Source organism: Muribaculum sp. An289, assembly GCF_002159555.1.
GTDB lineage: Bacteria > Bacteroidota > Bacteroidia > Bacteroidales > UBA932 > Merdivivens > Merdivivens faecigallinarum.
In genome coordinates this window covers 173015-230685 of record NZ_NFIV01000004.1, presented here as the reverse complement: position 1 = coordinate 230685, position 57671 = coordinate 173015, and the positions used below count along the sequence as shown (strand labels likewise).

Below are 57671 nucleotides of genomic sequence, written 5' to 3'. Positions count from 1 at the left end.
ATTCCTGCATCAATCAAAAGGATGGCGATTATCATCCACAAGTAGCTGTCATTTCCAAAAAATGCCAACAACCATGCAGCCAAGATAACACATCCCCCGACAATGGAGAAGAACCTTACGCCGTACTTCTGGACATAGCCGCTAATGAATACAACCGAAGACGCACCTGCCAATCCGCACAAACCGAGTGCCCCGATAATATCGTCATCCGCAAAGAATGGCTCTTGCTTCATCCGGAAAGCAAGGCAACTCCACAACGCAAAGAACGAGCCATAAGCCAATGCCGCCCTCAACGAAGCGATACGCAAGTACGGGTATTTGGCAAGCAGACGCAACAAGGATTTCATCAGACCCGCATAATTTTCACGTGAACGAGCAGGCAGAACGGGAAGCATCTTGTAAATCATAAGAAAGCATCCGAGCATAAACACACAAGCCACAAAATAGACGGAACGCCATCCCCACATATCAGCCAGGAAACCACTTAACACCCGTGAGCCAAGAATGCCTATGAGCAGACAGGACTGTATAATCCCCACGTTGCGTACCTTGTGTGCTGGTGCTGAATGGAAAGACACCAACGGGATGAAGAACTGCGGCATAACCGAAGATGCTCCGGCAAGCAAGGATGCGCCCCACACCCAATAGATGTTAGGGGCAAGTGCTATGGCAAGCAATGCGCACGATGAAATGATATAATTGGTCAATATCAGCTGCTTTCGTGAAACCAAATCGCCAAGCGGAATGACAAACACAAGTCCGACTACATAACCTATCTGGGTCAATGTCGCAACCATGCTGGCAGAAAAGTCGCTTACCCCAAAATCCTTTGCCATGCTGCCCAACAAAGGCTGGTTGTAGTAGCAGTTGGCAACGGAAAGCCCGGTAGCGACTGCCATCAGAGCCAGCAGAGGTGCCGGAATGCCGTGGTTTTCTCTCAATTCATATTTCATCATTTATTCCTCCTTTCAGTATGACACAACTTTCAATCCAATCAAGGAGGCAATGAGCGTGAACAGGAAGAAAAGCCGTATGGGAGTGGCCGGCTCTTTGAAAACGAATATCCCAATCAAGACCGTGCCGACCGCTCCGATACCCGTCCAAATGGCGTATGCCGTGCCCAAAGGCAAAGTCTGAACCGCTTTGGCAAGTAATGCCATACTCAATACCGTGGAAGCCAAGAAACCGCTTCCCCACAGATAAAAACCAATACCTGATGCCTCTCTCGTTTTTCCCAAGCAGAATGTAAGGCTTACCTCAAACAATCCTGCCAAAAATAAAATTATCCAATTCATACCTATGATTTATTAAATTCGGGTGCAAAAGTAAGCAAGTAATTTCTAACCGTTTTTTTACATTTGGTAAAAACGGATTTTGCATTTGACAAAAAACAGCCGTTAGCAGCTATTTCTGTGCGCTATTTTATAATTTTGTACCACAACAAAATGACTTATGGATATAAAGGAAATCATCAACCAGAGATATGCCATGCCGGATGCGTCTTTGGACAAGTTGCGGCAATGCCTGACGGAAGTCTCATACCCAAAAGGATTCCAAGTGTTGGAATATGGCAAGATAGAAAAAGACATCTTTTTCATCAAGAAAGGCATTGTCCGCGCCTATACTTCGGTAGAGGGGAAAGAAATTACCTTTTGGGTCGGCAAGGAAGGGGCGACTATTGTTTCCATGAAAGGATATGTGAATGACGAACCGGGGTATGAAACAATGGAGCTGATGGAAAATTCTGTCTTATATGTATTGGAAAGGAAAAAACTGAAAGAGTTATTCTTGGAGGATTTGCACATAGCCAATTGGGGACGGCGTTATGCGGAAATGGAACTGCTTGCTGCCGAGGAACGGCTGATTTCCATGTTGTCAGCCGTCGCCTCGGAACGGTATCACGAGTTGTTGGAGAAAGAGCCTGATTTGTTACAGCGGTTGCCGTTAGGAAGTATCGCCACCTATTTAGGCATCACACAGGCAAGTTTGAGTAGGATTCGGGCACAAATAAAATGACGTTTCAACCAACTGAGGATAGCAAGCGATTTTGGTCTGCCCCAAACACAAACTTGCTATTCTTCCGTTGGTATTGTTTATAATCCCATGCCCTTGCCTCTCCTAAGCGGTTCAACCGTCCTTTTAACGGATGAGAACAGCCTGCCAAACTGCTCCTTGAACCACTTGGCTTTTCCACTCTTGCCTTTGGCACGGTTGCCCTTTGCATCCCAAAGTTCTTTTGAGATGCTCCGCTTGCAACTGAACTGCGCCACCGTTCCGTTGATTGTAACCCGTCCCATGATGAGGACAGTTCCATTCTTCTCCTTGCTGCCGTTCGCATAGAACAGCACGCGAAATGTGCTCCTTGTCATACTCGTTCTTTTTTGGTTGCAAAACTATAAATCAACGAGTTAAACCTTGACAAGCAAACCTACGCAGAGCGGCGCAAACGGAACGGTGACTGTTAAATCTGCATTTCTGACGGGTAACGATTAGGAAACCGTTCTCTTTCTCCAATCCGCTTTGAAACGCTATTCAGCCCTCTATCCAACTTCCGCGATTTTCTCATAACTACTTAATTCACAGATTACATTGCGTTAATCTGCCGAATTTTGGAGGTTTTTCCATAGATTTTCAATAATTTTTTTAATTTCGGATGGCAAAAATACCCAGAAGCCGAGAGCAGAGCAAATGAATTTATTCAAATTGCTATGCCGAGGCGCAACAGTATTTCTGACCGTCAGGCCAAATATACGCAGAAGCCGAGAGCAGAGCAAATGAATTTATTCAAATTGCTTTGCCGAGGCGCAACAGTATTTCTTCCGAAGGCAAATATACGCGGAAAAGTTAAATCTGTGTTAAATACGTCCCGACATGACCGGACACCATGAAGATTTCATAAATTTGTCACGAAATAAAAATTTTGAATTAAAATATAAAAGATATGAAAACATCGGACAGGAAAACTTTCATTGCCATAGCGGCGGTTCTCGGCATCGCCCTGACAGCCTCCATAATCATGGCCGCAGCATGGATTTCAAGCACTTACCGGGAAAAACAGGAAAAATTCGCATCAGACATAAAATCAGCATTGTCCCAGGCAAAATATGCCGAAAGCAAAAGCCGCTCCAAGAAAAACGGTTATCAGGTAAACGTCGCGCAAATCGGCGAAGACACATCCGGAATGCCCCTCACCTATCCGGAAAATTTCTTCAGCCTCGACAAAAAAGACATCGCCGATGTTTCCGTCTTCAAATTTTACTCTTACCGGAAGCCGGTCGAAGCCATATTCGGAATGGAAAACCCTGTTGACACACTGACAGGCTTCATCACCAACAGATTCCTGCTTACGTTTTACAACGCATTGGACAAGATGAACATTCCCGCACAGGACTATGGTTTCACCATTTCGCTCCACGATGGCACAGACACGGTTTTCCACAATACGGTGTCCACCGACAGGCCTGCCATATTTTCCACAATTATTTATGACATAAATCCGCCTTTGGAATGCAGGGTCGAGACCGAAGACCCGGGAAAAACATTCCTAAGACAAATGTCGGGAATAATCATCTCCATAACACTCATAGCGATAATCCTCTGCCTCTCGTACATTTACCTGCTGCGCACCGTATTCAGGCAGAAAAGCCTCGAAAAGATGCGGGAGGACTTCACGCACAACATCACGCACGAACTGAAAACACCGATAGCCACGGCATCGGCGGCGACAGAAGCCTTGCTCGGCTTTCCTGCCGGAGACAGTCAGGAGAAGCGCGACAAATATCTGAACATTGTGAACGACAAGCTGAAAGAACTGTCGTCCATGGTGGAAAGGATTCTGGAAATGACGGCATCGGAAGACAGGGAGCTTCCGTCCGGAACCGAAGAATGCAGCCTTCAGGAAATCCTGCATTCGCTATGCATGGAACTCCGCCTGAAATACCCACAGGGCGTCGTGTCTGAAAACGTTCCTTCCGGGCAGGCTACCGTGCCGGCCGACAGGTTCCATCTGTCGAATGCCATTGCAAACATCCTCGACAATGCGGCAAAATATGTTTCCGGAACACCACGCATAGAAGTCTCACTCGAAACGGACGGCCACAAAGCATACATAACGGTAAAAGACAACGGTATCGGAATACCGAAAAGCGAAAGGGAAAAAATCTTCGGAAAATATTACCGTATTACCGAAGGTGACGTCCGGAATACGAGAGGATTCGGAATCGGCCTGTATTACAGCCGCTCGGTAATATCCGGACTCGGAGGCTCGATAACGGTTTCGGCCCCGGAGGAAGGAGGTTCCATTTTCAAAATAACCCTGCCATGCCGGACGACGGAAAAATAAGGCTCCTGCTCGTAGAGGACGAACAGGACCTCGCGGAAGTAATCTCCGACACGCTTTCAGAAAAAGGGTTTGCAGTCAGGATTGCGCATAACGGGGCCGAGGCCCTTGAAGCGGCTGCCGGCTGCAAACCGGACATCATAGTCACCGACATCATGATGCCCGTAATGGACGGTTTCACCTTCGTGAAAAAGTTGCGCACTACGGACAAGGACACTCCCGTACTCTTCCTTTCGGCCCGCTCGGGAGCGGAAGATGTAGTAAAAGGATTCGAAACCGGCGCCGGAGACTACATACGCAAGCCCTTTGCAATAAGCGAACTGATTGTCAGGATAAATTCCCTGCTGGAACGGAAAACCGGCAACGGGAATGCCGTGATATATGAAATCGGAAGGTTCACCTTCGACCCTTACGGCAGGACACTTCATGACGGCAACCGCTCCGTACAGCTCCCCTCACGCGAAGCGGACCTGCTGAAAATGCTCTGCGACAATCAGGAACACTTCGTCCCGCTGGGAGATATTCTTGAAAAACTTTGGGGCAGCAATGATTATTTCAGCACCCGCAGCCTGAACGTACATGTCAGCAGGCTCCGCAAACGGCTTTCCTCCGACCCTTCGGTAAGCATATCCAGCCTCCGTGGCCGCGGCTACATGCTTTCCGTCTCGCCCGGCATCTTTCCGCCATTTTTATCGTAAAATAGCGCTGCTATTCTCCTCAAAAAAACGGCAAAAAATCTGCACGGAAGCATGTCTCAAATTTTTGAGAAAAAATTTCAAACAACTTCTTAAATTTGCACCGTCATGGATAAACCTCACCGTTATGGATAAACATATACACATTATCGCGAAGCCGCAGTCCGGAAAGAAGGTCTCGCATTTCTGGGGGTCGCCGCTCCTTCCTCCGGGATATCCTTATCCCGAATATACCGACAGCGACGGGGACAGGTGGCCTTACAATTTCATCTGCCAGATAAATCTCGCAGACATTGCGCCTTTCGATACGGAGGGAAAACTGCCGCACGAAGGTCTGCTGCTGTTTTTTACCAAGATAGACCGTTATCTCGGGGATTTCGAAGCCGCCGACTGCATCAGCGGTTACATAAGCGATGCCGAGGATGTCAAAGTGCTTTATTTTCCAGACAGCAACGGCTTCGAGGAAATCTTACTTACGGATATTGACGGCACCCCGCTTTCCCCACGCGGCTTACCCGTAATTTTTTCAGATAAACCCGAAGGAAAATACTGCGACGAGCACATGCTGTTCGCACCCCCTACGCACAGGGAATGGGAAAACTGGGACCCTCCGTTCGAGGACTGGCCCATACTCCTGCAAGTCGATTCATTCAACGGTAAAGACTTCAACCTCAATTTCATGGACTGCGGGGTGCTGGACTTTCTGATTTCCCCGGAAGACCTCGCCGCCCAGCGTTTCGACAATGTGCGCGCGATAGTCCTGTCCACATGACGGTATCATCCCTACCTTTACGAAATGAAACAATCATCCCGATGAAAAACACGATAGTTTTCGATTTTGGCGGTGTCATTGCCGACCTCGACATACGGAAAGCCATTGCGGCGTTCAAATCGCTCGGAATAGCCGACGTGGAAAAATATCTCGACCCCTACCTGCAAAGCGGGCCTTTTCTTGAGATTGAAAACGGGAAAACCGATATTGCCGGCTTCATGGCGATGATGCAGGAGCTTTCGGGCAGGGAACTGTCCTTCCGGCAAGTACAGGAGGCTTGGCTCGCCTTCATTACCGGCATCAACCGGGAAAAACTGGATTACATATCGGAGCTGAGAAAACGCTGCCGTACATACCTGCTGAGCAACACCAACCCTTTCATAATGGACTGGGCCTGCTCATCGCAGTTCCCTGGAGGCAAACCTCTGGATGCCTACTTCGACAAAATGTATTTTTCCTACAGAATCGGCCTCACCAAACCGGACCCGGAAATATTCAGGCAGATGATCCGGGACAGCGGAATGATACCGGAAGAGACACTTTTCGTGGAAGACGGCACGGCCAACATCCTTACTGCCCGCCGGCTCGGTTTCAAAACCTATCAGCCCGCTAACGGCGAAGACTGGCGCAATGCCGTCACCACGATTCTCGAAAACCGAGGGTGACCCTCGCATCATGGCAAATGTAACCCGGCCCTGAAAGCTGCCCGGGGCACGCCTTGACTTAGCTCCCTTTGCCATCCTTAACAATCCACGTGGTATGAAAGCTGCCAAAAGCACGCCCCGACTAAACTCTCACTTTTACAACACATTAATAATCAGATATTTATCAAATTTACTCCTAAAAATTACTGTGGATTCTGACGGGTTCCAAACCCCTCGAAATCCACAGCAAAAATTTTTCACCGCAACGCTAATACGCTATATATCAACACATAACAAGACTTATAATTTAAGTCGGGGTGTGCTCCGGACACAGGCCTGTCGGCACGTTTTTTGCCATTTCAACGCCGGATTATCAGTCACAAAGGTAAAGGTAGAAGACAGGCATAAGGTAGAAAACACAAAATGAAAAATGCGGAACATATATTTTTCATCACACTGGCGGTCATTAGCGGCATATTCATTGACAGATGCCCGGTAGCCGCCAAAACCCCTCCCCTATACAGCACCGCCGCAACCAGCCACAGCGACGTGTCGGCCAATCACGACAAGACAACAGCCAGCCCCAGCAGCACGGCAGCAAGTCACTGCAACACGACGACAGGCCGCAGCAACGTAGAAACCCGCCCCAGCGACGTGCCGGCCAATCACGGCAAGACTACAACCAGCCACAGCGACATGCCAGCAAGCCCCAACAACGACACGACCGGCTGCTTATCCGTACCGGGCACAAGGGCGGCCATACCTTTCGGTGACTTCGAGCAGTGGACCATAAGGCGCATCAAGGAATCGGCCATTGTCGGCAAAGACAGCGTGACGGTATACGAGATAGACAGGAACCAAACGATTTACGGCAATATCCCCTACAGCAATACGGATTCGCCATGGGCTACATCCAATGCCTTCGCCAAAGTCATGGGCGTAGTCAAGACAAATGTCAATGTACGGCCCGCACCGCACATTACCCGGGCGGAAAACAGTTCCACCGGCAACAGCGGGGAAAGATGTGCCGAAATGAGGACGGAGATAATGAGTTTCAAGGTTCTCGGCATGGCCAAGGTCGAAGTGCTGACCGCCGGGGCCATATACCTCGGCAAGCTCAAGGAACCCATAAACAGCATGGACAACGCCATAAAAAGCGTCAACATCGGCATCCCCTTCACCAAACGCCCGAAATATCTTGTCTTCGACTACAAAGCGACCATACGCAATTCCGGAACAGTGAGCAGAAGCACCATGACAAAACGGACCGACATGCCGGGCCGCGACAAGGCGATAGCCACGGTACAACTGCAAAAACGCACCGAAAAAGACGGGAAAATATATGCGGAACGGGTCGCGACAGGCGAACTGCTGATAGGCGGCAGCTGCGACTGGAGACACGGAGCGAAACTGAAACTGACATACGGCAAGCCTGAAAACGAAGAAGCTCTTTCGCAGTTTTCAAGACTCAACTCGTTTTTCTACGCCGAAAATTCTTCCGGAGAATCGGTCCCGATACAGGAAACGGGCTGGGCCGACCCCGATACCGCCCCGACACACCTCATAATATATTTTGCTTCAGGATATCTCGGACCTTTTACCGGAGAAATAGGAAACTCGCTAAGTATTGACAATGTAATGTTGGAATATTGAATAAGAATACTATCTTTGTGGACTTTATATTAAAACCGCAAAAATCTTATGTCAAAAAAACTCATTACATGGATATTCCTGCCATGCCTTATCATGATGTCGGCATGCGTAAGGGAATATCAGGAAAAGCCGGTAAGCAATCCGGCCATATTCGAAACGGAAGGCATGATTCCGGGTTTCATGAGAATCAAAGTAACCGAGGAACTCGCTGCCAGACTGGAACAGCAGGCAGGCCCGGACGGAATAATCCGCAATATCGGAGTAAAATCTTCTGACGACATCCTTCAGGGATTCGGATTCGAAAGCATGAAAAGGACATTCCCTTACGCCGGAAAATTCGAAGCCCGCACAAGGAAAGAAGGACTCCATCTGTGGTACAATGTCATATTCAACCCGGAAGTAAGCCTCACGAAAGCAGGTAACGACCTTTCCGATATAGAAGGAATCAGCATTATCGAAGGCCGCCCTGCCATAAAGAGGCCGGAATACACATCCGTTCCTGTCGACCTGAACGGCACGGCCACCAGAGCCGGAGCACAGGATATTTTCGATGACCCGTACCTTTCCGAACAATGGCATTACTACAATGACGGAAGCCTTTACGGCAGCACGGCCGGATGCGATGTAAATGTAATCCCCGCATGGGAAAAGGGCTATGTAGGCAATCCTGATGTCATAGTCGCCGTGACCGACGGAGGCATAGACTACAGGCATGTGGATTTGAAAGACAACCTGTGGATAAACGAAGCGGAACTGAACGGTGTCGAAGGAGTCGATGACGACGGCAACGGATACGTCGACGACATCTACGGATATGATTTCGTCTATTCGCGGGGAATATATCCTGACGACCACGGGACACATGTTGCCGGAACCATAGCCGCAGTAAACAATAACGGAATAGGTGTCAGCGGAATAGCAGGAGGCAACAAAGCCCTCGGAATACCAGGGGTAAGAGTAATGAGCTGCCAGATATTCTATGGTGAAGAAGGGGCATACGACGTGGCTCCCGCATTCAAATACGCGGCCGACAACGGAGCCGTAATAAGCCAGAACAGCTGGGGTTATGAAAATACCTCCACTATCTTCGAGTCCGACAAGGATGCAATAGATTACTTCATCAAATATGCCGGCATCGATGAAAACGGCAACCAGACAGGCCCTATGAAAGGAGGTCTCGTCATCTTTGCCGCAGGAAACGACAACAAATCTTATGGCTCTCCTGGATCGTATGAGAATGTCATAGCCGTTTCGGCACTTGCAGCGGACTTCGAACGCGCATATTATTCCAATTACGGCTCATGGTGCGACATAGCGGCCCCTGGAGGCGACGCCTACAAAAACCAATACGTAATAAGCACTACGACAAACAACAGCTACGAAGGCTTCCAGGGTACTTCGATGGCCTGCCCTCACGTATCCGGAATCGCAGCCCTCATACTTTCAATTTACGGCGGGGAAGGCTTCACTCCGGACCAACTCAGGGAAATGCTTGAGTCAACCGCCAATCCTGTCATATACGAAGGGCACAACAGCCGGTACGACGGACAGCTTGGCAAGGGACTTGTCGACGTAGGTGCCATACTGAACAATTATGTCATAGAAAACCCGCTGCCACAGCCTGTCACAGACCTCAAGGCGGAAAGCACGGGAACTTCTTCCATAAGGCTGTCATGGACAGTAACCGCAAATGAAAACGGCAAAACCCCTGTTTCCTATAACATTTATTTCAGTACAGGAAAATTCGATTCCTCAATAGACAGGAACTCGTTGCCGGAAGGCATTTCCGCAATACGCATCGACAATGACAGGAAAGCCGGAGAAAAATTCGAATACGACCTGACCGGACTCGAAGACGGCACCACATATTATATTGCGGCGGATGCAAGCGACGGCTCGCAACTCTCGGAACTGTCACCTGTGGTTTCATGCCAGACAGTCCCTAATGCGGCCCCTGAAGCCACGGACGAAATACCGGACATAGTACTGCCTGGAATAGGATACGGCAAATCCTTCGACCTCGATGATTATTTCCATGACGAAAACGGCGACATACTGGCATACAGATGCTCTTACCCGAAACAATACATAGAAGCGGCCATCGACGGCAGCATCCTTACCGTAAAGGCAACAGCCAAGGCCAATTCGGAAATATCCGTAACCGCGACCGATCCGTCAGGGGAAAGCGCATCCCTGAAGTTCCGGGTATCGATTATGGAAACAGGGCTCGAATATTTCTGTTATCCTAATCCAGTAATCGATGTAATGTACATAAAATCATCGGCTCCTTCGGGAACGGTAAACGTATCCGTAGAGGCCCTTTCAGGAAAAAAGGTATATGAAATCACGGGCTACGACCCGTCTTCGGATTCCCCTGAACCGATTAACCTCAGCACTGTAAAAACCGGGAATTATACAGTAATAATAACTGATTCCCAAGGAAATATCACGAGACAGAATATAATGAAACTGTAATAAGACATGAAAACTATAAAATTCATCATAATGACAGCCGTTGCGGCCTGCGGGCTGTCCATGCAGGCAGGCGCCCAGGATTTGGAATCGTTGAATTATCCGGCCAATACACGCTCACTCGCGATGGGAGGCACTGAAATGGCTTCGAAAGCCGACGGGACTACCATAATGGCCAATCCCGCGGCAATGGCCCTTATGAACAACAGGCTTCTTGTCCAGGCCAATTACATGGGCATCCGGCCAGACTCGCAGATGAGGAACTTCGGCAATGCGGCAGCGGCATTTTCATTCGGGCGGCACAGGTTCGCCGTATCCGTTTACGGACAATATTCTTCCGGAACCAGACATATCGAATCCGATATCATGGGAAATCCTTTGGGATATTTTACCCCTTATGAATATACGGTCGGGGCCGGTTTTGCAGCCAGAATCATCAAAGGCCTTGCAATCGGAGTAAATGCAAAAATGATAAGCGCCGTAAGGATGTCGGACAGATGGCTGGCGAATTATCCGGATTACGCGAATGCATACGCCTTTGCCGCAGACCTCTCGGTAGCATACACCATACTGGGCATACGCGCATCGGCATCCATAAACAATATCGGAACCCCTGTCAAATACAGCAGGTATGAAGGGAACAAAGGCAACAATCTCCCTACGGCAGTCCGTCTGGGAATCGGATACGGGAACAAATGGGGAAAACACTCTTTTGATGCAGGGATACAGGGCGATTACCTGATTTTCGCAGACGAATACTATGGAGGAGTCGGTGCGGAATACGGTTTCGACGACCTTGTCTTCGTCAGGGGAGGCTACCATCACAACGGTAACTCTGTGAATACGCTTCCGCAGTACGCTTCTGTCGGCCTCGGATTCCATTTCACTACCATCATAGACATAAACATAGACGCCGCCTACATGATTCCCGTAGGGAACTCCGAAGCCCTCAACAACTTCAAAAACACATTCATGGTTTCATTGGGATTCGTCTTTTAGTTCAAAATGAAACGCAAGAAAACAGTTCTGACAATAATAATCTGTATCGCAATAGGGTTGGCAACGGTTTACCTGTGCCTGCCCTATTATGCGAGGCAGGCCCTCATCCACCTCTACCCGAAAATCGATGACAAATGCCTGTTTTACAGGGACACCGTACATGCACCGCAACAGGCCTGTCTCTGGGCAAGGTCTGCCGATTACAACAGATACGGATTCACGGACTCAGAAAAGTCATATCTCGACAGCATGGAGACCTTGTCCTTCCTCATCATCAGGAATGACAGCATACTTGTCGAAGATTACCGCAACGGCTGGAACGACACCCTTACTTCGAACATATATTCATGCACGAAAAGCATCGTAAGCCTGCTCGCCGGAGCGGCATACGACGAGGGGAAGCTGAAGAACCTCGATGACCCCGTATCAGAATACATTCCATCGTACACAAAAGGCAGGCAGGCCGATGTGACAGTCAGGGATTTGCTTACCATGAGCGGGGGAATGGCATGGGACGAAGCATATTCTTCTCTGTTTTCGCTTACAACGCACGGCTACTACGGCAACGACCTCTATGACCTCGTCACCGGGCTTGAAGTAAATGAAGAACCGGGCGTGCAATACGATTACAGGAGCGGAGAGACCCAATTGCTCGCTTTCGTAGTCGAAGCGGCCACCGGAAAAACGTTGAGCGCGTATGCCGAAGAAAAATTATGGACACCTCTAGGTGCAGAGCATGACGCCTACTGGCTCCTCGACAAGGAAAACGGGGACGAAAAGGCTTTCTGCTGCTTCCACACAACGGCCAGGGACGTGGCGAGGTTCGGCTCCCTCATGCTTGATTACGGAAAATGGAACGGCAGTCAGATAATATCCGAAGGATACATGGAACAGGCGCTTGCCCCCGCATCATACCTTAAAAACGAATGGGGTGAAGACAGTCTCGATTACTACGGATACCAGTTCTGGATACAGAAGTACAAAGGGAACGAATACAGGCTGATGCGCGGCATGCTCGGACAGTACATCGTTGCCATACCGGAATACGATGCCATAATGGTAAGGCTCGGGAAAAAGCGCTCCGACGAATATGTCCGCGAAAGCACGGTCGATTTGTTCGTCTATATGGATATCGCATTGAGGATACTTGAAGAAAGCACAAAAACGGAGAACCGCAACAATGGCTGAAAATCCGGACAGGCCCATCACGGTAGAGACCCATCCATTCGCCCCATTTCTTCCTGAAAAAGCAAAAATACTGATTTTAGGAAGTTTTCCGCCAAAACAGGAACGGTGGTCGATGGATTTTTTCTACCCGAATTTCAACAATGACATGTGGCGGATTTTCGGACTCGTATTTTTCGGCGACAGGAACAGGTTCATAGCCGCGGACGGAAAACATTTCGACAAAACGCGCATAACCGCTTTCTGCGAAGAAAAAGGCATAGCCCTGTACGACACTGTATACAGGGCCGCAAGGCTTAAAGACAACGCTTCGGACAAGTTTCTTGAAACCGTCGAGCCCGCCCCTATTGCGAGACTTATCGGAAGCCTTCCGTTATGCAGGACAATGGCAGCCACCGGGCAGAAGGCGGCCGAAACCGTCTCCGGAATGTTCCGCTGTCCCGTCCCTGCCACAGGCGGGTACGAAACCATTGATGTCGGCGGAAGGGAAATCGCATTTTACAGGCTTCCATCGAGTTCCCGCGCATATCCCCTCAGTCTGGATAAGAAAGCCGAGGCATACGCCGGCCTATTCGAAAAAATCCTTTAGAGGTACGGCCTGGAAGGTAATATTCGCCACACTGCTTTCATAAAGTATCCCTACGGTGCTTTCATCAATCATCGTCAGGCATGAATATCCCCAACCATACCCTTCGTCCAGGACGACCTGATGCGCGGCAGGCCATGTAAGGCCTCCGTCCAGACTCAGCTTGATTGTGATGTCCTTCCGTTCTACCGAAGAATCGGGATTGGAAAACAGCAGAAGGTCTTTTCCTGTAATATTGTCCTCGGCCCTGACGGCAATCAGGCTCGCCATACATACGGGTTCCCTGAGAGCCGACCTCGATGAAGGGTGCTCGCTCCATGTCGCCCCCATGTCCCTCGAAACGCTGACGGCACGGCTTCCTCCCCTGTCATCCCGCATATTGAGCATAAGGGTCCCGTCCGGATATTCTACTACCTGTGATTCCGTGGTTTTCCGCCTTGCCGGGCTTCCTATCGCCCATGTCCTGCCGGCATCCCTGCTATAAACGACAGTGGCATTGGGAACCTTTTCCGAATCGATGAACTGGGCCGGAAATACAAGGGTGCCGTCACTCATGGTTATTCCACGTCCCGGCCCCTGTAGCAGCAGATGCCAGGATTCATCTTTGACCATTGGGGTGATATTTACGGGCTCCGACCAAGTCATGCCGCCATCCTCGCTCGATACCAACAGAAGCTGTCCGGTTTCATCGGGCGACAATCCCTGCCCCGAAGCCGTCCATGCCCTTTTGCCGGGCATGCCGTGGCACCATAATGCGGCAATCCAGAGCCTGTCGTTCCTGCTGTCATAGAGGATACAGGGATCGCCGGTCCCGTTCTGGGCCGCAGGAAGCCCGCCGTAGCCGTCAAGGTCGAGCGCAAGCCTCATCGGCTCCCAGGTCCGGCCTCCGTCATTGCTTCTGCTTACCCCTACCTTTATATTTCCCTGCAAGTCCGCACTGCTTTCATACCTTACATCATATACCGCCACAAGGGTACCGTCCGAGGTCGTGACGATTCCGGGAATCCTGTAAGCAGCGGCCCCGTCGTCTCCGCCCGTCCTGACACTTACGGCCTTGCGCCTTTCACCCTTCGTCCCTTCCACGCTGAAACGCAGAGGCTCCTCCAGCCGGGCTCCTTCGCTTATCCCCACAGTCACACGATATACTTCACCATCCGGGTTGTCCAAACTATCCGCGATGTTCAGGAAGACCGAACGGGAAGACGGATACCGCACAATATCCAAAGGCACAGAATCATTGTCCTCACGGTAAATGGCAAGAGAAGTTATTTCCTTCATGTCAGTATTATCGGCAAACCTTATCCTTATACCGCCCGGAATACCTTTCCCTGCAACAGTCCGTATTTCAGACAATATATTCCCTTCCTCTCCGTTCAAAAGCGGGACATTCGGGACCGATACCGACAACGTATCCTCCGCAGACACGCAAAAGGCGGAAAACGCCATAAAAGCAAACGACAATAAGTACTTATACATATTATTGATATACTGTAAAAAATACTAAATTATGAAAATATGTCTAAATTTGCCAACAAAAACGCAAATGATTTTCTATAAATACCAGGGAGCCGGAAATGATTTCCTCATTGCCGACAACAGGGAGGAAAGGCTCGAATTTTCAGAAAACAGAATAAAAGCCCTGTGCGACCGGAGATACGGCTTCGGGGCAGACGGCCTCATGCTTTTGGAAAACAGCCGCGGATACGATTTCAAAATGGTGTTCTTCAACCCGGACGGGAGCGGAGGCATGATGTGCGGCAACGGGGGGCGCTGCATCACGGCATTTGCGGCCAGACTGATAAACGGGGAAAACATGCGGCCCGAAAAGAAAACCTTCACATTCGAAGCCGCCGACGGAATCCATCATGCCGAGATAACCGGTTGCGACGCGACCCTTACGAAAATGACCGTCCGCCTCGGAATGTCGGATGTGAAAGGCATAACGTACATTCCTGAAGAAAACGGATATTTTCTCGACACCGGGACGAGACATTTCGTAAAATTCATTGAAAGCGGCATAGAACGGACTGACATAATCGCCGAAGGACGGCGTTTAAGATACAGCAGCCTGTTCGCCCCTATCGGAACGAATGTCAATTTCGTCATGCCCGCGGAAGGAGGCCTGATTGTGCGCACATACGAAAAAGGAGTCGAAGATGAGACATACGCTTGCGGTACGGGCATAACCGCCTCGGCCATAGCGGCATGGCATGCGGGATATACCGGACCGGGCAAGGACGGGAAAGTGCATACCGCCATAGAAGCCAGGCGGGACAGGCTGTCCGTAGAGTTCACTCCGGGGAGCGACGGCCAGTCCGCAAGCGGCATCCTGCTGACCGGACCTGCCGTATTGGTCGGCACAGTAATCCCGGCCTGATTCCCGGACATGGCAGCCTGTTTTTCTGCCTGTTTTTCAACACACGGAAATTTTTAAAATCAAAACAAAATGAAATACGATTTCGACAAGACCGTTCAACGACACGGCACCAATTCATACAAATGGGACGGTTCCGACAATCCGGAAATGCTGCCCATGTGGGTTGCGGACATGGATTTCCGCACTTCCGAGCCCATCATCAAAGCATTGCAGGAAAGGGTGTCCCACGGTATTTTCGGCTATACCCGGGTGCCCGAAGCATATTACGAAGCCGTAACCGGATGGTTCTCTCGCCGACACGGGTGGAACATATCCAAAGACTGGATAATATACACGACCGGGGTTGTCCCCGCCCTGTCCGCAATCATAAAGGCGCTCACCGCGCCGGGAGACAAAGTGCTCATACAGGGGCCCGTTTACAATTGTTTTTATTCCTCAATACGCAACAACGGCTGCCATGTCATCAGCAATCCGCTCATATACACGGGGGATACATACAAAATGGATTTTGAAGATTTGGAAAACAGGACGGCCGATCCGGAAGTGAAGGCCATGATTCTCTGCAACCCTCACAATCCGGCTGGCCGCGTGTGGACCGAAGAGGAACTGATACGCTTAGGGGAAATCTGCATCAAAAACGGCGTGACAGTAATTTCCGATGAAATACATTGCGAACTCGTTTTTCCGGAATACCGTTACATACCTTTCGCATCAATTTCCGAAAATTTCCAGAAACATTCGGTCACATGTGTCTCGGCAAGCAAATCCTTCAACATCGCCGGACTTCAGATAGCCAACATAGTATGTGCGGATGAAGGACTGCGCAAAAAGATAGACAAAGCCATCAACATCAACGAAGTATGCGATGTAAACCCATTCGGGGTCATTGCCACCGTGGCCGCATACAATGAAAGCGAAGAATGGCTGGAACAGCTTATAGCCTACCTGAAAGGCAATTATGACTGCATGTCGGAATACTGCCGCAAATATCTTCCTGACTATCCCATCGCGAAACTCGAAGGAACGTACCTCGTCTGGATGGACTGCCGTAAACTGCACCTTGCATCGGAAGAACTTGAAGAGCGCCTGAAAGACGAAGCGGCCCTCTGGCTCAATGCCGGAAGCATGTACGGACCCGAAGGGGAAGGCTTCATGCGCTGGAACATCGCCTGTCCGCGTTCATCCCTGGAACAGGGCCTCGAAAGGTTCCGCAGATTCATCGGGCAGCGTTGATGTGCGCACGGATTATACCTGCAAGTACCGATATGCCTTCTTCGATGCGGTCCATGTCCATGAACGAGTAATTGAGCCTCATGGTGTTCCTGCCGCCGCCGTCCGGATGGAAGAACGCCCCGGAAACGTATGCGACACCGGCAGACAGGGCGCTGTCATAAAGCGCGACAGTATCAATATGTTCCGGAAGGGTAAGGAAAACAAAAAGGCCGCCTTCCGGACGTGTCCAATTCACCCCTGAAGGCATGTGGCGTTCAAGCATAGCAAGCATGAAATCCCGTTTCCGGCGATACAGGGAGACGGTCCACCGCAGATTGTCATGCAGGCGCCCGCTTTTCAAAAGAATGGCCGCTATGTGCTGGTCAAGCATGGGAGGGCAAAGGTCCACCGACTGTTTGCATGCAGTCAGCCTGTCAAGCACTTCCCGGGGACCGAATACCCAGCCGAGCCTGAAACCCGGGGCGAGAATCTTTGAAAAGGAACCGAGATGAAGCACACAATCCGGGGCCAGGGAATACATGGAAGGCACATCGCTTCCCGAAAAACGCAGTTCCCTGTAAGGGCTGTCCTCTACAATCATCAGCGACTCCCTTCTGGCGACATCTATGACCGCCTCTCGCGCCTCAAGCGAAAGAGTTTCGCCCGTAGGATTGTTGAAATCGGGTATGAGATATATGAATTTCGGCACAAGCCCTTCGCTTCTTGCCGCGGCAATTGCGGCAGAATAAGCCCCTGCAACGGCTTCCGCCCCTTCGGCACCGGATGCATCCGGAGAAGCCTTCACACCCCTAATATCCGCCCTGTAGGAACGGAACGACTGGATTGCCCCGAGGAAAGTCGGACGGTTTACGAAAACCGCATCTGCCGGATTCACGAAAATGCGGGCGCACAAATCTATGCCCTGCTGCGAAGAAGTCGTTATCCCGACATTGTTCACAGGTACGCCGTATCTCTCCGATATGGCCTCGCGCAACAGCATAAGGCCTTCCGTCGCCCCATATTGCAGGATACCCGGACCATAGAGGCGGAATGCCTCTTCGGCGGCAAGAAGCATGTCGTCCGTGCGGAAAGTGTCGGAAGACGGATAACCTCCGGCGAAGGAAATTATCTTTGAAAAATCGTAATTTTTAAAAATAGCCCTTACGGGCGAAGGGACGAATGCCCATACATCGTCCGAATAAAGTTTCCCGTAATCCATAAAATCCCTTTCAATCTCTAAGCAGCGACTCCAAGGCGACGGAGGCATCGGTTCCGGAATCCCTGTACTTGATGATTACCGGAGTATAAATCTGTATGCCTTCAGCAGCTCCCGGCCCCTTGCGTACCGGCCTGCTTCCCGCAACGACTACGGCGTTTTCAGGCACAATCAGCCGTCCACCCTCGCCGGCACGGATAAAGGCCCCGTTTACGGCATCGTACAGGGCCGTGGAAGCGTTCAGCACGACCCCGGTGGCAATCACTGCATTTTCCCGGACCAAAGTACCTTCATAAATACCGCAATTCCCGCCGATGAACACATTGTCCTCTATTATCACGGGCAGGGCGCCTACGGGCTCAAGCACGCCCCCGAGCTGGGAAGCGGCGGCTATATGCACATTCCTGCCCACCTGGGCGCATGAACCGACAAGCGCATGCGAATCAATCATAGAGCCCGAATCGACATATGCCCCTATGTTCACGTATGAAGGCGGCATCATGATTACGGACGGGGCAAGGAAAGCCCCTCTCCTGACGGCACTTCCGCCCGGCACTATCCGCACGCCGTCGCTGTGGCCGAAACGTCTCGGCGCAAGCGTATCCTTATCGAAAAAAGGGAACCGTCCTTCCGACATGTCCGTCATTTTCCCGTACCGGAAACCCTCCAGAATAGTCTCCTTGATCCAGGTATTCACGACCCATTCCCCGTCCTTCTTCTCAGCAACACGTATTTCGCCGCGCTCCAAGGCATCGCAGACCTCATTGAAACGGTTCAGTTCTTCCATAACCCGAGATCTTTAAGTGTCCGTCTCATTATTTCCACAGTATTTTCGGAAGCCCGTGTCAGAGGCAGCCGCAGATTGTTCCTGAGCAGTCCGAGCAACGCCATGCCGGCCTTCACCGGAATAGGGTTGCTTTCGATAAAACAGTTTTTGAACAATGGCATCAGACTGTAATGAATCCTCCTTGCAGCCACCATATCATCATAGGCCAGCGCCCTGACAAGCTGTGACATCAGACGGGGCGCTATATTGGAAGCCACGCTGATTACGCCGTCCGCCCCCGTCGCCATCAGCGAAAGTGTCTCGTCATCGTTGCCGCTCAACACGGAAAAACCCTCAGGGGCATCCCTTATCACGGCCGATATCTGGGCATAATTCCCGGAAGCCTCCTTTACGGCGACTATTCCCGGGAGTTCCGCGAGCTTCAAAGTCGTTTCGGCAGTCATGTTAGCCCCCGTCCTACCCGGCACATTGTATATTACCAAAGGCTTTCCCGTAGCCTCGAGAACCGCCTTGAAATGCTCGTACATGCCTTGCTGCGTGGGCTTGTTGTAATACGGCACGACTACAAGGAAAGCATCCGCCCCGTATGGCGCGAGCATCCTGATATTTTTTATCGTGGCCTCGGTGGAATTGCTTCCGGCACCGCACAGGACGGGCTTGCCCCCGCAATTGGCCTTTGTTATTTTAAGTATATTGATTTTTTCCTCATCCGAAAGATTTGGAGTCTCCGCCGTAGTACCGAGCGGGACAAGAAAATCGATATCGGCATCGACCTGCCGCCTTACCGTATTTTCATAAACTTCATAATCCACCCTTCCCTCATCGTCAAAAGGTGTGACGAGGGCCGTTCCGCAACCGGACCAAATCCTGTTTTTTCCCATATTCCAGAAAATTAAAATTTCAACAAATCCTTGAATTCATAAATGCCGCCTTCCAGAGTGTCGCACCAGATTGCGGCCTGCACCGCCCCACGGGCGAAACCTTCCCGAGAAAACGCCTCGTGCCTCAGGACGATACGGTCGGCCGGGCCTTCGAAACCGAGCTCGTGTATGCCGGAAATCTCACCGCAACGCACCGACTCTACAGGGACCTTCACGCCCATGCCCTCCTCCACTATGCCGGCCAGGGTCTTTGCAGTTCCGCTCGGAGCATCCAGTTTGTGCTTATGATGCATCTCCACGATATACGGGTCGTAGCCGCCGGCATTGCCGAGGGCCTGCGAAAGCAATTGCGCCGCCTTGAACATGACATTGACCCCGATGGAAAAATTGGAAGCATACACCAAAGGCTTGCCGCATTCGCGGAAGGCCCTGAACACATCTTCCCTAATGTCCGTCCACCCGGTAGTCCCGACAACCGCCCCCTTGAAATTTTCCGCTATGAAACGGTAATTCTTCCTGAAGGCTTCAGGGGTGGTGAAATCTATGCAGACGGCACCGGCAGCCGTCTGAGGGCTGAACGAAGCTATGTCTTCGCTTTTGCCGGCACATGCCAGCCCTTTTTCGGCAAGTATCTTTTCAACGGCCCTGCCCATCCTGCCGTATCCGCTAATCACTGCTTCCATCCGTAAACAAAGTTTTATGCAAGTTCCTGATTATCACATTCAGTTCATTCCTGTCCACCACGAGGCCGAGGCTCCCTCCTGCGGCCCCCATCGACATCAGATATATACGATGTCCTTCGAGCACGCCGAAAATACGTCCGAGAACATTCTTTTCCAAAGCCATTTCCTTTCCGACAATGGCTATCTGCGATTTTCCGGTTTCGATGAAAACGGCTGAAAATTCGGACAGTTCTTCCATCATGGCCTGGATATCGTCATCCTCACCTATCGTCACCGACACGCTCCCTTCGGAAACAGCAATCAGATCGAAAGAAAAATGATGTTTTCCGAAAATCGAAAAGACCCTGCCTAAAAATCCCGATGAGTTGTAGACCCTTGAGGAAAATACATTGAGCATACGTACATTTTCCTTGCAGGACACGGATTTTACCCCCGAAGGTATCACTTCCTCATTGAGTATCACAGTCCCTTTGGCGGAAGGATTCATCGAATTGAGGACTTTGATGGGAATGTTCTTCCCGACGGCCGGTTCCATAGTGGAAGGATGGAGCACCTTCGCTCCGGAATGGGCCATGTCGGCGGCTTCCTTGAACGAGATGGCGTCAAGGCTTTTCGTGCCTTCCACCCTGCGCGGGTCGGCCGTATGGACACCGTCCACGTCCGTCCATATTTCAATCTCGTCGGCATCCATTGCCATGCCTATCAGGGAAGCGGAATAGTCCGACCCTCCCCTGCCGAGCACGGTAGGAACGCCTTTCTCCGTGGCCGAGACAAACCCCTGGGTGATGACGGCCGAAACAGGGGCCGCTTCTAAAGAACGGTAGGCCCTGTTTATTATTTCGGGTACGGTTTCGGAAATCCGGTGCAGGTCCGGTTCGCCTTTGAGATAATTTTCATCGGTTATTATCAGTTTCCGCGCATCGAGGAAACCGGTGGAAATCCCGGCGGCATTGAGGGCACAGCAGATGATTCCCGATGACAGATATTCTCCGGTCGAAATGATGCGGGCACGGCTGCGTTCCGAGAGTTCCCCGAGGTCGCAGACTACATCCACCAGTTTTTTCAGACTGTCGCAAAGCGTGTCCGTATGCTCCCTTGCCTGAGACGAATATTTCCCGTCCGCTATCAGCTCGTCTATAAGTTTCAGATGCCTGTCACGGATGTTTTCGACAAGCATTTCCGCCTCTATCAGGTCGCCGTTGCCGGCGAAATCGCAAATCTTATATAATGAATCCGTAACCTTCGACAGGGCCGATACCACTATCACCGGGGCCTTGTCGAGCCGTCCGGAGACTATCGACATCACACGCTGTATGGCCTGGGCGTCCGCCACGGAAGTTCCTCCGAATTTCATCACAATCATAACAACACCCTATTTTTTCAAAAAACCGCGTTCCACTATGAGTTCTGCATTCAATATGGCAGCCCCGGCAGCCCCGCGCACGGTATTATGCCCGAAAGCCGTCATCTTCCAGTCCAGTATGCCGCACGGGCGAAGCCTTCCTGCCGTCACCGTCATTCCGTTACCGGCCAGCACATCCATCAGTGGCTGGGGACGGTCTTCGGAAGGATTGTATGCCAAAACCTTTTCCGGCGATGAATGCAGCTTCAGTTCGGGATAACAGTGTTCCATGGCATCCAGCAGTTCTTCCCTGCCTGCCTTGGTCCTGGTAGAGAATGAAACGCACACCGTATGCCCGTCCCTTACTGGAACACGGTTGCAGGTGGCGGAAACGGTAAAATCCGCAGGGACTATGCTCCCGCCTTCCAGCCGGCCGAAAATCTTGGCCAGTTCGCGCTCTATCTTCTCTTCCTCGCCCCCTATGTACGGGATTACATTTCCCAATATGTCCATTGAAGGGACACCGGGATATCCTCCTCCGGAAATCGCCTGCATGGTGACAGCCATCACCTTGTCAAGGCCGAAACGTGCAAATACAGGATAGATTGCAAGTGCAAGCACGATGGTCGAACAGTTTGGATTGGTTACTATGAACCCTCCGCTGCCGGAACGGGCCATCTGCCTTTCCACTATTTCCAGATGCGAGGCGTTGATTTCCGGAATAATCAGCGGCACGTCATCGTCCATCCTGTGGTTGCGCGAATTGCTCACTACGATATGTCCGAGGGAGGCATAGCGGCTTTCCGCTTCTCCTGCAACTGAGGCATCGAGCCCCGAGAACAGAATCCGGGATTCGAGCGGCTCGGACAACGTCTTGATGACAATGTCCCCGACATGCCCGGGAATGGGTACGGCCTCCCTCCAACCGACCCTTTCCGAATATTTCAGCCCTGCCGAGCGGTCGGAAGCCACAAGTTCCTTAATATTGAACAGGGGATGATTGCCGAGCAGGGATACGAGTTTCTGTCCTACGGCCCCGGTACAACCGAGTACCGCAACATCTATCTTATTTTCATTCATATCACTACGATTTTTTTCAAACATCGGTCACTTGCCGGCCTTGCGGCCCACGAGCCTCTTGTATATTGTAACATAATTGTCCTTTGCACGGCGCAGGTCGCTCAACAGGATATGCTCATCGTCCGTATGGGCCACAAGTATGGAGCCCGGGCCACACAACATCTTGTGGCTGAAGTTGTTTATATGGGGAGCATCGTTCCCGAAAGCCACCGTTTTCGTTTCGAAGCCGTCAAGTGTCATATATTGCGAAGGTGTATCCCCTCCGAATGCCTTCACTTCTATGTTGTCATCGGCAAAATCCGCCATTACACGGCATACCGCCTCATCGCTGGCAAATGTAGTACGGAAATATATGCGGAATGTCAGCCTGTCGCTCAGAATATTCTGAGAGTTGGGACTTTCGAGTTCTCCTACATTGTATGTGGTTTTTCCGAGTACCGGGTCTTCGGGAAAACGCACCTCGGCCAGCCTGTTCATGAAATCCACGAAACGCATCACGGCGCTGTCCCCGTGCTCCGGATATCCCGAATGGGCGCTCCTGCCCTTGATTGATACGGAGAAGGCCTTGGTTCCCTTTCCTGCCGTGACCATTTTCGAATCGGTGGGTTCGCCCACTACAAGATATTCGCCGCCGGGAATCTGGGAATCCACGGTCCTCGCCCCCTTCGAGCCGGTTTCCTCTCCCGACACGAGCAAGAGCCCGAAATCCGTATAACCCTCATTTTCAAGCTCCAAACAGGCATTATACATTGAAAATATCTGGCCCTTGGCATCACAACTGCCTCTGCCCGAGATTTTTACGTCTCCGTCCGGCAGGCTTTCCACCTTCGGGGGAATGTACGGGGGAACGGTGTCGAGATGGGTACAAAAGACTATCCGCGGATTGCCCCATTTGAGATAAACATTAAGGGTGCCGTCACCGACCTCATATATTTCCGAAACCGATTTGCAGGTAGCAAAACCGTATGCACAGTATTCTGCGAGCCGTCGCTCTTTCCCTGAAGAAGAGTCTATTTTCAGTATATTGAGAAAATTATCCAAATTCATAACTGCCGTTTCATCGATACAACCTGTAAAAATAATGATTTTCGCCGAAACGGCAAAATGAGAAATGGCATATTTATTGAATTTACGGGCACTCATGCGCAAGACGGCCACATATATTTTATTTACAGGGATTTTAATCCTTTTTCATACGGTTTCGGCATCGGGACAGAATCCCATGGACACCATTACCGACAGACAGGCCGTCCTCAACGCCGACATCCGCGACCTTGCCGCGAAGGCATACATGTTCGGGCTTCTCGATGAAAACGGGCGCGACTCCCTGATTTCCTCGACCGCCCGGATTGACTCATCGGATGCCATTCCGGAACTCGAAGCCATACGCGCCCAATGGGAGGAAAAACTGTCATTTCTCGAAAAACTCTACTCGGATGAAATCTTCGGAAACATGACATCCGCAATCGTCGACAGGAAGGCCGTTGCCGAAAAAATGCTTCCCATACTGCTCTCCGTACCGGAAATAAGGGAAAAGTTCGGTCCCCTCACATTCGAGCAGGCCATGGAACGGCTAAATGACCTCCTCGGCCGCGACCTCGCATACGAAAGGAAGGTGGCTTCGATGTCCAAAGGGGAGCGCATAGCATGGGCGATAGCGAGGATGCTATTAGGAGGAAGCGCACAATACAAGCCAAACGCCATACCTATGATGAACGGCCTGTGGTATATGCCCATACCGGCAGGAAAACCGGAGCATTTCGATGAAACGCTGTTCTGGGATGGCAATTTCGATTCCCGTGTCTACAAGTCCTCCGTTCCGGAGCCTGTCATTCCGCCCGAAGAAAGGCTTCAAGGGCACTGATGCACACCGGCCCCCGGGACTCCTTGAAAATCACCCGCAACCCTTCAGCTTCGACAGGGGCGAAACGGATTATCCTCTTATACCCTATGGTAGTAGTCTCTTCGCCGCAATCTACAGGGATCCAACGGCCTTCAGACAAATACTCGACGGCAAAGGAGGCCACCCGCTGTCCGAGAGGAATGTATTCCTGAAGCACTACCTTGTCCATTGCCTTCGGAGAACCGAAGACTATCTGCACCGATGCCGTATCCGTACCGTCAGGGACCGACCAATAGGTGTCGAAATCCCCGTCGAAAATGTTTTCCGACCTGAAAGCCCTGCCTCTTTCCGAGGAAACGGAAACGGTCGCATCCCCGGCGGACAACAGATTGCAAGGGAATTCCTTTGCAAGCAGCTCATTATAGGCATACAGGCTGGCTGAATCCGCACAGGAAATCAATCCGGCCGCATTTACCGGCACGTTCAGCAGGAAATTGGCATTCCTGCCGACACTCTTGAAATACAGGTCGAGCAGCTGCTCCGGAGTCTTGACCAATGTATCTTCATCGGCATGCCAGAACCAGCCCGGACGTATGGACACGTCGCACTCTGCGGGAATCCATGCATCCCCGTCGGCATGTCCCGAAGGAAGTTCCTGAAAACCGTGATACCCCGGATAGACTTCGCTTCCCCTGAGGAAAGACCAGTTTGTCTCACCGGCTATCCCTCGTTCGTTCCCTACCCAGCGGCAGCCTGGGCCTCCGTCCGAAAAAATGATTGCATCGGGCTGCAAGGCAAGTATCAGGGAATCGATTAAAGGAAAATCATAATATGTCCTGCGGTCTATCGTCCTCGTTTCATCGGCTCCTCCGTACCATCCGTTACCTCCGTTGGCCCCGTCGAGCCAGACTTCGAAAACATCGCCATAATCCCCGGACAGGAGTTCTTTCAACTGGGACCTGTAATATTCCACATATTCCGGCGTTCCGTAATCCGCCCTGTTCCTGTCCCACGGAGATATGTAGATTCCGAATTTCAGGCCGTATTCCCGGCATGCCTCGGACAACTCACGCACGATATCCCCCTTTCCTCCTTTGTACGGGGATGCCGCTATGTCGTAATCCGTGCCAGTGCAAGGCCACAGGCAGAATCCGTCATGATGTTTCGCCGTAAGTATGATACCCTTCATCCCGGCCCCGGCAAGCACACGGGCCCATTGGCGGCAGTCCAAGCTGTCCGGAGCGAGCAAAGAGGCGGAGGCATTGCCATAACCCCATTCGGCATCGGTATAAGTGTTCAGCCCGTAATGGATGAAAGCATATCTCTCCATCCGCTGCCATTCGACCTGCTGCTTCGACGGCACCGGAAACACTGGTTCAGGGGCAGGAGCTCCTCCCGAACACGAAAAAAGCAACTGGATAACAGCCAAAGGCAAGAGCGACAAAAACATTTTTTTCATGACTGACGTTTATTGAAAAAATTCTGACATTTATAAAAAAATTCCGCAGGGTTTCAAATCCCGTAGGGCTTCATTACGGCACAGGCCATGTCCATGTCACGGTTCAAGTTCGGGATTGCAGAACTGGTAATCTTCCGGAGAATATTCCTTATATTTGATTACACGAATTTTCCTGTCATTTGCATCGAAAAACTCCAACGACTGAGGCTTCCCCGATGTCGTAAACCTCGTGGATATGCGCGCACATCCGTATTTTTCATGCATGGCAGGGCCTCCGTCCACGCCTCTGTAATATACATCCTCCACCACTCCCGAATGGCCTATGTATTTGATGACGATATCCGAATACCCCATGTCGCAGGCCGCACGGTCATCATCGTCATAGCCCCGGTAAGAAGCCTGATAAACCATGTTTCCGTTCCTTTCTTCCATTACCGCCATGTACATGCCGAAACGCCCCATGGACAGAAAATCTTCCACCGGAACGTACTTCGTATCCTTCCCGTACGCCGCGGCAAAATCCATTCCCGGAGATGACAGGAACTTGTATCCGTCTATACCGAACGCATTCGAAGCCGTATTCTTCCCCGCTCCGGACAACTGGACGACATGGTTTTCATATCCGCCGTCAAGCCAGTATGATTCAAATAATGATGAAAAAACGCCTCCACGGAACTTCACTTCCGCCGGATTGAAAGAATTATCGAAGAAAGCCGCTTTGTTTATAACCGAATCCGCACTGCTTTCATACTCGAACATTACGGCAGCGGCTCCGGACGGCGATTCCACCGAATTGTTCTTCGCATCCATGAATTGCATCGAATTTATTTCAGGACTTATTCCCGGCAAAAAGTCGAAACCCCTGTCCATATCGCCTTCGAATGGATCCGACTTGAACGGCATCCTGTCGGCCGAAAAACGCCCGAGGTCGAAAAGCACTTTGCAGAAACCGTATCTCATCAGGCAGTTGCGCCGGCTCTTACCCGTAAGCTCTGCTGAAAAAAGCCTTTCATTTTCGGTATCGTATGTAAGCAGCACGCCATCGCCAGCCTCTACAAAAAGCGAATCTATACCGAAGATTTCAGCCATTACGGGAAAATACTCCGTCAAATCGTACCTGCTGGCGAAGACTATGCCTCCTCCTACCGGAAAATCCCCGTCCCCGTATTTCCAGGTTTCGCTGTATGGTTTCCGGCTGTCGCGCAGGATTGTAATCCTGCCCGAAGCGTCAAAGCCGCATTCCACATCGAAAGACCCGCCGTCTTTACTGCAAGCCACCTTCATTGCATTGGATTTGCCCCTGAACGTGGCGGAAGAGGAAAAGGCGAGGCTGCCGTCATCGTATTCCATGGAAAACACCTTCGCTTTCCTTTCTTCAAACGGTCCGGATACGGACACATTCATTGTATCGACGGAAAGACCGGAACGCATCATGGCTTCCGAAAGCACGATAAGGCAGCGGCTCCGTTCATTTTGCGGAAAGGCCGGAAGTGCCATCAGAAACGCGGCAAGCACGAGCGCCGCCCTTTTTGACACGGCGACATTGAAATCAGAAACTTTATTGAAATCAGAAACTTTCATAGAGCCGACCTATCCGAGTATCTGCGCCGTGTGCGCTTTAGTATCCACTTTTCCGATAATATCGGCTATAATCCCGTTTTCATCTATGACGAAAGTCTTCCTGATTGTCCCCATATAGACCTTCCCGTAGTTTTTCTTCTCGCCCCAGGCTCCGTATGCCTGGAGTATTTCGGCCGAAGGGTCCGAAATCAGCGGAAACGGAAGCGAATATTTCCCGATAAATTTCTTATGAGAGGCAGCACTGTCCTTGCTTACCCCTACCACGGCATAACCGGCAGCGAGAAAACGCTGATAGTTATCCCTGAGGTCGCAAGCCTCCGCCGTACATCCCGGAGTATTGTCCTTGGGATAAAAATACAACACCAGTTTCCTGCCCGCAAAATCACTCAGGCTGATTACATTTCCGTCCTGATCTGTCCCGGAAAATTCCGGAGCCCTGTCCCCTATCTTCAACATGATAAAACTCTTTCTAAAGGTCCATACAAAAAAAAAACAATGTGCGAATTTAAGGAAAAATCCGCACATTGCAACTAAAACAGATATCTAATAGTTCGTAGTCGATTTTACGACACCTACTTGCGTGCTATCACGCGGGCCATTTCGAGCACCTTGTTGGAATATCCCCACTCGTTGTCATACCATGACACGACTTTTGCGAAGTGGTCGTCGAGGGATATGCCGGCGGTAGCATCGAAAATAGAGGTGCAGGATTCACCGCGGAAATCAGTGGAAACGACAGCCTCCTCGGTATATGCGAGTACGCCTTTCAGATATGTCTCGGAAGCCTCTTTCATCGCTGCACAGATGTCTTCCTTCGTAGCCGGTTTTTCAAGCACTACGGTAAGGTCCACTACGGAAACATCCGAAGTAGGCACGCGGAAAGACATGCCGGTGAGTTTTCCGTTGAGTTCAGGAAGCACCTTTCCTACAGCCTTGGCGGCACCGGTAGACGAAGGAATGATGTTTTCGAGGATACCGCGGCCGCCCCTCCAGTCCTTCTTCGAAGGGCCGTCGACAGTCTTCTGGGTTGCCGTTGCGGCATGGACTGTTGTCATGAGGCCTTTGACTACGCCGAATTTGTCGTTGAGCACTTTGGTAATAGGCGCAAGGCAGTTGGTCGTGCAGGAAGCGTTTGATATGATATCCTGGCCGGCGTATTTCTCATGGTTCACACCGTATACGAACATAGGGGTCGAATCTTTCGAAGGGGCCGACATTATCACTTTCTTGGCACCCGCCTCGATATGCTTGCGCGCCTTGGCGTCTTCGAGGAAAAGTCCGGTGGACTCTACCACTATCTCGGCACCGACTTCGTTCCATTTAAGATTTTCAGGCTCCTTCTCGGATGTAAGACGAATCTCACGCCCGTCGACTACGAGCTTTCCGCCGACTACTGACACATCGCCCTTGAAACGGCCGTGAACCGAATCGTATTTTAACATATATGCCAAATATTCGGGCTCAAGAAGGTCGTTGATACCGACTATTTCAATGTCATTTGAAAAATTTTCATAAGCGGCACGGAATACCATTCTCCCGATACGTCCGAAACCGTTGATACCGACTTTGATTTTTTCCATTTCAATAAAAATTATTTAGTTATACATTAAAAAACATTCAAATATGAATAAAACGGTTGAACCAAAAGCAATGCAAAAATAACCAAAACAGGGAAATTTTCCCTATATTTGTCCGGTTTTTAGAAAATGTTTATGCGGAAAATTGAAATTTTAGTCACCAACGATGACGGAATCGAATCGAAAGGCCTCCATGTGCTGGCGGAGATTCTCCGTCCGTTCGGAAATATCACCCTCGTGGCACCGGCCTACCCCCAATCGGGGATGTCAGCCGCGGTATCCCTCGGACAGGAACTGTTTTACAAGGAGACATGCAGGGAAGAAGGATTCGTGGCGGGGAAACTTACGGCTACACCGGCATCGTGCATAAAATTCGGGCTGATGCAGTTTTTCCCGGAAAAATACCCGGATCTCATAGTTTCTGGCATAAACCACGGTTCCAACGCATCGGCTTCCGTAATATATTCGGGAACACTCGGAGCGGCGGCCGAAGGGGCCCTGCACGGCATAACCTCGGTCGGAGTATCCATTGAAAACCACAGCCAGGATGTAAATCTCGGCGCCGTAAGGAAGATTCTCCCGTCCCTGCTCGGGCACATACTCGAATATCCGCCAAAACCGGGAGTCTATCTGAACATCAATTTTCCGGACATACCGTTCGAAAACATCAAAGGCTGCACGATGGCCTCCCAAGGTACCGGAATATGGATAAAGGAATTCATCCCGCTGTCGGCCGGGGAAGGCACCGCAGTCCCGCCGGAAGAAGGGATGCAGGCATACAGAATGCTGGGGGACTATGAAGATTCTCCGGAGAACCCTCCTACGGCAGACCACAGGATGATGGCCAAGGGATATGTCACCATAGTCCCTCATTCAGTGGATTATACCGACTACGACGAGATGAAAAGGCTTTCTGAACTTTGGGACTTATGAAATATTACATCATAGCCGGCGAGGCTTCCGGCGATTTGCACGGCTCCAACCTCATAAAAGGGCTCAGGAACGAAGACCCGCAATGCGAAATCCGTTTCTGGGGCGGGGACATGATGGCGGCCGCTGCCGGGACACCGCCCGTGGTACATTATAAGGACGGAGCAATCATGGGCTTCGTCGAGGTCCTTCTGCATGCAGGAAAACTGCTCGGAAACGTAAAACGGTGCAAACATGACATCTTGGAATGGAAGCCCGATGCCGTCATCCTGATCGACTACCCGGGATTCAACTTCAAGATAGCCGAATTTGCCCACAGCCACGGATTCAAGGTGTTTTACTACATTGCGCCCAAGGTCTGGGCCTCCCGCGAAGGGCGTATCAAAAAGCTGAAAAAATACGTGGACAGGCTGTTTATAGTCTTCCCGTTCGAAATCCCGTACTTCAAAGCCAAAGGCATCGATGCAATATACTGCGGGAATCCGCTCGTGGACGCGATAGACGGCTCTGCCGCCATGAATGAAAGCCGGGAAGATTTCCTGAGGCGCAACGACCTGCCGGACCAGCCTTATATCGCGATGCTTGCGGGCTCGCGCAAGGGAGAGATAGACACCATGATGCCTGTCCTGACCAGGTTCGCCGACAGGCTGCACTCCATTCCCGAATACTCGGACTACCGGTTCATCATTGCCGGCGCCCCGTCGAGAAGCATGGAGGACTATGCCCCTTATCTGAATCTGAAAAACACCTGCCGGAAAAACGCCTGCCAAAATAACGGCGATGCGGACATCAGGGTGATTTTCGGAGAAACACAGTCTGTCATAAGGAACGCCGAAGCCGCGATAATCAATTCGGGAACCGCCTCCCTCGAAGCCGTACTGCTCGGCACCCCGCAGGTTGTCGGATATATCCTCGGCAGCAGGCTCACATACTGGATAGGAAGGCTGATAGTAAAATCAAAATTCATCAGCCTCGGGAATCTCATTGCCGACAGGCTCGTTTTCCGGGAACTGATTCAGGACGAATGCAATGCAGATGCCCTTTCGGAGGAAATACGCAGACTCTTGGAAGATACGCAATACCGCAAAAAAATGCTTGACGGCTATGCGGCCATCAAGCAGTCTCTCGGAAACGGCGGGGCATCGGAAGCCGTCGCCGAAGCCATGGTACGCGAACTTACTCCACGGTAATCTCTTCCGAAAACTCCTTTCCGTTACCGGTGACGAATGAAACCGTCAGCACGGAACCGCATACCCGCTGCTGATAAAAGGATAATGTGAGGCGATTTCGATTACAGCCCGGTCTTTCAACGAAGTTCCCTGAGGATATTCCGAAGACCCGGCTATAGTAATATCCACACCGTCTATATAGCCGTCAAAAGCTTCCGGACTGAAAGAACGGTTATGCATATAGCCCACATACGGAGGCACCTTGAATTTAACAGGATACCCGACATCGCCGTAATGCTTCCTCAAACTGTCGTATACGGTCCATTTTTCAGAACCGGCATCCATTGCCTCTGCCAATATTCTGCCGGAATTCAGCGCTTCGGAATAATCCATGCCTGTTGTCTTTATTTCAAGATACAATGAATCATCGGTCCTTTCCTGCGTTATCCGGAAACCATCGAAATTGTCAAGATTGCAATAGGTGAGAATGTACGAATCCACGTATTGAAAATTCCACATCTTCTCGCATGCGGCAATGCCCGCCACACAAGCCAGTGAAATAAAAAACGCAACAAGTTTCTTCATGATGTAATCCGTTTTACGATTTGCAACAAATGTACGGATTTTACTTAAAAATTGTGTAAAATTTTTCTCGGATACCTGATGCCGGTCAAACATAAGTGCTGACCAATATGCGTGTCGGCCCTGCCTTAAAGCAGACCGTAATCCTTGCCGAACGAACTGTACACAAGGGCGAATGACACGCCGACGAAAAAGACACCCGCTATGAAATAGAACAGATATATTACGGCCGTTTTCAGGAAAGACTTGACCCACCCGTTGCCGTAAACCCAGTGCAAGGCCACTGTCGTGTAGAGTAGATTCGCTGCCAGGAACAAGTAAAAAGGCAGACCGTCAAATTTCCACAACCACCCAACAATGCAGAACAATGCCAGGGCAATATAAAAGAAACATCCCCAATGGAACGAAAATGCAAGGTGGGCCATGTATTTCATCTGCTTCTTACGATAAAGAAACTTCAGCAAGAATGCCATTATCGGAACAAAAAGCAAAGAGATGATCGGAGAATAACTGCTTAAATCCTCAAGATATTTTTCTATGAATTCATCCTCCGGAACAGAGGCTGCATAGCCACTGCTTATGTCATTTGCACTGTCACTGCCCCCACTGCTGCCGTTATTGTCAATATATAGTTCTATCACTTCATCCGTTTCGGACGGGTCGAAAACAGTGTCCGCCTTTTTGACCAATACCATGAAAAAAAAATAAAAAACGCCAACGTGATGCAAGGCTTTTGACTTAAGATTCAATTGCTTGGCCTTGACGACAAGTTTTTTTCATCTGTTCCTATATTTTCGCCGGGCGCGCTCCGAAAATGAGCGTGCCTATCCTCACAATGTTTGCTCCCATACGGACGGCTATCCCGTAATCATGTGTCATGCCGAAAGACCTGAGATTGAAATCGGCGGTAAGTTTGGGACTGTCCCCTATCCTTGCAGACAATTCGTCGAAAAGCGACACTATACGTCCGAAATCGGCCTCAATCACATGCTCGTCGGAAGTGAGTGTTGCCATGCCCATCAATCCACGGAAACGGATATTCGCAAAAGGTTCCGGAGAAAACATGATACTGCGGATTTCATCGGCATCGAAGCCCTGCTTTGTCTCCTCAGCAGCCACATGGAGCTCCAAAAGCACATCAACGACTTTTGAATTGTCCCTGCCCCACCTGTCTATCGCCTCCAACAGATGCAGGGAATCCACCGATTCGACGATGGAAGCAAAAGGCAGCACCATCTTCAGTTTATTGGTCTGCAAATGCCCGATGAAATGCCACTCTATATCGGCCGGCAGCTCCTTTGCCTTGGCAAAAAGTTCCTGCGGACGGTTCTCGCCGAACACCCTCTGCCCGGCATTGTACGCTTCCATGACGGCCGAAGCCGGGTGGAATTTGGAAACCGCCACCAACTTTACAGTTGATGGCAGTTCACTATGCAGTTTTACTATTTCCGAAGCTATACTCATATTATCTGCGCATTTTTTTGCTTTGTTCCCTGACCTGCTGCCTCATGGCCTGCTCCTGGGCCTTCTGGGCCGCTTCGAGCCGCTGCATGAACTTCGACTTCTTCACCGGTTCCGAAGCCTTGGCCGCAAGACGGGCATGAATCTTATTCTCGTCGATGAAGAATCTCTTTATCACCCAAGTCTGGAAAATAGTGATGATATTCGACAGCATGTAATAATAGCTCAAACCGCTGGAGAGATTGTTACAGAAGAAGAACATCATTATCGGCATCAGCCACAGGGTCATGAATTTCATTCCTTTCATGCTCGGATCCGTGGACATCTGGGCCGAGTTGATTTTCGAATAGAGGAACATCGATATCGCCATCAGCAACGAAAGCAGCGACAGATGGTCTCCCAAGAGCGGAACCCTGAAACCGAAGTTCCAGATGGAATCGTATGTACTGAGGTCGTCCACCCAAAGGAACCCTTGCTGCCTCAACTCGAAGGATGTCGGAAAGAAACGGAACATCGCATAAAGTATAGGAAGCTGCAAAAGCATCGGGAGACAGCCGCCCATCGGGCTTATGCCGGCCCGCTTGTAAAGTTCCATCATGGCCTGCTGCTTCTTCATCGCATCTTCCTGCTTAGGATATTTCTGATTAATCTTGTCGATTTCAGGCTTGATTACCCCCATTTTCGCCGATGACGAATAGGACTTGAAGGTCAACGGGGACAGGACAAGCTTTATGCACAAGGTCATCAGAAGGATGATGATTCCGAAATTGGCGATGTATTCATGCAGCCAGTTGAAGAACGGGATTATGACCCACTTGTTGATTTTGCTTGCAAGCCAGCCACCGAGCTGCACTATGTTCTCGAAACCGTCGCCGCTCGACTTCAATGTCTGGTAATGGTTAGGGCCGATGTAAAAATCGAAAGGATAATCCACCCTCTGCCCCGGATCATAGTCCACGGACACATTCGCGACACAAGTCATCAGAGTACCTTCCGGATCGTTTTCCTCACGGAAAACCATGGAAAACTCGCTATTGGAAAAATCCTTGTCCGAAACCATGAAGGCCGAGAAGAAATGCTGCTGGAAGGCAAACCATGAAATCTTGGTTCCTACACGCGCATCCGTTACATCCTTGCCGTTCTTTCCGAGCTTCTCTATCTTCTTTTCACCTGGATACTTGTAATCCATCCTCGAATACTGCCGCTCGGTCTTGTACGATTTTTCGATACGCGGCACTTCGAGTCCCCAGTCCATGTCTATGGAGGTGACATTCCTCGGAATGATTCCTTCCATTCCCACAAAAGCGAGGTTGTTCCTGACGATGAAACTTTCCGGCTCAAGCCAGTATTTCTGTTCCACATAGCCACCGTTCTGGAAATTCAACCGCATCGTAACGGAAGTATCCGTGCTTTCAGCTATATCGAAAACCAGTTCCTCGGTGGAAATGTTCTGATCCGTAAAAAACTCGACATTATAGGCGCTCTTTCCCGGACGGATGAAATACAGGGCCGAACTGTCGTATTTGAAATACGGTTTGATCAGCGCGCTGTACATCTGGGCGCCCCTCGTCGTAAAGACTACCTTGAGTTTTTCGTTTTCAATAGTATGGTATGCCGCCTCCTTCCTGAAGGCCTTTTCCATAAGTGAATCCTTGTAAACCGCAGCCGGTTCAGCTACAGGCTGTCCTCCACGCACGGCATCACCCGTCCCGGTACTGTCGGCAAAGGCCGCCATGGCCTCCTGCTCTGCCCTCATCTGCTCGGCAAGCCTTGCCGCCGCTATCGAATCGGCAACGAAGGCTTCGCGCTGCTGCTTCCTGTATTGTACTGAATTGTACCAACTGAATCCAAGCAGGATAAGTCCGATTATGGCAAATCCTACTATAGAGCTCTTGTTCATCCGCTACTCCTCCGTATTCTCAGTCTTTTCCAACTCCTTAATCTGTGCCTCCAGCTTGGCGAGTTCGGCCTTGGAAGCCTCTATCTGATCCTGAAGATGCTTCATGAGGGCGCCGGACGACTGGGAAAGGAAACCTATGTTGTTCTCGTATGTCGCGAGTTCGGCCTCTTTCTTATTGTATATCGAGATAAGCCTTTCCTTTTCGGACATAGGACGGGCGGCAGGCTTGCGCGACTGCTGCCTCATCGACCTGAGTTCCTTTTCCGCAAACGGGAACTTGTCTTCGAGGGCGGCCTTGTATGCAGCGGACAATTTCGCCTTTTCCTTAATAGGCACATAGCCTATCGAATTCCATCTTTCGGCAAAATCCCTCATCGCCTTCACGTCTTCTTCCTCATTGCCGGACGGCACGAAGGCCTCTATTTCCTTAAGCAGGGCCCTCTTCGACTTGAGATTCAGATAAAGCCCTACGGAAGGGTCGTCGGAATTACTGTTGCGGTTTTCGAAAAACTTGTCGCATGCGGCGCGGAAACGTTTCCACAGCTGCTCGGACTTCTTCCTCGAAACCGGACCTATTTCCTTCCATTGCTTCTGAAGCTCTATGAACGCTTCGGTCGTCTTCTTCCAGTCTTCGCTGTCCATAAGCGCCTCGGCCTGCTCGCATATCGCAATCTTCTTCCTGAGATTTTCCTGCATCTCGTCCTTGAAGCTGTCGAAATATGCCTTACGGCGGTCATAGAAACTGTTGCATGCCGCACGGAACCTGTCGTAAATCTTCTGGCTGTCTTTCCTTGCTACGGCACCGGCCTTTTTCCACTGCTCCTGCAACGATACTATTTCTTCGGCATTCCTGCTCCATTCCTTCGCGGACTCGATTGCCTTCCCTGCTATCTCCTCGGCTTTTTCGCAAAGGGCCGTCTTGGTTTCGAGATTGGCCTTGAAACGGGCCTTCTGCTCCTCGAAATAAGCCTGGTATTTTTTGTTTATGACAGAAGTGGCAGCCTTGAACCTCTCCCATATCGAATCGCGGTATTCCTTCGCCACCGGCCCGAACTCCTTCCACTCCTCGTGGAGCTTCTGCAAAGTCCTGAACGCCTCGACAACATTCTTGTTTTCGGCAAGTTTTTCCGCCATCTCGCAGAACCTTGTCTTGACTTCGAGGTTCTTCTTGAAATCGATGTCCCTCAAATCCCTGTCTATGCTGACAAGGTCATAGAACATCTCCACCGTATGCTGGTAGGTTTCATAAACATCCTTGTAACGGGAATTAGGGATAGGCCCGGTCTCGCGCCATTTCTGCTGCAACGCCCTGAACTCCGAAAAGCCGTGGCTTACATCGCCTTTCTCTATCAGGGCCTTGATTTCGTCTATGATTCCGAGCTTCGTGACCAGATTTTCCTCCATCTGCCGCTCATTGCGGGCATTGTATTCGGCACGCTCTATCTTATATTTCGAATACATTTCCTTAAAACGCTGCTCCTCCCCGCTGAAAGGTATGTCGCGGGGCTCTTCGGATACCGGAGCCTCCGAGTCGGATGAAGATTCGCCATCATCGGTCGCGGACGCCCTCACGGCTGCCCTTTCTTTCTTTAGGTTCTTATAAAACGCAGCTTTCAGATGCTCTGCATTCTTATACAAATCATGATGATCCTCCGCTTCAAGCATTCCCGAGAAAATATCCAGGATTTCCGAAAGGGATTTTTCCGAAAAATCGACATACTCCTTCTCATTCTTCGCTTCAGGCTGCACGTCGTTGATGGTAACAATATCTTCGCTCATAGTTTTAAAGTGAATAATTATCAAACAAAATGCAAATATACTCTAATTTTCATAACTTTGCCACGGTTTTGAAATAAAAAGCATGAGAATAGACATATTGAGCGTTGTTCCCGAATTGCTGGACAGTCCGCTGAACTGTTCCATCGTCGGAAGGGCACAGAAAAAAGGTATTGTGGAAATATATGTCCACAATCTGAGAAAATACGGAAAGGGAAGATACAGGCAGGTCGACGACTACAGTTTCGGAGGCGATGCCGGAATGGTCATGATGGTGGAGCCGGTATTCAGAATGATAGAGGAACTTTCATCCCAAAGAAAATACGACGAGATAATATACATGAGCCCCGACGGGGAAATCATGAACCAGGGCATCTGCAACGAACTTTCCTGCAAGGAAAACATCATCATCCTCTGCGGACACTACAAAGGGGTGGACCAGAGGATAAGGGACTACCTCATGACAAGGGAGATTTCCTGCGGCGACTATGTGGTGAGCGGAGGAGAACTGCCGGCCGCCCTGCTCGTCGATTCGATTGTCAGGCTGATTCCGGGGGCGCTCGGCGACGAACAGTCCGCACTGAGCGACTCGTTCCAGGACGGGCTGCTCTCCCCACCGGTATACACCCGCCCCGCGGACTTCAACGGGTGGAAGGTCCCTGACATCCTGCTGTGCGGAGACCCGAAAAAAATAAAGGACTGGCAGTATGAAAAGGCAGTGGAGCGGACTCGCCTGCTCCGCCCCGGACTGCTGCACGAAGGAGAGGAATAAGGCCGTTTATCTTCTGCGGTAAGCGGCCTTTGCCATTTTCTTCATTCCGCCGCCGACCATGTTCTTCATGACCTTGCGGGTATCCTCGAACTGCTTCAGAAGACGGTTCACTTCCGCCATCGGACGGCCGCTGCCCTCGGAGATGCGTTTTCTGCGGCTTCCGTTTATGGCATCCGGATTTTCCCTTTCATAAGGGGTCATGGACTGTATTATCGCCTCGACTCCTTTGAACGAATCGTTGTCTATGTCCACATTGCGCAAGGCCTTCCCTACTCCCGGAATCATCGAAGCGAGATCCTTTATGTTGCCCATCTTCTTGATTTGCTGGATCTGGTCGTAAAAATCGGTAAGCGTATACTGGTTCTTCGCAAGTTTCTTGGTGAGCTTCCTTGCCTGTTCCTCATCGAACTGTTCCTGGGCCTTTTCCACAAGGGTGACGACATCGCCCATGCCGAGGATTCTATCCGCAATCCTCTTAGGATAAAAGATTTCGAGGGCCTCCATCTTCTCTCCCGACGAGACGAACTTTATAGGTTTGCCGACGACCGCCTTTATCGACAGGGCGGCACCGCCCCTCGTATCGCCGTCCATCTTGGTAAGGACGACCCCGTCATAATCTATCCTGTCATTGAATGCCTTCGCCGTCTCGACTGCATCCTGCCCGGTCATGGCATCGACTACGAACAGGGTCTCCGAAGGTTTCAGGCTGTCCTTGAGGGCCGAAATCTCGTCCATCATCTCCTCGTCCACCGACAGACGGCCTGCCGTATCGACAATCACGAGCTGACAGCCTTCCTTCCTGGCAAATTCGACTCCGCGGGAAGCTATCCCGACCGGATCCTTCACCCCTTCTTCGCTGTAAACCGTCACGCCTATCTGCTCGCCGAGCACCTTCAGCTGGTCGATTGCCGCCGGACGGTAAACGTCGCAGGCCACGAGAAGAGGCCTTACCCCGCGCTTGGACTTGCAGTTAAGGGCCAGCTTACCGCAGAATGTGGTCTTACCCGAACCCTGAAGGCCGGCCACGAGCACGATTCCCGGATTGCCCTTTATATTGATATCGGACGATTCGCTTCCCATCAGGGCCGCCAATTCGTCATGGACTATCTTCACCATCATCTGCTCCGGCTTCACGGCCGTAAGCACATTCATTCCCAGAGCCTTGCTCTTGACATCATCGCAGAAGCCCTTGGCTATCTTATAGCTGACATCGGCATCCAGCAGCGCCCTCCTTATGTCCTTGAGGGTTTCCGCAACATTCACTTCCGTAATTTTCCCCTCGCCTTTCAATATTTTGAAGGAGCGTTCCAGCCTATCGACTAAATTTTCAAACATAACCTACCGTTCAATTATTTATAAAAATTATCCTATCTTCCCGAAATTTCGAGAAGGAAATCCAATACATACAATTTCGTCCCGACAAAACCGGAACCGTCCCCGCCCACGAAACCTGAAGAGGAACTGTGGTTTATGCTCTTTTCGGCCGAAGCATAAAAACCGTTTTCCATGCCGTCCTCATCCGTGACAGTGACCTTTATCAGGCGCCCGGAAGAATAGGCCGAGGTATAGAATTCGGACATATAGACCCCGTCCGGCGACGTATAGACGGTAAATATCTCTCCGGAACCGTAGTCCACGGTGACTTTCAGGCCCTCTACGGGAACCTGTCCGCCGTCAGCCGACTTGCCGACCACCATACCGGACACGGCTATGCAGCCATACCGTCCGCCATCCGTCACATCCATGTAGGACATGCACGAAAATGTCATGAAAACCACGGCCGAAAGGCACGACAGATATATCAGCAGTCTTTTCATATCATTCCAAATGTCCGGGCAATCATCCCAAATGTTCGAGGCGCAGCAAATCCACGGCCACCTTCACCGGATTGAAAGTAATGAGCGGAACCTCTACGAAAACCGTATTCCAGTCGCTCATGGAGCCGTTCCATAACCCCGGCAGCTCCAGAGCCATCAGGTCCCTTCCCTGATAACTCTTGCGGCTTATGAAGGCCGCATCGTTGTCCACGTATTTCAGAAGGTCGAATTTTTCGCCCTTGTAATTCCTGATACAGCATGCCAGATCGACAGGGTTGAAATGGGTGCTTGCCGCAAGTTTCGCCACGGCATCCGGATTGCCCTTGTCTATCTGGTCGTTTTCAAGGATTTGCAGTGAAGTAGAGCCGTCCTTTTCCCTAATTATGAAGGGGCCGCCTCCCGGCTCTCCCTGGTTCCTCACCATGCCGCACACGCGGATAGGACGGTCGAGTTTCCTGCGGAGATACGCGGCGCGGTCTTCTCCTGAGAGACTTTCAGGGATTTCGGTGCAGAGGCTGTCGGCAAAGAAAGAGACCATCTCCTGCAAAGGCGCGTCCTGCCCTTTTTCGTCCAGTTCCCTGAGATATCCGTGTATCCTGTCCCTTACCGACACAAGCTGCCCGAGCAGCACCTTCTTATACAGGGAAGTCTGGGGAAGGAAACGCTCGATGGCGACGTTGTCTATGTTCTTTATGGATACGAATTCGTCTTCTATACGATTAAGGTTGTATATGAGCGCCCCGTGTCCGCCCGGCCTGAAAAGCAGCGTGCCTTCGTCCGTACGGAAAGGCATGCCGTCCGTCCCTGCCGCAATGGTATCGGTGAAAGGCTCCTGGAAAACGAAATCCACATTGTAACGGCAGCAGTATTTCTCCTCGTATTTTTCCTTCACCGAGGCGTAAAGTTCCCTGAACAGCCTTTCATGCTCCGGAGATATGGTAACAGTAAGATTGGCCGTACCGTCATCGTTCCGCATATAATCCTGGGCTTCGACCAGATGCTCTTCAAGCGGGGTACGGGCCCCGTCCATATACCGGTGGAACTTCAGCACCCCTTTTGGCTTGGAACCATAGTCAAGTCCGGAACCTCCACAGGAATAGAGCACCGTTTCCAGAATCCTGGCCATATAGTCGTTGCCGGATTCGCCGTCGGCCTTCGGCGGGAAAATCCGAGGCTCGTAAAAAGCGAAACGCTCTATTTTTGACACGAAAACGGCTGCCGGGGAGTCTTCGGGCAAATCCTCCCCCCTGCGAAGCCTGCCGAGCCCGTCGAACAAATCCCTGAACATGCGCGATGCCGCCCCGGAAGCAGGCACGAACTTGCGCTTGCCCGCAATATGCGCTCCGGCATACATTTCAAGGGAGCGTTCTATTTCATCTCCGGAAAGGATTTTTATACCCCGTTCGGGCGTGGCCGGAGCCACGATGTCCATCTTCGGAAAACCTTTCCTGAAAGCTTCGAGCTGTTTTTCAGCCATTTCCGGGCTTATGCCCTTCGAGGCCATCAAATCGGTATCTCTCTTGTCAAACATAAAATTCTGCTCTATATCGGTATTCACTTCTCAATCTTCCAAATTCGCCCGGAGAGCCTTTCAACAGTGAACTTTCGGCTTCCACCGGGAAAATATCCGACAGCCTCCGTGCAATTTCCTCCTGGCTGCCGGAAATATCGAGGTGCCTTGAAACGTCGTCCGCCGCGAAATTCCCGACAGGATAAAAACCCTCCAGTTGCGGAATCGATGCGAAACGGGCAAAAGCACGGACCACCGCCGCCGTGGCATTCAGCTTTCCGGCAAGCGTATAGCCCGCAATATGCGGGGTCGAGACATCCGCGGAGGCAATGAGTTTTTCCGACACGCGGGGTTCATCATGCCACACATCCAATATCAGCGCGGAAAGCCTGTCCCTCACCGCCAAAAGGGCGTCCTCATCGACGACATCCCCCCTCGATGCGTTCACAAAGATAGCATTTTTCGGGATTTTACTAAAAAAATTCGCATCGGCCATCTTATACGTGCCCTTGTAAAGCGGCACATGCAGGGTCACAATGTCGGAAACCCCGAGCAATTCGTCCAGACTGCAAAAGCCTTCCGGACCTTCGGCAGCAGCCCTGGGAGGGTCGCATACGACAGGTACCATGCCGAATCTTCCGGCAAGGGCGGCCGCCCGGCCGCCTATGTTCCCGGCTCCGATTATCCCCAATTTTTTCCCTTTCAGCACGATGCCCTTTCTTTCGGCTACATGGAAAAGCGAGGTGAAAAGATACTGTACCACACCCATGGCATTGCATCCGGGAGCATTTGCCGTGATTATCCCGTTGCGCCTGCACCATTCCGTATCTATATGGTTGATGCCGGCGGTCGCAGTCGCCACGAACCTTACGCCGGAGCCGGACAACAGTTTTTCATCGCAAACGGTCCATGTCCTTACCAGAAGCGCATCTGCCCCGGAAAGGCTTTCCCGGACAATCAGGTTTCCCGGAATATATTCCACATCGGCATAAGGTTCGAGCACACCTTTAATATAAGGTATCTCGTCGTCTACTATTATTTTCATCTGAATATTATTTCCTTAACAAGATTCTCCCCCAACTCTTCCCTGATTTTTTTCAGAATGTCTTCCTTCGAGGACAGGGCCATTTCCCTTGCGACCGACGAGCCCATGTAGCAGGTCAGGACACCTTTTTCGTAAGTTTTCCTGAGCACATATCCCGACAGGCCGCTCACTTTGTCGAAGGCCTCGTACACATGGACCCGCGTGATGCCTTCCTCCAAAAACGAGCCTTTGAGCGCCCGCCTGATAATAAATTCCAATCTTTCCGGTTCCTTGCGCTGCATATCATTGTTTTTCCAAAAGGGTAAAGGTTCCCGCTTTTGCCTCATAACAGGCTTTGTTCCCTGAAAGCGAGTCCATTATATCATGCACACGGGACTTGTTGCAATCCGTCAGGAATATCTGTCCGAAGCCTTCTCCGGAAACAATCCTCAGAAGGTTCGTGACCCTGCCTGGGTCGAGTTTGTCGAAAAGGTCGTCGAGAAGCATCAGCGGAGGGAAGCCGTAGACATCCCGCATCATCGAATACTGGGCGAATTTGAGGGCTACCGTAAATGACTTCTGCTGCCCCTGGGAGCCGCATTTCCTCAGAGGAAGGTCCCCTACGTAGAAGTCCAGTTCGTCCCTGTGTACGCCTTTCAATGTATAGCCAGCCGCGATGTCCTTTTCCCGTGAGGCCGACAGAAGCTCCTCCATACCGGTGTTTTCAAGGTCGGAACGGTAGACAATGCCTATGTCCGGATCCGCGCCCGAAACTTCTGCATAGAATTTCCGCACCTGCGGAAGAATCCTGTCTGAAAAATCTTTCCTTTTACCGTAAATATAGGCTGCCGGAGAGGCTATCTTCGAGTCGAGCACCGACAACAGCGGTATATCGGCGGAAGGGGACTTCAGGAGGGAGTTGCGCTGCATCATGAGCCGGTTGTAATTCTGCATGGCACGGAGGTATTCCCTGTCGAGCTGTGAAAGCAGAATGTTCATGAACCGCCTCCTTTCCTCACCGGACTCGTTCACCAGCGAGGTGTCGTATGGCGAAACCATCACAATCGGCAGCACTCCTATATGTTCGGAGAGGCGTTCGTAATTCTTCCCGTTCACCCTTACCGTTTTCTGTCCCTTGCGCACATTCACCGAATAGCGGTTTTCCGTCCCGTTTTCGAAAAGGTACAGTCCGCTTAACGAGAACTCTCCGCACCCGTTGGCCGAATTGTATCTGTCCGACTGGCTGAACGCGCTTTTCGTCATGGAAAGATAGTAGACGGCATCGAGCAGGTTTGTCTTGCCCGCACCGTTGTCGCCGGTAATGCAGTTCACGCCGCGCGACAGGGAGACTTCCTGGGCGGCGATATTCTTAAAATCCTTTATTATGATTTTTTCCAGAACCGGCATACGCTTTATAAAAAACTGTGCAAAGATACTTTTTTTACCATAAAAAATTTGGAATTGGACAAAATATCGTAAATTTGCAGCCTGCAAAAAAGACAGTGACATGACAAAAGAGACTAAAAAGACCAACAAGGAAGAGGCGGAGGCCATAGTTACCGCTGTCTCGAAGACCGAAACTTTCATCAGAAACAACAAGGGCCTGCTTTACGGATTGCTTATAGCCATAATCCTAATCGTAGCCGCTTATGTCGGTTACAACAGATTCATAAGCGCTCCGAAGAAAGCCGAAGCCATGCAGCAGACCTTCCCTGCCGAGCAGATGTTCCGTAACGGGAACTACGAGCTGGCGCTGAACGGAGACGGAAACATTCTCGGTTTCGCCCAAATCATAGACAACTACGGGGCAAAAGGCGGAAAGGCCGTATACCTGTATGCAGGAATCTGCGAGCTGGAGCTGGGCAATTACAGCAATGCCATATCATATCTTGAAAAATACAAGGGCAAGGAACCTATCCTCAAGGCAAGGGCACTGGCATGCATAGGCGACTCATACGTAGGGCTGGGCGACTATGCAACAGCAGTGACATACTTTGAAAAGGCAGCCGGCACAGCCGACAACATGTTTGCGGCTAAATACCTCCTCAAGGCAGGAGTGGCATACGAGGAACTCGGAAACTATGCCAAGGCCCTCGAATGCTATCAGAACATAAAGGACAACTACCCTCAGTCATCCGAAGGATACGACATAGACAAATACATATCCCGCATAGAAGTAAAAAAATAATTCTGTAATTGTATGGGAAGAGCTTTTGAATTCAGAAAAGAAAGAAAATTCAAGCGCTGGGGCAACATGGCCCGCGTTTTCACGAGACTTGGAAAAGAGATAACCATAGCTGCAAAGGCAGGCGGCACTGATCCTGACGGCAACCCGAGACTGCGTACCCTGATTCAGACGGCGAAGTCGGAAAACATGCCGAAGGAGAATATCGACAGGGCCATCAAGCGTGCTATCGAAAAGGATGCCGGAGACTATAAGGAAGTCGTATACGAAGGCTACGGCCCTCACGGCATAGCTATTCTCGTCGAAACGGCGACCGACAACATAAACAGGACCGTGGCAAACGTGCGCAGCTACTTCAACAAATTCGGAGGCTCGCTCGGGACTTCGGGAAGCGTGGCGTTCATGTTCGACCACAAGTGCGTGTTCAGAATCAAAAGCGACAAGCCGGTGGACATGGACGAGCTCGAACTTGAGCTCATAGACTTCGGAGGCGAAGAGGTCTTCAAGGAAACTGACGAGGAAAGCGGACAGGAAACGATTGTGATATACGGAGACTATACCGCATTCGGGACACTCCAGAAATATATCGAGGAAAACGGTTACCAGCTGGTCTCCGGAGCTTTCGAGCGCATTCCTAACGGGGATCTGAAAGAACTTTCCCCTGAAGCCAAGGAAGAAGTCGAAAAACTCATCGAAAAGATAGAAAACGACGACGACGTACAGAATGTTTATACCAATATGGCTTAAAACACGGCCTTCAAGGCATAAGCGACAGGATAAAAGGGCAGTCCGCACGGGCTGGCCTTTTTTTTGTTCAATTACGCCCCACATTGCGGACTTTTATAAAAATTATTAGTATTTTTGCGCGCGTATATTTTAAATTCATTGGAAAATTGTACAATTTTTAAATTTTATAAACAATGGAACTGAGTCACATTGAACACATCGGCATAGCCGTAAAATCCTTGGAGACGGCTATCCCTTACTATGAGCAGGTATTGGGCCTGAAATGTTACAACATCGAAGAAGTTGCGGACCAGAAGGTAAAGACCGCGTTCTTCAAAATCGGACAGACTAAAATCGAGCTCCTCGAAAGCACTTCTCCTGAAGGGACAATCGCCAAATTCATCGAAAAGAGAGGAGAGGGTGTACATCATATAGCATTCGCCACGAAAAACGTGCAGGCCTGCCTCGACGAAGCCGCTGCAAAAGGAGTCAAACTCATCGACAGCGCTCCTCGCAAAGGTGCCGAAGGCCTCAATATCGCATTCCTCCACCCTAAATCTACAATGGGCGTACTTACGGAAATATGCGAAAACCCTAATGAGAAATAACAATTTTTATTAAGTATAGAATAATGAGTATACAACAGGAACAAATCAAAGCTCTTGTAGAGCGTAGGGCGAAAGCTCGCATGGGCGGAGGCCAGAAGAGAATCGACTCCCAGCATGCCAAAGGAAAACTTACCGCCCGCGAGAGAATAAACCTTCTGCTCGACGAAGGAAGTTTTGAAGAATACGACATGTTCGTACGCCACCGCTGCACCAACTTCGGAATGGAAAAGACCCAATTCGACGGTGACGGTGTCGTAACAGGATGCGGAACAATCGACGGAAGGCTCGTATACGTATTCGCACAGGATTTTACCGTAATCGGAGGTTCGCTTTCCGAGACCATGGCACAGAAAATATGCAAGGTAATGGATATGGCCATGAAAGTAGGCGCTCCTGTCATCGGCATCAATGATTCCGGCGGAGCACGTATCCAGGAAGGTGTCAACGCACTCGCAGGTTATTCCGAAATATTCCAGAGGAACATTCTCGCTTCAGGAGTGGTTCCACAGATATCGGGCATTTTCGGTCCTTGCGCCGGAGGAGCCGTCTACTCCCCTGCCCTGACCGACTTCAACATAATGGTTCGTGATGCAAGTTACATGTTCCTCACCGGTCCGGCCGTAGTGAAAAGCGTTACCGGAGAAACCGTGACCCAGGAGCAGCTCGGCGGTGCAAGCGTACACTCCACGAAGAGCGGTGTCGCCCACTTCGCAGTAGATACGGAGCAGGAAGGAATCCAGCTTATCAAGGACATCCTCAGCTTCATCCCTCAGAACAACCTCGAAGAGGCCCCTGTAGTGCCTACTGAGGATCCTATAAACAGGGTTGACGACTATCTGAACGAAATCATTCCGGACAATCCGAACAAGCCTTACGACATGTACGAAGTCATAGCGAGAATCGTAGATGACGGCAAGTTCCTCGAAGTACACAGGAACTACGCAAAGAACATCATCATCGGTTTCGCACACATGAACGGACGTTCTGTCGGCATCGTGGCCAACCAGCCTAAGATACTCGCCGGAGTACTTGATATCAACGCATCGCGCAAGGCCGCACGTTTCGTAAGGTTCTGCGATGCTTTCAACATTCCTCTGGTAACATTGGTGGACGTCCCTGGCTTCCTTTGCGGAACCCAGCAGGAATACGGCGGAATCATTGTCCATGGGGCAAAACTCCTCTATGCTTACGGAGAGGCTACCGTTCCTAAGGTTACGGTCACTTTGCGCAAATCATACGGAGGCTCACATATAGTCATGAGCTGCAAGCAGTTACGTGGCGATATCAACTACGCATGGCCTTCAGCAAACATCGCAGTGATGGGTGCCGACGGAGCCGTAGCCGTATTGTACTCAAAGGAAATCAAGGAAATCGAGGATCCTGCCGAGCAGGCCAAGGTTGCCGAAGAAAAGAAACAGGAATACAACGACCTGTTCTGCAACCCTTACAAGGCCGCAAGCTACGGTTACATCGATGATGTCATCGAACCGCGCAATACACGTTTCCGCGTGATCAGGGCTCTCGAACAACTCGCTACGAAGAGACAGAGCAATCCTGCCAAGAAACACGACAATCTGCCTCTATAATAACAAGTTGTCCGTAAAATGAATAAAATCAGGAGTCTGATAGTTTTGTGCGCCCTGGCAGCCAGCACCGCGCTGTCCGCCCAGAACGTAAACGAAATGCTCATCAACGAGGTTCTGGTGAAAAACGAAACAAGCCTCGTTGATGGTTTCGGAAACCGTAACGGGTGGATAGAGTTGCTCAACAGTTCTTACGGAACAGTCGACATCGGCGGTTGCTACCTGTCCAACGACACACGGAATATGAAAAAATACTTGATTCCTTCCGGGGACATCAACACGAAAATCGCCCCGCGGCAGGTTGTCGTGTTCTATGCTTCCGGGAACGGGGACCAAGGGACATTCTATACCAATTTTAAAATAGAACCAGGGGATACGCTTTACCTTGTGAGCAACGACGGACGTACCGTCATCGACCAGGTGGTTATTCCGGCCGCTCTCGGAACAGACCAGTCTTACGGAAGGGTACATATCGAAGGGACGATAGACGATACAGAATTCGAACTGCTGCCGTCGCCGTCCCCGAATTCCCAGAACGGAGACCCCGAGGCCGAGACGAAAAGCCAGATAATGGCCAGGACCGACCCTCACGGATGGATCATATCCCTGACATCGATGAGCGTGGTATTTACCTCATTGATAGTTCTTTTCCTTATTTTCAAACTCATAGGAAAATTGTCTGTAAAATATATGAAAACAGGAAAAAACAAAGAGAAGACGGCGGCGGTACACAACAGCCATCCCAAGGTTTCCGCCAAGGGTGGCAACGATGAAGTGGCCGCAGCCATAGCCATGGCTATCGAAAAGGAATTCGGGGCAGAAACGGAGGCGGCCATAGCGTTGGCTCTGCACCTGCACCTCAATTCATACGTCCATGATCAGGAAAGTTTCGTTATTACGATCAAACCACGCATGACATTCTGGAGCGACAAGAGAGACATGCAGCTCCACAAACCGACAAAATAAAAAAATTAACAATAACATTTTAAATCAGAAATTACAATGAAAGAGTATAAGTTCAAAATCAATGGTTCCGATTATAAGGTAGTTATAAACAGCGTTGAAGGAACAATGGCAAATGTCACCGTTAACGGGGCCGCATATTCAGTCGAAATGGAAAAAGAAGCAGCTCCAGCTCCAGCACCTGCCGCACAGGCGGCACCGGCTCCGGCAGCAGCTCCGGCTCCAGCACCTGCACCACAGGCGGCACCGGCTCCGGCAGCAAGCGGCAAAGGTGAAAACGTAACCTCCCCGCTTCCAGGTGTCATCCTCGATGTCAATGTCAAGGTCGGCGACACTGTCAAAATCGGCCAGCAGGTAGCTTTGCTCGAAGCGATGAAGATGGAAAATGCGATAGAGTCTCCATGCAACGGTACCGTTACAGCCGTATGCGTATCCAAGGGCGATTCAGTGCTTGAAGGTGCAACTATAGTTGTAATCGGATAATGAATACCGTATTAGAGAACATAGGTGAATTTTTAAAGTTTACAGGATTTGCGAATGCCACCTGGGGACATATCGCCATGATAATCGTCGGGTTGGCATTCATTTACATAGCCATCAAGAGGGAATGGGAACCGCTGTTGCTCGTTCCTATCGGTTTCGGTATGATTGTGGGAAACATTCCTCTGTTTCCCGGACTGAACGTCGGCATATATGAAGACGGTTCCGTCCTGAACATACTTTACCAGGGAGTGCAGAAGGGATGGTATCCTCCTCTGATTTTCCTCGGAATCGGAGCAATGACCGATTTCTCGGCATTGATAGCGAATCCTAAACTTATGCTTATCGGTGCGGCGGCGCAGCTCGGCATATTCGGAGCATACGCCATCGCGCTCGCCATGGGTTTCGCACCTAACGAAGCCGGAGCAATCGGTATCATCGGCGGAGCGGACGGCCCTACTGCCATCTTCCTCTCGTCGAAACTGGCACCGGACCTTATGGGAGCCATCGCGGTCTCAGCATATTCGTACATGGCCTTGGTACCGGTGATACAGCCTCCTATCATGAGACTGTGTACCACCAAGAAGGAACGCCTCATAAGGATGCCTGCACCGCGTATCGTATCGCAGCGTGAAAAGATACTTTTCCCGATAGCCGGCTTCCTGCTTACGGCGTTCATAGTACCTTCCGGCCTGCCTTTGCTCGGCATGCTTTTCTTCGGCAATCTGCTTAAGGAATCGGGAGTCACGAGAAGACTCGCTGAAACCGCACGCGGACCGCTGATCGATGTCGTTACCATATTGATAGGCCTTACCGTTGGTTGCTCAACACAGGCGGACAAATTCCTGCAGCCGAGTTCGATTCTGATATTCGTCTTAGGATTCCTGTCTTTTGCCATAGCGACATTCGGAGGAGTAATGTTCGTGAAATTCATGAACCTCTTCCTGAAGCCAGGCAACAAAATCAACCCTCTCATCGGTAACGCAGGCGTATCGGCAGTTCCGGATTCCGCAAGGATATCCAATCTCGAAGGTCTGAAATACGACAAGAGGAACTTCCTGCTGATGCATGCCATGGGCCCTAACGTGGCCGGAGTGATAGGCAGCGCAGTCGCAGCCGGAATCCTGCTCGGTTTCCTCGGATAAGGGACTTGACAAGCAGAGCTCCGACAAGCAAGGCTCTGACAATCGACCGGCACGACCGGACATAAATTAAAGGGGACGGCTTTCCAGTGGCCGTCCCCTTCATTTTCAGATTATTGATACCATATTATTTTTCTATTTTTCCATCGCTATTTTCCTTATCAGGCCGGAGACCTCCTTGGCACAGTCGGTGGTATCCTCGAAGGCCTCGACGATGTTCTTGTATTTGACCAGTTCGATGGCATCCTTCTCATTTTCGAAAAGGAAAGTCATGTATTCTCCGAAAACATCGTCGCTCGCATGCTCTATCTGGGTTATCCTTTCGCACTGCTGCAACACCTGCATCGGCCTTTTGCCTAAAAATTTCAATTGGGCCAGAAGCGATTCGAGCACTACCGCATCTTCCTTTATATAATCCGCGAGTTCTATGATCTGGGAGTCTATCCTCTTCGGAAGATAGATGATTATCCTCTTAGCACTGTCATTTATCATATCGAGGAAATCGTCCAGCATGGCCTCCAGGGCCTGTACGTCCGCCCTGTCGAAAGGGGTGCTCTTGATTTCGACCATCTCCTCATAGAGGGTAGTGATTACCGCATCACCCTGGGTTTCGCACAATTTGATATTCCTGTAATGATTCCGGCGTTCCGAAATATCGTTTACCCTGACAAGATCGGCAAGATGTCCGGCAGCGGAAACGAAACAGCTTGCCTGTTTTTCAAAATAAGGGAAAATTTTATCCCCGGAAGTCCTTAAAAAGCTAAAAAAACTCATAAATAAACTCGGATTTCGTATTGATTTGCAAGATAAGCAAAACTTTTAAAGATTATCTTTTTTTGAATATTTTTCTTTTTCTTTTCACATAGTTTTGCAGCGACGGACAAAAATGCGAGATACGGACATGTGCAAGACTTTCATGATATTATTGTTAATTTCAGTTATTGTGTCGGCTCCGGCGGCAAGGGGCAGAACAGTGCCGCCGGGGCCTTTCGTTACAGAAAACGGGAGGGACAACGGGAAGCGTTTCTCATACGCCTCATTCGGGGAAGCTTCTTCTATTAATACTACTGAAACTACGTCGATAAAACGCCCCGTTGCCCCTTTGGATTATCACCCTACGGCCATGCCGGAAACATGGATGGACCCTCGGCTGCTTATAAAATTTGGAGGGGAGCATAGGCAGAAGAGGATGTGCGGGAGGATTTGTGGCTTTCCGGCATGGCCTGTTTATTTATTAATTTAAACTTTATTGAAAATGAAAAGATTATTATTTACACTCCTCGCCGCAGGACTGATCATGCAAGGTTGTGAAGAAAAGCGGCATGAACCGGATACCGGGAAAAGGTATACCGTAAGTTTCAGTCTCACGAATGCGGAGACCAGACTGACTGGCAATACCGATGAAAATGCCATCAACAAGGCACTTTTCATCATTTTCGACGAGGCCGGCGAATATGTAACCTCCGTAAGGCCTGAGGGTACGTCCGCCGAAACAGAACTTTACGGGGGTGACTACACCGTGGCCGCCGTCGTCAATACCGGATACGATATTCCTGAAAGCGGATGCAGCCTCGTTTCCGTAAGGAAGTCCTCAATCCCTTTGGAAGCCAATTCGAAAAACAATCTTGTAATGTACGGCGAAAAAGATTTCACACTGGAGAAATCCGGCAACGACATCGCCGTTGAAATCAAAAGGAACGTTTCCAAAATTTCATTGGAAAATATCATAAACGACATGGCCGACCCGGTATTCCAGGCAATGAATCTGGAAATCAGGCGAATCTTCGTATCCAACGTGTCCGGCGTATCCTATCTGGCCGGCGGAAATGCGCCCTCGGTATGGTACAATATGAACGGGGAATGGAACGGGGAGCCGGAAATCATAAAGGCGATGTTATGCGACAGCGACATAAACCACCCTATCCCCTATAAAAACGGTTACAGGCAGGAATGCTATTATTATGTATATCCCAATGACACTCCGGAGGATTCATACGAATACGCATGGTGCCCGCGTTTTACCAGACTGGTTGTCGAAGCGTCCTTGAACGGGGAGACCTGCTACTACCCTATCACTTTCGGAGAGATAAAGGCGAACCATACGTATAAAATAGAAAACCTTACGATTACTAAACCGGGGACAAAACACCCATGGGAGAAAACCGAAGGTGAAACCTGCGGCTTTACCGTAAGCGTATGCGGTTGGGAGGAAGGAAGCAACATGGACGAAACCATTTAGAGGCGAAACCTTTTAAGAAACAATCCGTCACGGCTCTTTACGGATATCCGCCTCCTGCGACATCCGTAAAGGGGCAAGGACGGAAACAAGACCGATTCAATCACATAAAAGCATTAAGAGATGAAAACGATTAACGACGGCAAGTCATATTTTTACCATATCATTTTCTGCATGATTGCCTGTGCCTTTTCCCTGACAGGCTGTGTCAAAGAGATTGACAGGACGGAAGACGGCCAGACCTTTTATTTCAAAATCGAAGAAGACCTCCGTGAATTCGATTTCATGAAAACGAAAGGCGTACTTTCCGACATATTCTGCATCGATGAAAACGGGATAGGGAATGTGGCCGTATATGCATACGACCTCGGCAGCGGGATGTACCATACATCATGTTACATTGAGAACTATACGGGAACAGAGCCATGCAAGCTCGAACTGAGGAGGAACTCCCAATATAAAATATTCGCAATCGTGAACATGGGGAAACCCGATACTGCGCCTGCCGATATGACGGACATGGAAAATTATGTCCATAAAATCGGTACATGGAAGGAGACGGTGGACAGATACGGTTTCCTGCCCATGTCGGGAAATACCACGATAGACACGGAAGCCGGCAAAAGCTTTACAGTTTTCGTGAAACGCCTTGTGGCGGAAATCAACATGAATTACACCGCCTCCGAAGGGCTGGGCATCATACCCGATTCCGTCAAGATTATAAACGCGCCTCTGGAGATTTCCCCTTTTGCAGACAACAAGCCTGTTTCCTACGGCGAAGGTGACCGGGGGACGGAAAGCGACATAGAAATATTCGCCGACGGAGGAAGCATAAGGATGTTCATGCTCGAAAACATGAATTACGGGACAGGCGCTCCTGTGACACCCACCGTCCAGGATGCCGGAATCCCCGGCCCGGACAATCTGTCATACATCGAATTTTACGGACGCATCACAAACAGCACCGGAATTATAAGCGGGAACATAAAATACAGGATTCTCCTCGATTTCGACATAGAACGCAATAAAAAATACAACATCAATTTTTCCGTCACTCCGGAAGGCATCTACGAAGATTCATGGAGGGTCACCGTCAGCGATGCCGTCTTTGAAATGGGTAGCGACATATACATGGTAGAAAACAGCGAAATGACTTACGGAATACCGGCACAGGAATATACCGGGGTCACGTATGCAAGCGGAGATGAAAGCATTGTAAGGTACGCCGGCGGGAAACTGTATTCCGGGAAACCGGGAAAGACCACACTGACGGCAATATCGGAAAATCCGGATGCATACGGGATGATAAACGTCACGGTATTGAGTACCGAAGAAGACGATGTGACTGTCTCGGACTGCGAGGTATTGCTCGGTATTGAATGCGATATCCCATTTAAGGCAGACAACGGAAAACGGCTTACGATATCCGGCTCAGCCTGGAGTCTCGACATGGATATTTCTGAAGACAACGACGGGGATGTCAGGGTTGCCGAAAACAATCTTGTCAGACTGGAATACGACCCTGCCGGAACGAATGACAAAAAGATAACCGTGCTCGTCAAGGACTTGAAGCTCGGGGTTGACGAAACTTACAAGGGAATCATCGAGACAATCACGGGCAGGAAAGAAGAATTCGACATCACGGCCACCATACCGGAACTGAACATAATGTGCCGCACGAACCAGTTGACCGTAAACGGAAGGAGCGAGAAACTCTACCTGTATCTTTCGCATGACGGGAAAATGCTGAAACGAGCAGATTTCGATTCCGACATATACAACAGATTTTACCAGAACATAGCACACGTCAGCGATTTCGAGACGACACGGCATATAAAGGTGGAACAGACCTTCGATCAGTATATCTTCGATGTCTACGGCATCGCCACAGACGGTTCAGGCAGTTATACGGGGACACTGAGATTCAGATTAAAAGGGGGCTTGGGCTCCAATGCCAAAGGCTCTGCCGAATATATGATGATTGTAAATCCGTAGCCATAAGACTTAAGACATGAAACCGACTACACCTGCATTGCGGGCGACTTCTCCAACTCCAGCAGATACGATTCAGAGCATATCCCTAAAACCGACAGATGCGGCCGCAATGCAGGTGTAGTAATCCTATTCGCGTAAAAACGTAATCCTATTCGTGTAAAAGACCAGCGGTCATAAGCCGTGTCAGAAGACGTATGCGACACCTACCTGGAGACGGTTACGGTTCAGTTTGACCGCTCCGGCCAAATCAGGGTCCAGATCACCGATGGCCGACACGCGGTTGACCAGACCGAAATCATACCTTGCCTTGACACGTATGTGTTTGAACAAATCCACGGAGAGCCCGACTCCGAGCATGAAATCGAAACGGCCGTACGGATTCTCGACACCCAATGATTCGCCGGCTTCGCCCAGACCGATTTCATTCCATATATCATAAAGGTCCATGGAACCCGCTCCCGGCTGCCTGAGTTCCGAAGCCAGGCCTATATTGAAGCTCGGAGTAAGCGAAACCCCTATTCCGAAAAGGCTGCCGAGACGGAAATAGTAATTGATATCAATCGGAATATTCAGATAATGTTCCTGGAATTTAATCCCGGATTCTTTGTCGACGGTCCCGTCGGTAAACTCGTATTGGACTCCGGGAGCTATACCGAGCCCTTTCCAAATCCGGACATTGTAGTCGACACCTACATAAAAGCCATTGAGGGCATCGCTCGGCTCCTTACCGCCCTCTCCGTCGCGCAATGAAAATTTTGCATAATCATAACCTGCGCCCACCGACAACTGTGCATGCGCCGCCGTAGCCGAAAACATCAGAACGCCTACAGCCGATAAAAACAAGATAATCTTCTTCATAACAAAAACGGTTTTACTGAAATAAAAATCAATTGAACACAGGAAATAGATGCATGATGGACGGAAAGTGCTGCAAACGGATGCAAAAAATTTATACAATAGGGAATTTTTTTGTATATTTGCGACTTTAATAAAATTTCTTTCTACATGCAGGAAATAGGATATATTTCTCAAATCATCGGCCCTGTGATTGACGTATGCTTCCACAGGAAAGAAGATGACACCATGCCGTTGCCAGGCATTCATGAAGCCATGTCGATTACGCGGCAGAACGGAACAAAACTGATAATCGAAGTACAGCAGCATATCGGAGAAAACACGGTACGCGCCATTGCAATGGATTCAACCGACGGGTTGAAACGCAATATGGAAGTGGTCACACTCGGCAAATCCATCTCCATGCCTGTAGGAGCACAGATAAGAGGAAGGGTGATGAATGTCGTCGGCGAAACGATAGACGGACTTTCCGGACTCGACGACAAGGGAGCGCTGCCCATCCACAGGGAACCTCCTAAATTCGAAGACCTGAAGACCTCCGAAGAGATCCTCTTCACCGGAATCAAGGTAATCGACCTTCTCGAGCCATATCTCAAGGGAGGAAAAATCGGACTGTTCGGCGGTGCCGGCGTAGGAAAAACAGTGCTGATCAAGGAACTTATCAACAATATAGCAAAAAGGCACAACGGATTTTCCGTATTTGCAGGTGTCGGCGAAAGGACGAGGGAAGGAAACGACCTGCTGAGGGAAATGATCGAATCAGGGGTAATCAAATACGGGGACGAATTCCTGAAGAGCATGGAGGAAGGCCACTGGGATCTTTCCAAAGTCGATTATAATGAATTGCCGAAATCGCAGGTTGCCATGGTATTCGGCCAGATGAACGAGCCGCCTGGAGCCCGTTCTTCGGTAGCCCTTTCAGGGCTTACGCTCGCCGAATCCTTCAGGGACAGCAAAAACGACGACGGCCCTAAGGACATACTTTTCTTCATAGACAACATCTTCCGTTTCACCCAGGCCGGCTCGGAGGTTTCCGCCCTTCTCGGACGTATGCCGTCGGCCGTCGGATATCAGCCGACACTTGCCACCGAAATGGGACAGATGCAGGAAAGGATTACTTCAACAAAGGACGGTTCCATCACGTCAGTTCAGGCGGTATACGTACCTGCCGACGACCTTACGGACCCGGCCCCTGCCACGACCTTCACCCATCTGGATGCAACGACTGTGCTCAGCAGGAAGATTACCGAGCTCGGCATCTATCCTGCCGTCGACCCTCTCGAATCCACTTCGAGGATACTCGACCCTAACATTGTCGGACAGGAACACTACGATACGGCACAAAGGGTAAAACAGATTCTCCAGAAAAACAAGGAACTTCAGGACATCATATCAATCCTCGGAATGGACGAACTTTCCGAAGAAGACAAGATTACGGTAAACAGGGCCCGTCGCGTACAGAGGTTCCTCTCCCAGCCTTTCGCCGTAGCGGAACAATTCACCGGCGTACCGGGAGTCATGGTATCCATAGAAGATACAATCAAGGGATTCAATATGATACTCGACGGAGAAGTGGACTATCTCCCTGAACAGGCATTCCTGAACGTAGGAACGATAGAAGATGCCATAAAGAAAGGCGAAAGCATACTTGCGGCCGTTAAGAAATAATCCTCCAAATCGAAGGTTCAATGGGCACCAAAAACATAATCCTCAATTTGTCATCGCCTGAAAAGGCTCTGTCCGGCGTAGAAGTGCAAAGGGTCACGTTACCGGGAGAAAACGGACGGTTCACCGTCCTTTACGGACACGCGCCCATCATTTCAACCCTTGCCGAAGGAGACATCCTTTATACGGCGGCCGACGGGAAGGAAACGGTACAGCACATCAAATCGGGTTTCGTAGAGGTCCGCGACAACATTGTTTCGGTAAGTGCGGAAATGCAGTAATCGCGGGAAAACACAGAATGAAGATGAAGCAGGGCTTAAAAAACATATTATTGTCGGCGGCAGCAGCCATAACGGTTTTCGTAATGGCCCAGACACCGGCCTTTGCCGCGACTGATACGACCGCAACAGCGGATATGGCCGCAACCGATACCGCCGCAACACAGGAAGCCGGGAGCGAAGAAGGCGGAAACGGGGAAGTCGATGTCCAGGGAATCATTTTCGGACATATCAACGACTCGTATGAATGGCATATCACCGATATCGGCGGCAAGTCCATAGCTATCTACCTTCCTGTAATCATCCACAGCAAGACAAGCGGATGGCACTGCTTCCTTTCATCAAAAATAGCCCACGGACACGAATACGAAGGTTTTTACATTTCGACATCCGAAAAATACGACGGCAAGATAGTGGAAAGAGGGCCGGACGGTGAAGAAATACGGCCTTTCGACATATCCATAACCAAAAACGTACTGTCGTTAATCATAAGCAGCGCATTATTGGTAACCCTGATACTGTGCTGCGCAAGATGGTACAAAAAGCATGATGTGCTCAAAGAGGCTCCGAAAGGAGTGGCCGCCCTTCTGGAACCGGTAATCGAAATGATAAACGACGATGTGATCAAGGA

General features: G+C 50.3%; 55 protein-coding genes and 1 pseudogene (2 of these 56 running past the window's edge). 28 read left to right on the top strand and 28 right to left on the bottom strand.

Annotated elements, in window-relative coordinates:
• Nucleotides 1-953, bottom strand: partial view of an MFS transporter gene (locus tag B5F83_RS04995; protein ID WP_087277398.1) — the 5' portion only. The gene continues 250 nt to the left of window position 1, outside the view; 953 of the gene's 1203 nt are visible here — the first part of the coding sequence; the start codon lies at nt 951-953; its stop codon lies beyond the left edge, outside the window.
• 15 nt (nt 954-968) lie between these two features.
• Entirely contained in the window at nt 969-1295 is a 327-nt protein-coding gene (locus tag B5F83_RS04990) for a multidrug efflux SMR transporter (protein ID WP_021928755.1), read from the bottom strand.
• A 157-nt stretch (nt 1296-1452) separates the two neighbouring features.
• On the opposite strand from B5F83_RS04990, the gene B5F83_RS04985 reads away from it, so the two are divergent.
• Nucleotides 1453-2016, top strand: a complete 564-nt coding sequence (locus B5F83_RS04985) for a cyclic nucleotide-binding domain-containing protein (protein WP_022353163.1) — start codon at nt 1453-1455, stop codon at nt 2014-2016.
• Between the two features lie 164 nt (nt 2017-2180).
• On the opposite strand, the pseudogene B5F83_RS04980 reads toward B5F83_RS04985, so the two are convergent.
• Nucleotides 2181-2369 (bottom strand): annotated as a pseudogene (locus B5F83_RS04980) (Arm DNA-binding domain-containing protein); the annotation flags it as partial.
• Between the two features lie 572 nt (nt 2370-2941).
• Between B5F83_RS04980 and B5F83_RS04975 the strand changes: the two are divergent.
• From B5F83_RS04975 to B5F83_RS04935, 9 genes are all read left to right on the top strand, one after another.
• Nucleotides 2942-4342, top strand: a complete 1401-nt coding sequence (locus B5F83_RS04975; RefSeq protein WP_087277356.1) for a HAMP domain-containing sensor histidine kinase — start codon at nt 2942-2944, stop codon at nt 4340-4342.
• A complete protein-coding gene (locus tag B5F83_RS04970) occupies nt 4321-5037 on the top strand; it encodes a response regulator transcription factor (RefSeq protein WP_087277354.1) in 717 nt (238 codons plus the stop codon). The genes B5F83_RS04975 and B5F83_RS04970 overlap by 22 nt, the downstream gene beginning before the upstream one ends.
• 124 nt (nt 5038-5161) lie before the next feature.
• On the top strand, nt 5162-5806 hold the full coding sequence (locus tag B5F83_RS04965; protein WP_087277351.1) for a YwqG family protein: 645 nt from the start codon (nt 5162-5164) through the stop codon (nt 5804-5806).
• Nucleotides 5807-5847: 41 nt separating this feature from the next.
• Entirely contained in the window at nt 5848-6471 is a 624-nt protein-coding gene (locus tag B5F83_RS04960; RefSeq protein ID WP_087277348.1) for an HAD family phosphatase, read from the top strand.
• A gap of 402 nt (nt 6472-6873) precedes the next feature.
• Complete coding sequence (locus tag B5F83_RS04955) at nt 6874-8103, top strand: PCMD domain-containing protein (RefSeq protein WP_087277346.1); 1230 nt, start codon at nt 6874-6876, stop codon at nt 8101-8103.
• 48 nt (nt 8104-8151) lie between these two features.
• The gene (locus tag B5F83_RS04950) at nt 8152-10578 is read left to right on the top strand and encodes a S8 family serine peptidase (protein WP_087277343.1); all 2427 of its coding nucleotides are present in this window, start codon (nt 8152-8154) and stop codon (nt 10576-10578) included.
• A gap of 6 nt (nt 10579-10584) precedes the next feature.
• Nucleotides 10585-11574: a PorV/PorQ family protein gene (locus B5F83_RS04945; protein ID WP_087277340.1), complete on the top strand. Its 990-nt coding sequence runs from the start codon at nt 10585-10587 to the stop codon at nt 11572-11574.
• A gap of 6 nt (nt 11575-11580) precedes the next feature.
• Nucleotides 11581-12762: a serine hydrolase gene (locus tag B5F83_RS04940; protein ID WP_087277337.1), complete on the top strand. Its 1182-nt coding sequence runs from the start codon at nt 11581-11583 to the stop codon at nt 12760-12762.
• Nucleotides 12755-13348, top strand: a complete 594-nt coding sequence (locus tag B5F83_RS04935; protein WP_087277334.1) for a uracil-DNA glycosylase family protein — start codon at nt 12755-12757, stop codon at nt 13346-13348. Before B5F83_RS04940 ends, B5F83_RS04935 begins: the two co-directional genes overlap by 8 nt.
• Here B5F83_RS04935 and B5F83_RS04930 read toward each other — a convergent pair.
• Entirely contained in the window at nt 13328-14821 is a 1494-nt protein-coding gene (locus tag B5F83_RS04930) for a sialidase family protein (protein ID WP_087277331.1), read from the bottom strand. The genes B5F83_RS04935 and B5F83_RS04930 overlap by 21 nt on opposite strands.
• A 67-nt stretch (nt 14822-14888) precedes the next feature.
• Between B5F83_RS04930 and dapF the strand changes: the two genes are divergently transcribed.
• Nucleotides 14889-15722, top strand: coding sequence for a diaminopimelate epimerase (dapF, locus tag B5F83_RS04925; RefSeq protein WP_087277328.1), 834 nt, complete (start codon nt 14889-14891; stop codon nt 15720-15722).
• 69 nt (nt 15723-15791) lie between these two features.
• Complete coding sequence (locus B5F83_RS04920) at nt 15792-16955, top strand: MalY/PatB family protein (RefSeq protein ID WP_087277325.1); 1164 nt, start codon at nt 15792-15794, stop codon at nt 16953-16955.
• Here B5F83_RS04920 and B5F83_RS04915 read toward each other — a convergent pair.
• From B5F83_RS04915 to B5F83_RS04885, 7 genes are read right to left on the bottom strand one after another with little or no spacing between them, the layout of a single operon-like run.
• Nucleotides 16939-18153, bottom strand: coding sequence for a PLP-dependent aminotransferase family protein (locus B5F83_RS04915; RefSeq protein WP_158094160.1), 1215 nt, complete (start codon nt 18151-18153; stop codon nt 16939-16941). The genes B5F83_RS04920 and B5F83_RS04915 overlap by 17 nt on opposite strands.
• A gap of 10 nt (nt 18154-18163) precedes the next feature.
• Nucleotides 18164-18937, bottom strand: coding sequence for a 2,3,4,5-tetrahydropyridine-2,6-dicarboxylate N-succinyltransferase (locus tag B5F83_RS04910; RefSeq protein ID WP_087277319.1), 774 nt, complete (start codon nt 18935-18937; stop codon nt 18164-18166).
• A complete protein-coding gene (gene dapA, locus B5F83_RS04905) occupies nt 18925-19818 on the bottom strand; it encodes a 4-hydroxy-tetrahydrodipicolinate synthase (protein ID WP_087277316.1) in 894 nt (297 codons plus the stop codon). The genes B5F83_RS04910 and dapA overlap by 13 nt, the downstream gene beginning before the upstream one ends.
• Before the next feature lie 11 nt (nt 19819-19829).
• Nucleotides 19830-20501, bottom strand: a complete 672-nt coding sequence (locus B5F83_RS04900) for a dihydrodipicolinate reductase C-terminal domain-containing protein (RefSeq protein ID WP_087277313.1) — start codon at nt 20499-20501, stop codon at nt 19830-19832.
• Nucleotides 20485-21864, bottom strand: coding sequence for an aspartate kinase (locus B5F83_RS04895; RefSeq protein ID WP_087277310.1), 1380 nt, complete (start codon nt 21862-21864; stop codon nt 20485-20487). The genes B5F83_RS04900 and B5F83_RS04895 overlap by 17 nt, the downstream gene beginning before the upstream one ends.
• 9 nt (nt 21865-21873) lie before the next feature.
• The gene (gene asd, locus B5F83_RS04890) at nt 21874-22923 is read right to left on the bottom strand and encodes an aspartate-semialdehyde dehydrogenase (protein WP_087277307.1); all 1050 of its coding nucleotides are present in this window, start codon (nt 22921-22923) and stop codon (nt 21874-21876) included.
• Between the two features lie 27 nt (nt 22924-22950).
• Nucleotides 22951-23970, bottom strand: a complete 1020-nt coding sequence (locus tag B5F83_RS04885; protein ID WP_158094159.1) for a M20/M25/M40 family metallo-hydrolase — start codon at nt 23968-23970, stop codon at nt 22951-22953.
• Between the two features lie 64 nt (nt 23971-24034).
• Between B5F83_RS04885 and B5F83_RS04880 the strand changes: the two genes are divergently transcribed.
• Entirely contained in the window at nt 24035-24787 is a 753-nt protein-coding gene (locus tag B5F83_RS04880) for a hypothetical protein (RefSeq protein ID WP_143822463.1), read from the top strand.
• Here B5F83_RS04880 and B5F83_RS04875 read toward each other — a convergent pair.
• The 4 genes from B5F83_RS04875 to gap form a co-directional block, all read right to left on the bottom strand.
• Entirely contained in the window at nt 24753-26225 is a 1473-nt protein-coding gene (locus tag B5F83_RS04875) for an alpha-L-fucosidase (protein WP_087277298.1), read from the bottom strand. The two genes, B5F83_RS04880 and B5F83_RS04875, sit on opposite strands and share 35 nt — an antisense overlap.
• A gap of 96 nt (nt 26226-26321) precedes the next feature.
• Complete coding sequence (locus B5F83_RS04870; protein WP_087277295.1) at nt 26322-27806, bottom strand: hypothetical protein; 1485 nt, start codon at nt 27804-27806, stop codon at nt 26322-26324.
• Between the two features lie 9 nt (nt 27807-27815).
• On the bottom strand, nt 27816-28265 hold the full coding sequence (bcp, locus tag B5F83_RS04865) for a thioredoxin-dependent thiol peroxidase (RefSeq protein ID WP_087277395.1): 450 nt from the start codon (nt 28263-28265) through the stop codon (nt 27816-27818).
• A gap of 113 nt (nt 28266-28378) precedes the next feature.
• Nucleotides 28379-29386 carry a type I glyceraldehyde-3-phosphate dehydrogenase gene (gene gap, locus B5F83_RS04860; RefSeq protein ID WP_087277292.1) on the bottom strand — a complete coding sequence of 336 codons (1008 nt, stop codon included), beginning with the start codon at nt 29384-29386 and terminating at the stop codon, nt 28379-28381.
• A 132-nt stretch (nt 29387-29518) separates the two neighbouring features.
• On the opposite strand from gap, the gene surE reads away from it, so the two are divergent.
• Both surE and lpxB read left to right on the top strand, forming a co-directional pair.
• Entirely contained in the window at nt 29519-30316 is a 798-nt protein-coding gene (gene surE / locus B5F83_RS04855) for a 5'/3'-nucleotidase SurE (RefSeq protein WP_158094158.1), read from the top strand.
• Nucleotides 30313-31503, top strand: coding sequence for a lipid-A-disaccharide synthase (gene lpxB, locus B5F83_RS04850; RefSeq protein WP_087277286.1), 1191 nt, complete (start codon nt 30313-30315; stop codon nt 31501-31503). The genes surE and lpxB overlap by 4 nt, the downstream gene beginning before the upstream one ends.
• A gap of 45 nt (nt 31504-31548) precedes the next feature.
• Here lpxB and B5F83_RS04845 read toward each other — a convergent pair whose 3' ends face one another.
• The 5 genes from B5F83_RS04845 to B5F83_RS04825 form a co-directional block, all read right to left on the bottom strand.
• Complete coding sequence (locus B5F83_RS04845) at nt 31549-32067, bottom strand: hypothetical protein (RefSeq protein ID WP_087277283.1); 519 nt, start codon at nt 32065-32067, stop codon at nt 31549-31551.
• 125 nt (nt 32068-32192) lie between these two features.
• Nucleotides 32193-32759, bottom strand: coding sequence for a hypothetical protein (locus B5F83_RS04840; protein WP_087277280.1), 567 nt, complete (start codon nt 32757-32759; stop codon nt 32193-32195).
• A 91-nt stretch (nt 32760-32850) separates the two neighbouring features.
• Nucleotides 32851-33528 (bottom strand): YggS family pyridoxal phosphate-dependent enzyme, encoded by a 678-nt coding sequence (locus B5F83_RS04835; protein ID WP_087277277.1) that lies wholly within the window; start codon nt 33526-33528, stop codon nt 32851-32853.
• 1 nt (nt 33529) lies between these two features.
• Nucleotides 33530-35425, bottom strand: a complete 1896-nt coding sequence (gene yidC / locus B5F83_RS04830) for a membrane protein insertase YidC (RefSeq protein ID WP_087277274.1) — start codon at nt 35423-35425, stop codon at nt 33530-33532.
• A gap of 3 nt (nt 35426-35428) precedes the next feature.
• Nucleotides 35429-37204: a DUF349 domain-containing protein gene (locus B5F83_RS04825; RefSeq protein ID WP_087277271.1), complete on the bottom strand. Its 1776-nt coding sequence runs from the start codon at nt 37202-37204 to the stop codon at nt 35429-35431.
• 82 nt (nt 37205-37286) lie between these two features.
• On the opposite strand from B5F83_RS04825, the gene trmD reads away from it, so the two are divergent.
• Nucleotides 37287-37973, top strand: coding sequence for a tRNA (guanosine(37)-N1)-methyltransferase TrmD (gene trmD / locus B5F83_RS04820; protein ID WP_087277268.1), 687 nt, complete (start codon nt 37287-37289; stop codon nt 37971-37973).
• Nucleotides 37974-37979: 6 nt separating this feature from the next.
• On the opposite strand, the gene ffh is transcribed toward trmD, so the two are convergent.
• The 6 genes from ffh to recF are packed head-to-tail and all read right to left on the bottom strand — an operon-like array spanning nt 37980 to nt 43731.
• Nucleotides 37980-39308 carry a signal recognition particle protein gene (ffh, locus tag B5F83_RS04815; protein ID WP_087277265.1) on the bottom strand — a complete coding sequence of 443 codons (1329 nt, stop codon included), beginning with the start codon at nt 39306-39308 and terminating at the stop codon, nt 37980-37982.
• 32 nt (nt 39309-39340) lie between these two features.
• A complete protein-coding gene (locus B5F83_RS04810) occupies nt 39341-39790 on the bottom strand; it encodes a radical SAM-associated putative lipoprotein (protein WP_087277262.1) in 450 nt (149 codons plus the stop codon).
• Nucleotides 39791-39812: 22 nt separating this feature from the next.
• Nucleotides 39813-41321 carry a DUF4301 family protein gene (locus B5F83_RS04805; RefSeq protein ID WP_087277259.1) on the bottom strand — a complete coding sequence of 503 codons (1509 nt, stop codon included), beginning with the start codon at nt 41319-41321 and terminating at the stop codon, nt 39813-39815.
• Entirely contained in the window at nt 41314-42345 is a 1032-nt protein-coding gene (locus tag B5F83_RS04800) for a 4-phosphoerythronate dehydrogenase (protein WP_087277256.1), read from the bottom strand. The genes B5F83_RS04805 and B5F83_RS04800 overlap by 8 nt, the downstream gene beginning before the upstream one ends.
• Nucleotides 42342-42626: a DciA family protein gene (locus tag B5F83_RS04795; RefSeq protein WP_087277253.1), complete on the bottom strand. Its 285-nt coding sequence runs from the start codon at nt 42624-42626 to the stop codon at nt 42342-42344. Before B5F83_RS04795 ends, B5F83_RS04800 begins: the two co-directional genes overlap by 4 nt.
• 1 nt (nt 42627) lies before the next feature.
• On the bottom strand, nt 42628-43731 hold the full coding sequence (gene recF / locus B5F83_RS04790; protein ID WP_158094157.1) for a DNA replication and repair protein RecF: 1104 nt from the start codon (nt 43729-43731) through the stop codon (nt 42628-42630).
• Nucleotides 43732-43831: 100 nt separating this feature from the next.
• On the opposite strand from recF, the gene B5F83_RS04785 reads away from it, so the two are divergent.
• The 7 genes from B5F83_RS04785 (at nt 43832) to B5F83_RS04755 (ending at nt 50014) form a co-directional block, all read left to right on the top strand.
• Nucleotides 43832-44512 (top strand): tetratricopeptide repeat protein, encoded by a 681-nt coding sequence (locus B5F83_RS04785; protein WP_087277247.1) that lies wholly within the window; start codon nt 43832-43834, stop codon nt 44510-44512.
• Nucleotides 44513-44524: 12 nt separating this feature from the next.
• Nucleotides 44525-45256, top strand: coding sequence for a YebC/PmpR family DNA-binding transcriptional regulator (locus B5F83_RS04780; RefSeq protein WP_087277244.1), 732 nt, complete (start codon nt 44525-44527; stop codon nt 45254-45256).
• A 173-nt stretch (nt 45257-45429) separates the two neighbouring features.
• Nucleotides 45430-45843, top strand: a complete 414-nt coding sequence (gene mce / locus B5F83_RS04775; protein WP_087277241.1) for a methylmalonyl-CoA epimerase — start codon at nt 45430-45432, stop codon at nt 45841-45843.
• Nucleotides 45844-45866: 23 nt separating this feature from the next.
• Nucleotides 45867-47429, top strand: a complete 1563-nt coding sequence (locus tag B5F83_RS04770) for an acyl-CoA carboxylase subunit beta (RefSeq protein ID WP_087277238.1) — start codon at nt 45867-45869, stop codon at nt 47427-47429.
• Nucleotides 47430-47447: 18 nt separating this feature from the next.
• Nucleotides 47448-48392, top strand: a complete 945-nt coding sequence (locus tag B5F83_RS04765; protein WP_087277235.1) for an OadG family transporter subunit — start codon at nt 47448-47450, stop codon at nt 48390-48392.
• 36 nt (nt 48393-48428) lie between these two features.
• Nucleotides 48429-48872 (top strand): biotin/lipoyl-containing protein, encoded by a 444-nt coding sequence (locus B5F83_RS04760; protein ID WP_087277232.1) that lies wholly within the window; start codon nt 48429-48431, stop codon nt 48870-48872.
• Nucleotides 48872-50014, top strand: a complete 1143-nt coding sequence (locus B5F83_RS04755) for a sodium ion-translocating decarboxylase subunit beta (RefSeq protein ID WP_087277229.1) — start codon at nt 48872-48874, stop codon at nt 50012-50014. The genes B5F83_RS04760 and B5F83_RS04755 overlap by 1 nt, the downstream gene beginning before the upstream one ends.
• A 132-nt stretch (nt 50015-50146) precedes the next feature.
• Here the strand turns inward: B5F83_RS04755 and B5F83_RS04750 are convergent, their stop codons facing one another.
• The gene (locus tag B5F83_RS04750) at nt 50147-50785 is read right to left on the bottom strand and encodes a DUF47 family protein (RefSeq protein ID WP_087325257.1); all 639 of its coding nucleotides are present in this window, start codon (nt 50783-50785) and stop codon (nt 50147-50149) included.
• A 481-nt stretch (nt 50786-51266) separates the two neighbouring features.
• Here B5F83_RS04750 and B5F83_RS04740 point away from each other — a divergent pair, with 481 nt between their 5' ends.
• Both B5F83_RS04740 and B5F83_RS04735 read left to right on the top strand, forming a co-directional pair.
• Entirely contained in the window at nt 51267-52250 is a 984-nt protein-coding gene (locus tag B5F83_RS04740; RefSeq protein WP_143822460.1) for a hypothetical protein, read from the top strand.
• A gap of 120 nt (nt 52251-52370) precedes the next feature.
• Complete coding sequence (locus tag B5F83_RS04735; protein WP_087277217.1) at nt 52371-54242, top strand: DUF4906 domain-containing protein; 1872 nt, start codon at nt 52371-52373, stop codon at nt 54240-54242.
• Nucleotides 54243-54425: 183 nt separating this feature from the next.
• Here B5F83_RS04735 and B5F83_RS04730 read toward each other — a convergent pair whose 3' ends face one another.
• Nucleotides 54426-55100, bottom strand: a complete 675-nt coding sequence (locus tag B5F83_RS04730) for an outer membrane beta-barrel protein (protein ID WP_158094156.1) — start codon at nt 55098-55100, stop codon at nt 54426-54428.
• Between the two features lie 147 nt (nt 55101-55247).
• Here B5F83_RS04730 and atpD point away from each other — a divergent pair, with 147 nt between their 5' ends.
• From atpD to atpB, 3 genes are all read left to right on the top strand, one after another.
• Nucleotides 55248-56765, top strand: coding sequence for a F0F1 ATP synthase subunit beta (gene atpD / locus B5F83_RS04725; RefSeq protein ID WP_087277215.1), 1518 nt, complete (start codon nt 55248-55250; stop codon nt 56763-56765).
• 20 nt (nt 56766-56785) lie between these two features.
• Nucleotides 56786-57043 (top strand): hypothetical protein, encoded by a 258-nt coding sequence (locus B5F83_RS04720; RefSeq protein ID WP_087277212.1) that lies wholly within the window; start codon nt 56786-56788, stop codon nt 57041-57043.
• Between the two features lie 134 nt (nt 57044-57177).
• Nucleotides 57178-57671, top strand: the start of a protein-coding gene (gene atpB, locus B5F83_RS04715; RefSeq protein ID WP_239383826.1) for a F0F1 ATP synthase subunit A. It continues 544 nt past the right edge of the window; 494 of the gene's 1038 nt are visible here — the first part of the coding sequence; the start codon lies at nt 57178-57180; its stop codon lies beyond the right edge, outside the window.

Coding starts and splice junctions, on each gene's coding strand:
- B5F83_RS04990 (WP_021928755.1), bottom strand. CDS start 1,295: ATGAATTGGATAATTTTATTTTTGGCAGGATTGTTTGAGGTAAGCCTT.
- B5F83_RS04985 (WP_022353163.1), top strand. CDS start 1,453: ATGGATATAAAGGAAATCATCAACCAGAGATATGCCATGCCGGATGCG.
- B5F83_RS04975 (WP_087277356.1), top strand. CDS start 2,942: ATGAAAACATCGGACAGGAAAACTTTCATTGCCATAGCGGCGGTTCTC.
- B5F83_RS04970 (WP_087277354.1), top strand. CDS start 4,321: ATGCCGGACGACGGAAAAATAAGGCTCCTGCTCGTAGAGGACGAACAG.
- B5F83_RS04965 (WP_087277351.1), top strand. CDS start 5,162: ATGGATAAACATATACACATTATCGCGAAGCCGCAGTCCGGAAAGAAG.
- B5F83_RS04960 (WP_087277348.1), top strand. CDS start 5,848: ATGAAAAACACGATAGTTTTCGATTTTGGCGGTGTCATTGCCGACCTC.
- B5F83_RS04955 (WP_087277346.1), top strand. CDS start 6,874: ATGAAAAATGCGGAACATATATTTTTCATCACACTGGCGGTCATTAGC.
- B5F83_RS04950 (WP_087277343.1), top strand. CDS start 8,152: ATGTCAAAAAAACTCATTACATGGATATTCCTGCCATGCCTTATCATG.
- B5F83_RS04945 (WP_087277340.1), top strand. CDS start 10,585: ATGAAAACTATAAAATTCATCATAATGACAGCCGTTGCGGCCTGCGGG.
- B5F83_RS04940 (WP_087277337.1), top strand. CDS start 11,581: ATGAAACGCAAGAAAACAGTTCTGACAATAATAATCTGTATCGCAATA.
- B5F83_RS04935 (WP_087277334.1), top strand. CDS start 12,755: ATGGCTGAAAATCCGGACAGGCCCATCACGGTAGAGACCCATCCATTC.
- B5F83_RS04930 (WP_087277331.1), bottom strand. CDS start 14,821: ATGTATAAGTACTTATTGTCGTTTGCTTTTATGGCGTTTTCCGCCTTT.
- dapF (WP_087277328.1), top strand. CDS start 14,889: ATGATTTTCTATAAATACCAGGGAGCCGGAAATGATTTCCTCATTGCC.
- B5F83_RS04920 (WP_087277325.1), top strand. CDS start 15,792: ATGAAATACGATTTCGACAAGACCGTTCAACGACACGGCACCAATTCA.
- B5F83_RS04915 (WP_158094160.1), bottom strand. CDS start 18,153: ATGGATTACGGGAAACTTTATTCGGACGATGTATGGGCATTCGTCCCT.
- B5F83_RS04910 (WP_087277319.1), bottom strand. CDS start 18,937: ATGGAAGAACTGAACCGTTTCAATGAGGTCTGCGATGCCTTGGAGCGC.
- dapA (WP_087277316.1), bottom strand. CDS start 19,818: ATGGGAAAAAACAGGATTTGGTCCGGTTGCGGAACGGCCCTCGTCACA.
- B5F83_RS04900 (WP_087277313.1), bottom strand. CDS start 20,501: ATGGAAGCAGTGATTAGCGGATACGGCAGGATGGGCAGGGCCGTTGAA.
- B5F83_RS04895 (WP_087277310.1), bottom strand. CDS start 21,864: ATGATTGTGATGAAATTCGGAGGAACTTCCGTGGCGGACGCCCAGGCC.
- asd (WP_087277307.1), bottom strand. CDS start 22,923: ATGAATGAAAATAAGATAGATGTTGCGGTACTCGGTTGTACCGGGGCC.
- B5F83_RS04885 (WP_158094159.1), bottom strand. CDS start 23,970: ATGAATTTGGATAATTTTCTCAATATACTGAAAATAGACTCTTCTTCA.
- B5F83_RS04880 (WP_143822463.1), top strand. CDS start 24,035: ATGGCATATTTATTGAATTTACGGGCACTCATGCGCAAGACGGCCACA.
- B5F83_RS04875 (WP_087277298.1), bottom strand. CDS start 26,225: ATGAAAAAAATGTTTTTGTCGCTCTTGCCTTTGGCTGTTATCCAGTTG.
- B5F83_RS04870 (WP_087277295.1), bottom strand. CDS start 27,806: ATGAAAGTTTCTGATTTCAATAAAGTTTCTGATTTCAATGTCGCCGTG.
- gap (WP_087277292.1), bottom strand. CDS start 29,386: ATGGAAAAAATCAAAGTCGGTATCAACGGTTTCGGACGTATCGGGAGA.
- surE (WP_158094158.1), top strand. CDS start 29,519: ATGCGGAAAATTGAAATTTTAGTCACCAACGATGACGGAATCGAATCG.
- lpxB (WP_087277286.1), top strand. CDS start 30,313: ATGAAATATTACATCATAGCCGGCGAGGCTTCCGGCGATTTGCACGGC.
- B5F83_RS04845 (WP_087277283.1), bottom strand. CDS start 32,067: ATGAAGAAACTTGTTGCGTTTTTTATTTCACTGGCTTGTGTGGCGGGC.
- B5F83_RS04840 (WP_087277280.1), bottom strand. CDS start 32,759: ATGGTATTGGTCAAAAAGGCGGACACTGTTTTCGACCCGTCCGAAACG.
- B5F83_RS04835 (WP_087277277.1), bottom strand. CDS start 33,528: ATGAGTATAGCTTCGGAAATAGTAAAACTGCATAGTGAACTGCCATCA.
- yidC (WP_087277274.1), bottom strand. CDS start 35,425: ATGAACAAGAGCTCTATAGTAGGATTTGCCATAATCGGACTTATCCTG.
- B5F83_RS04825 (WP_087277271.1), bottom strand. CDS start 37,204: ATGAGCGAAGATATTGTTACCATCAACGACGTGCAGCCTGAAGCGAAG.
- trmD (WP_087277268.1), top strand. CDS start 37,287: ATGAGAATAGACATATTGAGCGTTGTTCCCGAATTGCTGGACAGTCCG.
- ffh (WP_087277265.1), bottom strand. CDS start 39,308: ATGTTTGAAAATTTAGTCGATAGGCTGGAACGCTCCTTCAAAATATTG.
- B5F83_RS04810 (WP_087277262.1), bottom strand. CDS start 39,790: ATGAAAAGACTGCTGATATATCTGTCGTGCCTTTCGGCCGTGGTTTTC.
- B5F83_RS04805 (WP_087277259.1), bottom strand. CDS start 41,321: ATGTTTGACAAGAGAGATACCGATTTGATGGCCTCGAAGGGCATAAGC.
- B5F83_RS04800 (WP_087277256.1), bottom strand. CDS start 42,345: ATGAAAATAATAGTAGACGACGAGATACCTTATATTAAAGGTGTGCTC.
- B5F83_RS04795 (WP_087277253.1), bottom strand. CDS start 42,626: ATGCAGCGCAAGGAACCGGAAAGATTGGAATTTATTATCAGGCGGGCG.
- recF (WP_158094157.1), bottom strand. CDS start 43,731: ATGCCGGTTCTGGAAAAAATCATAATAAAGGATTTTAAGAATATCGCC.
- B5F83_RS04785 (WP_087277247.1), top strand. CDS start 43,832: ATGACAAAAGAGACTAAAAAGACCAACAAGGAAGAGGCGGAGGCCATA.
- B5F83_RS04780 (WP_087277244.1), top strand. CDS start 44,525: ATGGGAAGAGCTTTTGAATTCAGAAAAGAAAGAAAATTCAAGCGCTGG.
- mce (WP_087277241.1), top strand. CDS start 45,430: ATGGAACTGAGTCACATTGAACACATCGGCATAGCCGTAAAATCCTTG.
- B5F83_RS04770 (WP_087277238.1), top strand. CDS start 45,867: ATGAGTATACAACAGGAACAAATCAAAGCTCTTGTAGAGCGTAGGGCG.
- B5F83_RS04765 (WP_087277235.1), top strand. CDS start 47,448: ATGAATAAAATCAGGAGTCTGATAGTTTTGTGCGCCCTGGCAGCCAGC.
- B5F83_RS04760 (WP_087277232.1), top strand. CDS start 48,429: ATGAAAGAGTATAAGTTCAAAATCAATGGTTCCGATTATAAGGTAGTT.
- B5F83_RS04755 (WP_087277229.1), top strand. CDS start 48,872: ATGAATACCGTATTAGAGAACATAGGTGAATTTTTAAAGTTTACAGGA.
- B5F83_RS04750 (WP_087325257.1), bottom strand. CDS start 50,785: ATGAGTTTTTTTAGCTTTTTAAGGACTTCCGGGGATAAAATTTTCCCT.
- B5F83_RS04740 (WP_143822460.1), top strand. CDS start 51,267: ATGAAAAGATTATTATTTACACTCCTCGCCGCAGGACTGATCATGCAA.
- B5F83_RS04735 (WP_087277217.1), top strand. CDS start 52,371: ATGAAAACGATTAACGACGGCAAGTCATATTTTTACCATATCATTTTC.
- B5F83_RS04730 (WP_158094156.1), bottom strand. CDS start 55,100: ATGAAGAAGATTATCTTGTTTTTATCGGCTGTAGGCGTTCTGATGTTT.
- atpD (WP_087277215.1), top strand. CDS start 55,248: ATGCAGGAAATAGGATATATTTCTCAAATCATCGGCCCTGTGATTGAC.
- B5F83_RS04720 (WP_087277212.1), top strand. CDS start 56,786: ATGGGCACCAAAAACATAATCCTCAATTTGTCATCGCCTGAAAAGGCT.